Origin of the sequence: Micromonospora sp. NPDC048999 (assembly GCF_040649295.1) — a bacterium.
Taxonomy (GTDB): domain Bacteria; phylum Actinomycetota; class Actinomycetes; order Mycobacteriales; family Micromonosporaceae; genus Micromonospora.
This window is the reverse complement of the sequence record NZ_JBEZFI010000040.1, coordinates 1-56,476: the sequence shown is the minus strand read 5'-3', so window position 1 is coordinate 56,476 and position 56,476 is coordinate 1. Positions and strand designations below refer to the sequence as shown.

Below are 56,476 nucleotides of genomic sequence, written 5' to 3'. Positions count from 1 at the left end.
AGGCGGCCGCAGCCGGTTGCCGGGTCACCTGGACGGTGACCACGCAGTGGAGCGGGGGGTTCGGTGCGGACGTCGCCGTCACCAACCTCGGCGACCCGGTGACCGGCTGGACGCTGCGCTGGACCTTCTCGGCCGGGCAGACCGTGACCCAGTCGTGGAACGCCACCGTCAGCCAGAGCGGCAGCGCGGTGACCGCGACCAACGTCGCCTACAACGGCGCCGTCGGCACCGGCGCCACCGTCTCGTTCGGCTTCAACGGCACCTGGACCGGCAGTAACCCGGCCCCGACGAGCTTCACGCTCAACGGCACGACCTGCACCGGCGGCACCACCCCGACCAGCGCGCCGCCCTCGCCGACCCCGACCAGCACCCCGCCGAGCCCGACGCCGACGCCGACCGCCACCACGCCGCCGAGCAGCGGGTGGAACCCGCCGGCCGCGCTGGTGCAGCCGCTGGACGAGGTGTGGCGGCACCAGGAGAGCACCTACAACAACCTGTACGGCTTTCGGAACTACGGTTGGGACCAGATCATGGCCAACCGGGGCTCGATCAACTACTGCGTACGCTGGGAGTCGACCGCGCACGTCACCGCGGCCCAGCGCGACGCCGTGCACGCCGCGTTGGCCCGCCAGTTCGGCAAGTGGATGGCCGTCATGGCCGGGCACAACGGCTGGCCGTACGCGCAGGTGCCGGTGAAGGTTGTCGGCTGGGCGGTCCGCGACCGCGCCCAGTTGGAGTGGACCGACAACTCCGTCGACATCTACGTCAACAACATCCGGGAGAACGCGCCGCAGTGCACCGAGCCGTGCGGGCGGTTCTTCAACCAGAGCGGCAACTACCCGAACTGCCCGGGTGGGGCCTCGCACCACTACGACATGTCGCTGTGGCTGACCGCCGGGTTCGGCGGTGGTGCCGGCGGTGACTGGGGCCAGCGGATCAGCAGCGAGTACCTCATGAGCAACCTCAACACCGACAACGTCCACATCCTGCTGCACGAGATGGGGCACAGCTTCGGTCTGGACGATTTCTACGACTGGACGCCGACCGGCCAGTGCTGCTTCATCATGAAGGCCGGCAGCGCCACGCAGATCACCGAGTTCGACAAGTGGATGTTCCGCGACTGGTGGCGGCACCTGAAGAACCGGTACGGCTACTGATCGCGTGATCGCCGGGCGGGTCGGCCCCGCCCGGTGATCCGCCGGCCCGGTTCCCGCAGCCGCGGATCTTCCGGTTCCGCCCCCGTGCCGCCGCCGGGTCGACCACAGTGATGGCGGGTGTAGGAGGTGGTGTGACCGGACTGCGTACCGACCTGTACGAGCTGCGGATGGCGGCCAGTTATCTGCGCCGCGGCATGGTGGAGCCGGCCACCTTCAGCCTCTTCGTCCGCCGCCTGCCGCACCGGCGTGGTTTCCTGGTGGCGGCCGGTCTGGCCGAGGCGCTGGCCTTCCTGGAGAGCTTCGCCTTCCACGATGACGAGCTGGGCTACCTGCGCGACGTCGTCGGGCTCGACGAGCCGACCCTGGCGGCGCTGGCCGGGCTGCGGTTCACCGGCGACGTCTGGGCGGTGCCGGAGGGTCGGGCGGTGTTCGCCGACGAGCCGCTGCTGGAGGTGACCGCGCCGATCGCGCAGGCGCAGCTGGTGGAGACCGGGGTGCTGAATCTGATCACCTTCCACACCACGGTGGCCAGCAAGGCCGCCCGCTGCCGCCTCGCCGCCGGTGACGCGCAGCTGATCGACTTCGCGTTCCGTCGTACGCACGGCCTCGAGGCCGGGGCGGGGGTGGCGCGGGCTTCGGCCATGGTCGGCTTCGTCGCGACCAGCGACGTGGAGGCCGCCCGGCGCTACGGGCTCACTCCCTCCGGGACGATGGCCCACTCGTACGTCGAGGCGTTCCCCGACGAGCGGGCGGCGTTCCGTGCCTTCGCCACCGACTTTCCGGTGAACCCGATCTTCCTGGTCGACACCTACGACACGCCCGCCGGGGTACGGGCCGCCGTTGACGTCGTCGCCGAGTTGGGACTGACCGGGCCGTTGGCGGTCCGACTCGACTCGGGTGACCTCGCCGCGCTGGCCCGGGAGGCCCGCGCGATCCTCGACGGCGCCGGACTGACCGGGGCGCAGATCGTGGCCAGCGGCAGCCTCGACGAGGACGTCATCGCCGGCCTCGTCGCCCAGGGCGCCCCGATCGACGCCTACGGCGTCGGCACCAAGATGGGTGTCTCCTACGACGCGCCGTCGCTGGACAGCGCGTACAAGCTGGTTTCCTTCGGCGACCGGCCGGTGCTCAAGCTGTCGCCCGGCAAGGCCACCCTGCCGGGCCCGAAGCAGGTCTTCCGGGACCCCACCGGGCCCAGCGGGGACGTGATCGGGCTGCGCGACGAACCGCCGCCGGCCGGCCGGGAACCGCTGCTGGTGCCGGTCATGCGCGGCGGACGCCGGGTCGAGGCGGCCGATCCGGCCGGCGAGGTGCGCGCGGCACGCGACCGGTTCCACGCCGATCTGGCCTGGCTGCCCGAGACGGCGCGTAGCCTGGCCGACCCGGTTCCGCTCACCGCCACGGTGAGCCCGGCCCTGACGGCGCTGCACGACCGGGTGCGGGCGCGACTGGGTGGCACCTACTGACCACGACCATCGATGTACCATCTGGTACATGGATTACGAGCAGACGATCTCCACCACGGCGAGCATCGACCACTGCTGGGCGGCACTGGAAGACGTGACCACCTATCCGCAGTGGACGGCGTCGATGTCGCTGGTAGAGCCGCTCGACGGCCCGGCGCTGCGGCCGGGCAACCGGTTTCGCATCCGGCAGCCCGGCCTGCCGACGACGGTGTGGCGGGTCAGCGAGGTGGTCCCGGGCACCTCGTTCGCCTGGGAGGCGCACGCACCCGGGGTGCACACCATCGGCCACCACCGGGTGGACCGCCTGCCGGATGGCACCACCCGGATCCGCATCGGCATCCGGCAGACCGGCCCACTCGCCTGGCTGGTCGCGCTCTTCATCGCGGCGAAGACGCGACGGTACGTGCGGCTGGAGGCGGCCGGGCTCAAGGCGGCCGCCGAGGCTGCCGCCGTGGCGGCCGACGACGGTACGGCGTCCACCGGTGGCCGGTGACGCCCGCGAGGCGCTCCTCGACCGGTGCGTCGGCTTCCTGAAGGAGGGCGGGTTCAGCCAGCTGAGCCTGCGCGAGATCGCCTCCGGCGCCGGCACCAGCCACCGTATGCTCATCTACCACTTCGGCAGCCGAGAGGGCCTGCTCGCGGAGGTGGTCCGGCGAATCGAGGCAGAGCAGCGCGCGGCGCTTGTCTCGCTCGCCACCGAGGCCGATGATCCGGTCGAGGTGAGCCGGCGCTTCTGGCGCCGCCTGGCCGATCCGGCGTTGGCCCCGGCGGAGCGGCTGTTCTTCGAGATCTACGCGCAGGCGCTGTTCGACCGGTCCTGGACCGAGTCGTTTCGCGCCTCGGTCATCACCGCCTGGGCAGGCCCCGTCGAGGAGTTGTTCGGCCAACTCGGGTTCGACGCCACGGAAGCCCGCCGGCGGGCCCGGCTGGGCCTTGCTGCGACCCGCGGGCTGCTGCTGGATCTGCTGATCACCGGCGACCGGGACGTCCTCGACGCTGCCGCCGACCTGTTCGCGCGGCTGATCACGGAGCCGGCGCAGCCCTGACTGGCCGACATCGGGTTTGTCGCGCCAGGAACGGGGAAACGGCACCTCGCCGTGGAAGAGGAGTACGGGGTGCCGCCGGACGTGGACCCGGAATGTGAGCTGTGCAGCCGGCCTCCGCCGGCTGGTTGGGTGTTGGCGTACTGCGGTGAGGCGCCGGGTGAGGAAGGCACTCGGGAGACGATGCTGACCCTGGGCAACGGGTACCTGGCCTCCCGTGGGGCGGATCCGGAGGCGTGGGCCGACGGCGTCCACTATCCGGGCACGTACCTCGCCGGTTTCCACAACCGGCTCGCCGGCCCGGGCCAGTCGGACGGCACGGAGAGCATCGTCAACCTGCCCAACTGGCTGCCGTTGACATTCCGGACGGCCGGTGGCGAATGGTTCGCGCCGGGACAGGGGCAGCGGGTGCACGAGCACCGGCTGCTGGACCTGCGGCGCGGGGTGTACCTGCGGGAGGTGCTGGTGGTCGACCGGGACCAGCGGCGTACCCGCGTACGGCAGCGGCGGCTCGTGTCGATGGCGAATCCCCACCTGGCGGCGCTGGAGACGAGCATCGTGGCGCAGAACTGGTCCGGCCGGCTGGACATCAGGTCGGGCCTCGACGGTGGGGTGGTCAACGCCAACGCGCCGACGGAGGCCGGTAGTTGCGGCCGGCATCTCACCCGGGTGTCCACCGGCGAGGACGACGCGGAGACCGTCTGGCTGACGGCGTTGACCACCAGTTCCCGACACCGGGTGGCCGTGGCGGCCCGCACCAGGATCATCGGTGGCGGCCCCCAGCGCCGGCAGGCCGCCGTGCATGGGCCGGACGACGTGAGCCAGGTGATCGCGGTCGAGGTGATACCGGGGGAGCGGGTGTCGGTGGAGAAGACCGTCGCGATCTTCTCCAACCGTGACCGGGCGGTGTCCGAACCGGTGCCCGCCGCCCGCGAGGAACTGCGACAGACGGGGTCGTTCGACGTGGTGCTGGCCGAGCACGTCGCCGCGTGGGCGCGGCTGTGGGCGCGCTTCCGGCTCGACATCGGCGAGCAGCACGCCTGGCAGGCGCCGGTGCGGGTGCAGACCTTCCACCTCCTGCAGACCCTGTCCCCGCACGTGATCGACCTGGACGCGGGTGTGCCGGCCCGGGGCCTGCACGGCGAGGGCTACCACGGGCACATCTTCTGGGACGAGCTGTTCGTCTACCCGTACCTGGATCTGCGGATGCCGGAGCTGACCCGGGCCCTGCTGGAATACCGGTACCGGCGGTTGACGGCAGCGCGGCGGCAGGCGGCCGCGGTGGGGACGGCGGGCGCCCTGTTCCCCTGGCAGAGCGGGGAGAGCGGCTGGGACGAGAGTCCCGTCCGGTCCCGGTCCCCGGTCACCGGCGAGTGGGTGGACGACTACACCGGCCGGCAGCAGCACGTCAACCTGGCGGTCGCCTACTGCGTGTGGCGCTACTGGGAGACGACCGCCGACCTGTCATTCCTCGCGGCCAGCGGGCTGGAGCTGCTGGTCGAGACGGCCCGGTTCTGGGCCGGCCTGGCCACCTACGATCCCGTCGATGACCGCTACGACATCCGGGGGGTGATCGGGCCGGACGAGTACCACGACGGATACCCGGGCCGGCCGGGCCAGGGGCTGGACAACTGCGCCTACATCAATGTGATGGTCGCGTGGGTGTTGGGCCACGCCGAGGAGGCGTGCGGGGTCCTCGCCCGGCATCCGGGGATGCGGCCGTGGCGCGACGTCGCCCCCACCGACGATGAACGGCATCGGTGGGCGCACATCCGGCGCCGGCTGCGGCTGGTCTTCCTCGACGACGGGATACTTGCCCAGTTCCAGGGGTACGGCGACCTGGCGGAGCTGGACTGGCATCGCTACCGGCAGCGCTACGGCGACCTGCGGCTACTGGGGCCGCTGCTGCAGAAGGAAGGCGACGACGCGAACCGCTACCGGGTCTCCAAGCAGGCCGACGTGCTGATGCTGCTGTATCTGTTCAGCGCGGAGGAGCTCACCGATCTGGTACGCGGCCTGGGATACGAGTTCGACCCCGCCCGGATCCCCGCCACCGTCGACTACTACCTGTCCCGTACGAGTCACGGCTCCACGCTGAGCCGCGTCGCGCACGCGTGGGTGCTGGCCCGGACCGACCGCCGCCGCTCGTTGGAGATGCTGGTGACCGCGCTCGGCACCGATCTGGCGGATCCGCAGCACAGCTCGACGCGCAACGGCATCCATGTCGGCGCCAACGCCGGAACCCTGGACATCCTGCAACGCTGCTACACCGGCCTGGAGATCCGCGGCGACGTGCTCCGGCTCAACCCGCAGCTGCCGGACGGGCTCGACGAGCTCGACTGCGTGATCCGATACCGCAACCAGTTGATCACCCTGCATGTGGACCACGAATCGGTGCGGGTCACCGCCGCCCCGGGCGCGGACCAGCCCGTCCCGGTGGCCGTCCGGGACAGGTCCTTCCCGCTCGACCCCGGCTCGACCGTCACCGTCGCCCTACCACCTAAAGAGAAGTCCCTGACCTGAGGAGACACCGATGACCGTCACCGTTCCCGACGTGATCGCCCGCTACTACCAGCTCATCGGGGAGCCCGACGTGGACGCCTTCGTCGCCTGCTTCGCCAACAACGCGATCGTCGCCGACGGGGACCGCACCTACGACGGCCCGGCCGCGATCCGCGCCTGGCGCGAGCGGACCGCGGCCGAGTACGCGTACGACGCCGTGCCGGAGACGGTCGAGGAGCAGGCCGGCGGCAACCTGGTGGTGACGGCGCTCGTGTCGGGCACGTTCCCGGGCAGCCCGGTCCGGCAGCGGCACCGGTTCACGCTGCGCGACGGCCTGATCGGCGCCCTCGACATCCGGCAGTAACGGGCATCCGGCTCAGGCGTGGTCCTGGTCGGTCACCTCGTCGGCCCAGAACACCTTGACGCGAGAGTCGTCGTCGTGGTCGATGACGCACCGAAACTCGGTCCCGTGGGCGACGTGGCCGCCCTCGATGACGTTCAGGGTGTCGCGGATGGTGACCTCGTAGCCGTCCGCTGGGCCCTCGTCGGGCTTCACCCGGAGCCGAAACTCGAACTGCTGCTCGTGGTTCAGGACGACCTTCGTCTCCTTGACGGACAGCACGGTTGCGGTGCACGGCCTGCCGTCCTTCTCGCTGGCGGAGTCCACACCGAACAGCAAGTTCGTCACCCAACCGAGGCCGAACCAACAACATACGGACAGCAACGAGGCCCCGGCGATCAGGAGGAGAAAGCCCCCGCAACCGAGAGACTCGTCTTTGGTGTCCTCCGCCATCCGTAACCCCCGTCGCTGGAACCGGCGGCCAGTGTAGGGGATCTTGACAACGGGCTGGACGTGGGAAAACAGCACCGTCGCCGCTGGTACCGGCTCATCGGCGAACCGGACGTGGAGGCCTTCGTCGCCTTCTCCACCATCGCCTCGGCGAACTCTGAGCATCCGCCACCCCGTTGGTCTAGAGGCGGTGGCGGACCCAGACGTTGGGCTCGACGTAGACGGCGTGGTCGTGGGCCACGTCGCAGTGCACCGGCACCAGCGCGCCCGGCACGTGCACCGGTCCGCTGGTGTCGAACGGCAGGCCCGTCCAGGAACGCCAGTCGGCGAGCGTCCCGCTGATCATCATGGAACGGGTGGCGACCCGCTCGATTCGCCCACCGGCGCGCACGTGCACCCGCAGCCACGGGTCGACCGGCAGGCCGTCGTCGCGGACCTGCGCCGCGTACTCGGTCATCGGCAGGTCAGGCTGGGTGTGCTTGCCGCTGGGGCGGACCGGGGCAACGAGGGTGTCGTAGCCGAGTTTCGCGACGGCCTCCCGCATGGCGGCGAGCATCAGCGCGGACAACCCGCCGCCGCGCCGGTCCGGGCGGATGCAGATCTCGATCGCCGAGACGATGTTCGGGCTGCCCTCGGTGAGCCGGTTGATGAGGGCACGCTGGATCACCCGGTCCCAGCCGCCGTCGGGAAGCTCCGGCTCCGTCCAGCGCAACGGCACGGCGTACGCCCGCGCGACGGCGCGCCCCGGCTCGGCGGAGTCGACGGCGGCGAACACGAACTCCGGGTACAGGTCGTGCGCGACGCTGTAGTAGACGGAAGCCATCGGGTCCCAGAGCATGAACTGCGGCCACGCCCCGTCGAAGTCTTCGTCCAGCCGCGGGCCGAGGTCGGGACGGTCCGCCAAGCTCACGATGTCGATGGCCATGGCGGCACAGTAGAGCGCCGGACGGTGAGAGAGCATCTCAGTTTCGGGACCGTCCTCGGGAGCACCCGCCTGCCAGGAGGAGAGCAACGGATGGAGCAGTTGGTGACGGGGGAGGCCGCGGCGCTGCTGGGTCGCGCCCGGCGGGTCGTGATCTTCACGGGCGCGGGCATGTCGGCCGAGAGTGGCGTGCCGACCTTCCGGGACGCCCTCACCGGGCTGTGGCAGCAGTACGACGCCCAGGCGCTCGCCACGCCGGAGGCGTTCCGCGACGACCCCGCACTGGTCTGGGGCTGGTACGAATGGCGGCGCAGCACGGTCGGGCGGGCCCGGCCGAACCCGGGACACCTGGCCGTGGCCGCGATCGAGGCCCGCGTACCGGACAGCGTCCTCATCACCCAGAACGTCGACGACCTGCACGAACGGGCAGGCTCGGCGGCACCGGTGCACCTGCACGGCAGTCTGTTCGCGCCGCGCTGCTCGGCCTGCGCTCATCCGGCGCCGATGCCGGACAGGGTGGCCGAGGAGCCGGCCGGCGGTCGGCGGATCACCCCGCCCGGGTGTACGCGCTGCTCGGCGCTCATCCGGCCGGGAGTGGTGTGGTTTGGCGAGGCGTTGCCGGAGGCGGCTTTGTCCTCCGCGGTTGAGGCGGCGTCCGCCTGTGATCTGCTGCTGACGGTGGGCACCTCGGGCCTGGTGTATCCCGCTGCCGAGGTCCCGCAGGTGGCGGCCCGTTGTGGTGCCGCGGTGATCCAGGTCAACCCGCAGGAGACGCCGCTGGACCGGGTGGCCGAGGTGAACCTGCGCGGCCCGGCCGCCCGGGTGCTGCCCGCCCTCGTCGAAGCCACGTGGGGCGGCGCCGGTCGCGGGTGAGCCCGCCTGACTATCCTGATCGGATGGATCTGGAGTTCGACGGCGAGCTGTGGTTCTGGAGGGGCCCGGCGCCGTGGCACTTCGTCACCGTCCCGGAGGAGCAGTGCGGTGACCTGGCAGCGGCTTCCGCGTCGGTGACCTACGGCTGGGGGATGATCCCCGTGACGGCGCGGATCGGGAGCACCGGATGGCAGACGTCGCTCTACCCGAAGGAGGGCCGGTACGTCGTGCCGGTGCGGGCGTCGGTGCGAAAGGCCGAAGGGCTCCAGGTGGGTGACGTGGTGACGGTCCGGCTGACCGTCTGAGTGGGCGGCCTACATCCGCGGCTGCGTGGCGCGGGCGTACGTGTCGGCCGGGTCCTCGCCCTCGGTGAGGTCGACGTCCTCGACGATCCGTCCGTCGCCGAGCCGGATCAGCCGGTCGCAGCGGGCGGCGATGGCGCGTTCGTGGGTGGCGAGCAGGATCGTCATGCCGTGCTGGTCACGCAGGTCGAGCAGCAGGTCGAGGATCTGCGCGCCGGTGGTGGAGTCCAGGTTGCCGGTCGGTTCGTCGGCCAGCAGCAGGCGGGGTGCGCCCATCAGGGCGCGGGCGATCGCCACCCGTTGTTGCTGGCCGCCGGAGAGTTGGGCGGGTAGGGCGCGTTCGCGGCCGGCCAGCCCCACGGCCTCCAGCAGGTCACGGGCGCGGGTCGCGTGTCCGGCGTGGCCGCGCCGGGGCAGGACCGGCGCGATCACGTTGTCCAGCACGGTGAGCGCTGGCAGCAGGTGGTAGCGCTGGAAGACGAAGCCGACCCGTTGCCGGTAGCGGGCCAGGGCGGCCCGGCGCAGCGTGGTGACCTCGACGTCGTCCACCGTGATGGTGCCCTGGTCGGCCTGCTCGATCGCGCCGATCAGGTGCAGGAGGGTGGATTTGCCGGAGCCGCTCGGCCCGGTCAGCGCCACCACCGACCCGGCGGTGATCTCCAGCGACATGTCGTCGACTGCGGTGAGTTGCTCGGTGCCGGTGCGGAACTGCCGGACCAGTCCGGCCGTGCGGACCGTGCTGCCCGTGGTCGCGTCCATGGTCAATCCTCTGCCAGTAGTCGTGCGGTTGGGAGGCGGCGCAGCAACGCGGCCGGCACGAGCGCGGCCAGGCAGGTGACCAGCGCGCCGGCGAGCGCGACGGCGGCCGCCACCAGCATCAGTGCCGCCGGTAGCTCACCGACCAGCCAGGCCGCCCCGGCCAGGCCCAGGCCCGCGCCGGTGAGCGCGCCGAGCGCGCCGAGGAGTAGTCCTTCGTATCCGATCAGGCGGCCCAGGGCGGCGTCGGTCCAGCCGGTCGCGCGCAGCGTCGACAGCTCGGCGGCGCGGTCGCGGATGTTCAGGTAGAGCACGTCGGCGACGGCCGCCGCGCCGAGCAGCACCGTCGCCACGGCCGCCATGGTGTCGGCGCCGCGTACGCTCAGCGACACGGTGTCGCCGAGCAGGCTGCCGACGATGGCGCCCCGGAAGGCGTACGAGGCGGCGGCGACCAGCGTCAGCGCGGCCACCCCGATGGCCAGCGCGCCCGCGCCGAGCAGGGTGCGGCCGGGGGTGCGGACCAGGTTCACCAGGGCCAGGCCGGGCACGGTACGCGGTCGGCGTACCCATCGGGCGGTGGCCACCGGCGGGCGCAGTGCGGCGGCCGGGTGGGCGCGTGCGGCCCGCAGCGCTGGCGCCAGGCCTGCGGCCAGCGCCAGCAGCAGGGCCACCGGTACGGCGAGCAGCGCCCGGCGCCAGTCGACGCCGATGCCCAGCGCGGCGCCGAGGGGGAAGGCCAGCCCGACCGCGAGCAGCCCGGCGGCCAGCCCGAGCGCGGTGACCTCGCCGAGGATGAGCGCCGCGATCCGGCGGGCCGGCCAGCCGAGGCAGGCGAGCACCGCCAGTTCGGGGCGGCGGTCCCGCACGGCGGCGGAGACGGCGTTGCCGAGGAACAGCACGCAGACCACCAGCACGAGCACGAACAGCGCGGCGCTCTTGCGGTCGACGGCCTTGGTGATCGTGGAGGCGACTCCGAGCGCGGACCAGTTTTCGGTCAGCCGCAGGTCTGGGCGGCCGAACGTGCCGGCGGGCAGCTCCACGGTCTGCGGTGCTGGCGAGGATCCGAGCGTGATGTCGACGTCCAGGCCGGTCTCGGTGGCGATCCGCTCGGCGATCAGCCGGACCCGCTCGGCGGTGCGCTCGCTGTAGCCGTGCACGTCGGCGACCCGGACCCGGATCGCGCTGATCGGGGCGGTCAGCTGCGGGCTGGTGCCGCCCTTGAGTAGTTGCGGCACGCTGGCCAGGCTGGTCAGCAGCAGCGGTGGGGCCTGCAGGTAGCCGGCGGGGTTGCCGCTCGGCTCCAGTGGCTGCCCGCCCAGCGCGGCGCGGCTGCGCGTGTCGGCGCCCTCGGCCACCGGCGGTTCGTACGTCTCCAGCGGCACCTTGCCCAGGTCGCTGAACCCGGTCAGCTTCTCCGGGTCGAAGACCCCCACCGCGCGCCAGAACCGGAACGCGTTCGGATCGTTCGCGAGGGCCAGTGGTCGTCCGGTACGCGACCCGCGGTCGTCGGCCAGCCATGGGCGGGGCAGCCAGTTGCCCGTGAACTGAGTCCCGTATACGTCAGGCGGGACGGGTGGTTGTGCGGCGGCGCGCAGACCGCCGTCGGGCAGCCGTTCGTACTGCACGTCGCCGGACTGCACCACCGTCTGCAGTTGGCCGACGCAGCATCCGGTGTCCCTGAGTCCCGCGGCGAGTGTGGCCCGGTGCCCGTCCGCCACCTCGGACCGGCTCTCGCCCGTCGGGATGCCGGCGGCTGCACTGAGGGTCTTCTCCAAGTCCAGCGCGGGCACTCCGGCGGGACTGACGTTCGGGAGCCGGGTGAGGCGCGCGGTCAGCGCTTCGTCGATGAACGGTCGGCTGGTGAGCAGGACCGGCACCTGCCGGTTGACCGCGGTGCCGCCTCGGGTCTCGGTGATGGTGTCGTCGGTGCGGATGGCGCGGCCCGCGACCACCGCGTCGGAGAGGCCGACGAGGCGTTGCTCGGTGGCCGGGTCGACGGCGGCCAGCAGGAACGGCACGGTCATGTCGTACGCCATCACGAGCCGGTCCGACGTGGTCGTGGTGCGGTCGCCGCCGGCCGCCAGGACGCCGCGGTCGGCCTCGAAGCGGCCATCAGGCAATAGCCGGACGGCGTCGACCGACCAGTCCTCGCGCTCCGAGTAGGTACCTGGTTCCCCGATCAGTGCCGATCTCGGGTCGCACACGGGCAGTGACCGCCCATCCGGCAGCACCTCTCGCGGGACGACGCCGCACACATCGTCGATGGGGTACGTACGGCCGTCGGTGTATCGGCTGGACTGGATGTCTGTCTGTACGTCCAGGCGAGGGAAGATGAGCTGGTTCTTTGTGACGTACACGTAGCGGGGTTTGCCCGGTGCGGCGGAGAGGCCGCGTTCGGCGACGAAGGTCGGGTCGACCCGGATCACCTGGCGGGTCAGCGTTCGGTCCACCGCGTCGGTGAGGTCCAGCGGGGTCGGCACGGTCGTGGTGGAGTATCCGAGCATCGCTATGGGCGCGGCCACGTCGACCCCGGCGACCGCCTTCACCTGGTCGTACTGGGCAGTGGTGATGCCGCCGTAGAGGCCGGAGAGGTAGTTGGGGCGGACCAGCCCGCGTTCGGCCTCCAGGGGTGTGCGCGTCCCTTTCGGACGGACGAGGATGTCGTACGCGGCCCGGGTGTTCCGTTCGACGGTGCCGGTGACCGTCAGGCGGGAGGTGGTGGTGGCGCCGGTCAGGACGACGAAGCCGGTGGTGGCCACCAGCACGCCGGCCAGCAGCGCCACCGACCGTCCCGCACGGCCGCGTAGCTGTCGCCAGACGAAGTTGAGCATGTCGCGCCTCCCCGTGTGCTGACCACACTGTGCGCGATACATTGTGACAATGCAAGACCCGTGCGGGCCGGATGTGTCCGGTCCGGATTGGAGGACATGGTGGCGATCCAGCACGCGGTCCTGGCCCTGCTCGCCCGCGGCCCCAGCTACGGCTACGAGCTGAAGAGCGCCTTCGAGGCGGCGGTCGGCCCACAGTGGGGGCCGCTCAACATCGGGCACCTCTACCAGATCCTCGACCGGCTCTCCCGGGACGAGCTGGTGGTCGCTGAGCGGCAGGCCCAGCCGGTCAAACCCGACCGGGTCGTCTACGAGATCACCCCGGCCGGCCGCGTCGAGCTGGACCGCTGGCTCGCCGAGCCCAGCCCCCGCAGCGGCGGGTTCCGGGACGACTTCTTCCTCAAGGTCACCGCCGCGGCCCGCTCGGGCGCGGCGGTCACGGTCCGGGCGGTGCTCGGCAACCAGCGCGGCCATCTCATGCGGGAGCTGCGCAACCTCGACGCGCTGCGCCGCAAGACCGACGACCCGGTGGTCCGGCTGTTGCTGTCGGCCGCCAGCCGGCACGTCGAGGCCGATCTCGCCTTCGTCGACGACGCCGAGTCGGCGCTGCTCGCCGACGGCGGAGCGACCCTCGCCGCGCTGGCCGACCGTCCCACCGGGCCGACGGCGCACGACGCCGGGCCGGCGCGACCCGGTGTGACGACGGCGGACGAGGCCCGCGCCGTCGGCTGACCGCCGGGCCGGCCCCGCCTCAGGAGCCGTGGCGGCGCAGGTAGGTGAGCACCGCCAGCACCCGGCGGTTGGTGTCGTCGCTGGGCGGCAGGTCCAACTTGGTCAGGATGTTGCCGACGTGCTTGCCGATCGCCGCCTCGGTGACATGCAACCGTGCCGCGATCGCCCCGTTGGAATGGCCCTCGGCGAGCAGCGCGAGCACCTCGCGTTCGCGGGCGGACAGCGCGGCGAGCGGGTCGCGCGGTCGGTGCAGCAGCTGCCGTACGACGTCGGGGTCGATGGCCGTCCCGCCGTCCACGACCCGTCGTAGGGTGTCGGCGAACTCGGCGACGTCGGCGACGCGGTCCTTGAGCAGGTAGCCGATCCGCCGGCCGTCGCCGCTGTCGAGCAGCGCGGAGGCGTACCCGCTCTGCACGTACTGGCTCAGCACCACCACCGCGAGCCGCGGTCGTTCGGCCCGGAGCGCGACGGCCGCGCGCAGGCCGTCGTCGCGGTGGCCGGGCGGCATGCGGATGTCGGTCACCAGCAGGTCCGGCTCGTGCGCGCGCACCGCCTCCAGCAGCGCCGGCGCCGAGCCGACGGCGGCGACCACCTCGAAGTGGAACCGGGTCAGCAGGCCGACGAGGCCCTCGCGCAACAGGACCTCGTCCTCGGCGAGCACGACCCGGATCACGGGCGGCATGGCAGCTCCACCCGCACCAGCGTAGGGCCGTCGGCTGGGCTGGCGAGCAGCAGCCGCCCGTCGACGGCGGCCACCCGGTCGGCGAGGCCGGTCAGACCCGTACCCCGGGCCGGATCGGCCCCGCCGCAGCCGTCGTCGGACACCTCGACGACGAGGTGGCGGCCCGACCGGGTCAGCCGTACCTCGGCCCGGGTCGCCCGGGCATGCCGGGCCACGTTGCCCAGGGCCTCCGACACCACGAAGTACGCGGTCGTCTCGACCAGCTCCGGCAGGGGCTGGGGCAGGTCGGCGTGGACGTCGACCGGGATGGTCGCCGCACAGGCCAACTCCCGCACGGCGCCGGCCAAGCCGAGCTCGGTGAGGTTCTGCGGGCGGATGCCCTGCACGATCTGCCGAAGCGTGACCATCAGGTCCTTGGCCTGTTCGTGGGCGACGGCCAGCGGCCCGGCGGCGGGCGAGTCGTCGGGCACGTCGAGCCGGGCCAGTCCCAGTTGGAGGGTGAGGCTGGTCAGGCGCGGCTGCGCGCCGTCGTGCACGTCGCGCTCGATGCGCCGCCGTTCGGTCTCGTACGCGTCGACCAGCCGGGCCCGGGAGCGGGTCACCTCCCGCAGCGCGGCCCCGTCGGACGCGCCGCCGAGCAGCCATCGGGCCACGACGGCCTGCCCGGCGACGAGCAGGCCGGCCAGGTACCACAGCGCCGGGACGAGGAGGACTCCGACGATCGCGTAGGGGATCGCCTGGCCGGGTGTGTCGACCGTGACCCACACCAGGACCACCTGGTCTTCGTCCTTGGCCAGCCAGGGGCCGGCGATCAGTGTGAGGTCCAGCAGCACGAGCAACGTGAACATCCAGTACGCGATCGGCACGACCCCGCCCAGCCAGCAGGCGTACGCGACCTCCCGCCACGCCGCCGCGCTGGTGTACCGCGCCGACAGGCCGCCGCGCAGGCGCTGCCCGGGCAGCGGGCGTGGGTCGACGAGGCCGAGCCGCCACCGCTCGAACCTGGCGACGGGCATGCTCACGATCGGGGCAAGGGCCAGCATGACCAGGCCGGTGACGGCGAGGCACAGCATGGCCGGCAGCGAGACCGGACGGTCGTGCCGCACCGCGCCGACCACCACCAGCAGGGGCGCGCCGACGATGAGCAGCCCGATCGCCAGCGCCCCGGCTATCGGCACGCTGCTGACGGCGTATGCCAGGGCCCGCCAGGGCCAGGCGGAGATCAGGTAGTCGCGCCGGCGCAGCGCCGTGGCCAGATGCGGGGATACGTCTGGGGTCATGTCGCCAAGCTATTCGTGCCTCGTCCGCCCGGCCCAGCCGCTTGAACCCCCAATCGGGGTATGCCTGGCCCTACCTGAGATTGACCGGCTGTGCCCAGTGCGCCGTCCACCCGCCGGCCGCTGCACTGGGTGAATGCGTATCCCTCACCTCGGCGCCTGCAGTTGGCTGCTCGCCGCACCCCTGTTCCTGGCCGCGAACCTGGTCACCGGGCTGGCGTGGCGGCACCCTTCGTTCAGTTGGGCAACGAACAACATCAGCGACCTGGGCAATGTGACCTGTGGTCGGTGGGACACCACCCGGCCGCGCGAGGTCTGCTCGCCCTGGCATGTGGGCATGAACAGCGCCATGATCACCACGGGCCTGCTGCTCGCGCTCGGGGTGCTGCTCACCTGGTCGGCGCTGGGTCGCGGTGCCGCCACGACGGCCGCGCGGCTGCTGACGCTCGCCGGTGGGGGCGGGTATGTCCTGGCCGGCGCGTACCCGGCGGACGTGGACGAGAACCACCACTTCCTCGCGGCGCTGCTGATTTTCGTACTGGGCAATGTCGGGATGGTCGTGGCGGCGCTGGCCCGGCGGTCGCCGGTTCTCGGCTCGATGCGCGGGAGCAGCCTCGCGCTGGCGCTGACCGGCCTGGCCGGAACGGCGCTGTTCTGGGCACAGGTCGACCTCGGGCTGGGCGTCGGCGGCATGGAGCGGGTGGCCGTTTTTCCGCTGCTCGCCTGGGTGGTCCTGGTCGCGGTGCGGGTCCTGGGGGAGCCGGGCCGGGGGCGTCCCGCATGATTTGTTAAGGAGCTTGCCTTATGAAAAAATGCCGGCTACCTTGACTGCTAGCGACGAAGGTCGATGCGCGGTGAGCGTTCGAAGTCCGCTTCCTGCGGCATCGTTGGGCTCCGGAGGCAGTCATGACCATCCCCGGCGTACGTCTGCTCACCACCGTCATCCTTGCTCTCACCTGGGGCGGTCCCGCCCCCACCGCCGCCAACCCCGCCGTCGGCACCAGCACGGTCTCGTTCGCGTCCGTCGTGCCGGCGCCAGCCACCGTGGCCCCGGCGGGCGGCGTCACCTATCGGATCACCGCGACGACGACGATCTGGACCGAGCCTGGTTCGGCCGCGGCGACGGACATCGCCGGTCAGCTTGCCGCCATCCTGCGTCGCTCGACCGGCTACGCGTTGCCCGTCACCGCCGCGTCGGGCAGCACCCCGGCGGACGGCATCGCGCTGCTGCTGTCCGGAGCGCCGACCGGTCTCGGCGCCGAGGGCTACCAGCTGGACGTCACCACCGCGTCGATCGTCGTGCGAGCCAACGCCGCGGCCGGCCTGTTCGCCGGCGTGCAGACCCTGCGGCAGCTCCTGCCGCCCGCCGCCGAGAGCGCGACGGCGCAACCCGGGCCGTGGGATGTGGCCGGCGGACGCATCGTCGACTATCCGCGGTTCGCCCACCGTGGCGCGATGCTCGACGTCGCACGGCACTTCCTGCCGGTGTCGGTGGTCCAGCGGTACATCGACGAGATCGCGCTCTACAAGGTGAACCGCCTGCACCTGCACCTCTCCGACGACCAGGGCTGGCGCATCGCCGTCGACAGCTGGCCCAACCTCGCCATCTATGGCGGAAGCACCCAGGTCGGTGGCGGCACCGGCGGGTACTACACCCAGGCCGAGTACCGCCAGATCGTCGCGTACGCCGCCGCCCGGTACGTCATGATCGTGCCGGAGATCGACATGCCGGGCCACACCAACGCCGCGCTCGCCTCGTACGCGCAGCTCAACTGCAACGGCGTGGCGCCGAAGCTCTACACCGGCACCAAGGTCGGGTTCAGCTCGCTGTGCGTCAGCAAGGAGATCACCTACACGTTCCTCGACCAGGTCCTGGGCGAGATCGCGGCCCTCACGCCCGGGCCCTACCTGCACATCGGCGGCGACGAGGCCAGCTCCACCACGGCCGCCGACTACGCCACCTTCCTCAACCGGGCGCAGCAGATCGTCGCGGCGCGCGGCAAGACCGTGGTCGGCTGGCACGACATCGTCAACGCCCCGGTCCTGCCGTCGACCGTCGCCCAGTTCTGGGGGACCACGACCTCCAACGCCGCGGTGGCGTCGGCCGCCCGGAACGGCACCAAGATCATAATGTCTCCGGCCAACCGCACCTACCTGGACATGAAGTACAACTCCCGTACCCGACTCGGCCAGCGCTGGGCCGGCTACATCGAGGTCCAGGACGCGTACGGCTGGGACCCGGGTGCATACCTGACGGGCGTCGGCGAGGCGTCGGTGCTCGGAGTCGAGGCCCCGCTGTGGACGGAAACGATCGAGACGCTCGCCGACGTCGAGAACATGGCCTTCCCGCGCCTGCCGGCGATCGCCGAGCTGGGCTGGTCGCCGGCCAGCACCCACGACTGGACCTCGTTCAACCAGCGGCTCGGCGCCCAGGGCCCGCGCTGGCGCGTCATGGGGATCAACTACTACCACTCCACGCAGGTGTCCTGGCCCGCCGGCTCCTAGGCGCCGCGCAGAGGGACTGCGCGGCCTGCACCCTTGACCACCTTGAGGAGGCCATCCATGCCAACGCCCCTCATCATCGACCGACCTCGCCTGCTGACCCGCCGACTGATCGCGGCGCTGTTCGCAGCCCTGACGCTCGGGGCGAGCGTCGGGCTGGTCCACGTCCCGGCCGCAAGCGCCGCCAGCGTCGGCTCGACCGAACTGTCGTCGGGTTGGGCGCTGCGATCAGCCAACAACGTCACCGACGCGGGCTCGACCATCTCCCAGGTCGGTTACAGCACCACCGGCTGGAACCCGGTCTCGCTGCCGTCGACCGTGCTGGCCGGCCTCGTGGCCAACAACGTCTACCAGAACATCTACGTCGGGACGAACCTGCAGTCGGTGCCGGACCTGACCGGCCAGAAGTGGTGGTTCCGGGGCCAGTTCACCGCGTCGGCCACCACCGCCGACCAGGTGTACTGGCTGCGCTTCAAGGGAATCAGCTACCGGGCGCAGATCTGGCTCAACGGCACCCAGCTCGACGCCAACGCGGTCGGCACGATGGTGACGCACGAGTACAACGTGACCGACCTGATCAGGCCCGGTGCGCTCAACGCGCTGGCGATCCTGGTCACGCCACCGCTGCACGACTGCAAGGACCTGTCCTTCTGCACCGTCGACTGGAACCCCGAGGCCCCCGACATGAACGCCGGGCTCTGGGGCAAGACGCTGCTGGACACAACGGGGCCGGTCGCGCTGCGGGATCCGTACGTCCGGACCGTCCTGCCGCTGCCTGCGACCAACGCGGCCGACCTGACTGTCTACGTCGACGCCGTCAACGCGACCAACGCCCCGGTCACCACGACGGTCAGCGGCACGATCACCAAGGCCGGCTACCCGAGCATCTCGGTCAGCCAGACCGTCACCCTGGCCGCCAACGAGCGCCGCGAGGTCACCTTCGACCCGGCCGGCTACCCGCAGCTGCACGTCACCGCCCCCGCGCTGTGGTGGCCCTACCAGTACGGCAGCCCGGAGCTCTACCAGCTGTCGACCTCGGCGGCGGTGGCCAGCGCAACCTCGGACACCAAGTCGATCAACTTCGGCGTCCGTCAGTTCACCGACTACCGGACCACCGTGAACGGCACGTCCTTCGCCGGCTACAAGGTCAACGGACAGAACATCTTCGTCCGCGGCGGCGGCTACGTCTGGGACATGCTGCAGCGCTGGGACTCCAGGACCAATGCCACCCACGTCCAGTACGTCAAGGACATGGGCCTCAACACCATCCGCCTGGAAGGCACCATCGGCAACGAGGAGCTCTACGACCTCGCCGACCGGGCCGGCGTCATGATCATGCCTGGGTTTGTCTGCTGCAGCGCCTGGGAGAACGACAACACCTGGACCGCCGAGCAGACGCAGGTGGCCAACGCGTCACTGGAGAGCCAGCTGCGGGCACTGCGCGCCCACGCCAGCCCGTTCCTCTGGACCTACGGCAGCGACCAGCCGCCGACCGCCGCCCACCTGAGCACGTACAAGAGCACGGCCACCAGGCTGCACTGGCAGAACCCGACGGTCGACAACGTGGCGACCTATTCGAACGCCAACGCGGGCATGAAGATGGACGGCCCGTACAAGTGGGAACCACCGCTGCTGTGGTGGGACAGCCCCGCCCGGGCGGGCAGCGCGTTCGGCACCACCGGCGAGGAGGGCACCGAGGCGCCGCCGCCGCTGGAGAGCCTGAAGAAGTTCATCCCAGCCGCCAACCTGTGGCCGATCGGCGCGGCCTGGAGCTACCACGCCGGCAAGCCGAAGAGCGTCTTCGACAACATCCAGGTCTTCACCGACGGCGTGAACAAGCGGTACGGCACCACGACGAGCGCCGACGACTACTCCCGCAAATCCGAGCTGCAGAACTACGAGAACACCAGGTCATTCTTCGAGGCCTGGAACACGCACGAGTACACCCAGTCGTTCGGGGTCATCTTCTGGATGCTGAACAACGCCTGGCCGGCCGTGCACTGGAACCTGTACGACTACTACCTCAAGCCCGGCGGCGGCTACTTCGGCAGCAAGAAGGCCAACGAGCCGGTGCACCTCGCCTACGACTACAAAACCAGAAACGTGTACGCAGTCAACTCGACCCTGACCGCACGTAGCGGTCTGACCGCCACCGCCACGGTGTACAACATTCCGAACCTGACCCAGGCCTACACCACCACCGTCCCGGTCAACGCGGCGGCGAACGCCTCCACCCAGATGTTCACGCTGCCCACGCTGACCGGCCTGTCCACGACCTACTTCATCCGACTGCAACTCAAGGACGCCGCCGGCGCGGTGCTCAGCAACAACCTCTACTGGTACTCCAGCCAGCCGGACGCGCTGGGAAACAAGTCGAACTGGTACATGACATCGGTCAAGACCTACGCCAACCTCACCGGGCTCAACAGTCTGCCGTCCAACCCCAACCTGGCGGCCAGTGTTACCCGGGCCGTCTCCGGCGGGCAGGAGACCGCCACCATCCGGCTGACCAACAACAGCCCGACGAACATCGCCTTCTTCCTGCGGCCGGAGGTCACGGCCGGCAACGGTGGCGACGAGGTGCTGCCGGTGAACTACACCGACAACTACGTCTCGCTGTGGCCGGGGGAGTCGACCACCATCACGGCTACCTACCAGACCAGCGATCTCGGCGGCCTACCCCCGTACCTGCGGGTGCGGGGCTACAACATCCCGACCGCATCGATTCCCGTGCCGTAGCCGCAACGAGCCGGCAGCGGGGGCGGCGCGCTTCGCCGCCCCCGCAGCTGCACTTGTCAACCCTTCACTGCGCCGGCCGCGAGACCGCTGATCCGGCTGGCCAGCCTCCTGAGCGTCACCGTGACCACATGGTCGATCCCATCAACAAGATGGATTCTCCGAAGGATCGATGGAATCCAGCGCGAGCGCGAGAGCGCCGAGCAGCGGCGCGTCATCGATGAACCGGGCCGTCGTGATCGTCGGTGGGAACGGGACCGTTCGGCCGACCTCGGCCCTTATACGGGGAAGGATGTGGTGGGCGGCCCGCATCATGCCACCGCCGACCACGACCCGTTCCGGGTTGAGCGTGATACACACGTTGGCCACGACCATCGCCAGTGTGGCTGTCGCGTCGTCGAGCAGCGGTCGTACGGTGGGGTCGTCGTGCATGGTGAACAGGTCGTGGGCGGTGACGGGACGTCCAAGCGCCGCCGATCCTCGGGCTGCGAGCGCGGCGCCGGAGACCAACTCCTCACATGGCGCGCGGCCATCGGCGAAGCCGCTCTCTCCCGCCGAGCTGATGAGATAGGCGATTTCACCGGCGGCCCCGTGTGCGCCACGTACGACCGTGCCGCCCACCACCAACGCGGTCGCCAGCCCGGTGCCCAGGTTGAGGTATACGCCTACATCGACGCCACGTAGTGCGCCCCAGCGCAGCTCGGCTCGGGCCGCTGCTTTGACGTCATTGTCGATGGCGACGGGTATGGTCCCAAACTCCTCCCGCAGTAGCCGGGGCAGCTCCATGCCATCCCAGCCGGGGACGTTTGGAGCCAACTGAACCCGGCCTCCTCGCACGACGCCAAACGTTGACACCCCGACCGAGGCCGGCGCGGCGATGAGCGTCCGCGCCGCTTCGAGTGAGCGCCGTACGACCTGGTCCGCGCCAGCCGAGGGTTGGGTCTGTAGCCGTAGCACGGTGCCGAGACGACCCAGCGATGTGGCGGTGGCGGTGGCCATCGCGACCTTGGTGCCGCCGAAGTCGATGGCTAGCACGCGCCCATCGGTCATCGTGGGTTGCCGCGTCGGGCGAGCGAGTCGATGGCGACGGCGATGGCCAGGACGCCGCCGGTGACCATGTACCGCATTGAGGAGTCGATGTTGAGTAGCAGCATCCCGTTGGTGATCGACTGAATGACCAGGATGCCGAGCAGGGCCGCGTAGGCGCGGCCGCGCCCGCCGAAGAGCGAGGTGCCGCCGATGACCGCCGCGGCGATCGCCATCAGCAGGGTGTCGCTGCCGCCCGAACTCTGATTGACCGCGGCAAGCCGGCTCGCCGCCAGCATTCCGCCGAGAGCGGCGAAGAAGGACGCGGCCATGAAGGCGATCACCCGGATCCGCCGCACGTTGATGCCAGCGCGCCGCGCGGCCTCGGCGTTACCGCCGACCGCATACATCCACCGACCAAAGGCGGTGTGCTGCAAGACGAGGTCGGTGGCGACGACCAGGGCGCCGAAGATGACCAGCAGCAACGGCACGCCACGATCGGCGGACAGGATCATGACGGCGGCGCCCAGCGCGAGGGCGAGGGTAGCGAGGTTGATGGCCAGCCGGAGCGCTGAGTGGTGCGGCAGTCCGGCGCGCCGCCGTACTTGCCGGCTGATCAGGCCACCTGCCGTCCACGCCCCGACGATCAGCGCCGCCAGCAGCCACCCGATCCAGTTCGGCAGCCACGTGTCACTCAACCTGGCCAAGAGGCCGTCGAACGGCAGATTGATCGTGCCGCCCTGTCCCAGCAGGTAGAGCAACAGTCCCTGCCAACCGATCAAACCGGCCAGGGTCACCACGAATGACGGCATCCCGATTCGGGTGACCATCAGCCCGTGCAGCAGTCCGATGGCGAGTCCGAGCGCCAGGGCGACCCCGATGGCTGGGACCGGATCCCAGCCATGGCGCACATGCAGAACCGCCATGGTCACCGCGCACAGGCCACTGACCGAGCCCGCGGACAGATCGATCTCACCCAGCAGCAGGACCATGACGATGCCCAGCGAGATGGTCCCGGTCGCGGCCATCTGTAGGGCGAGGTTGGCGAGGTTCTCCGGGGAGAGAAAATGGTTGTTGATCGAGCCGAAGACGACAGCAATGACGGCCAGCCCGGCGACGACGGGCCACATGCCGGCACCCGAACGCCGTGGCGCCAGTGCCGAGCGGACCTCTTTGGCGGGAGCCGGGGCGACGACGCTCATACGGCGGCTCCGGTGATCGCAGCCACGATGGCCTCCTGAGTCGCATCGGCAGTACGGAACTCTCCGGCATTGCGCCCGAGCCGGAGCACGGCGATGCGGTCGCTGACCGCCCGTACGTCAACGAGGTTGTGGGAAATGATCAGGACGGCAAGCCCGCGGTCGCGCAGCCGCCGGATGAGGTCGAGAACCTGAGCAGTCTGCTCCACTCCCAAGGCGGCGGTGGGTTCGTCGAGGATGATCAGGCGCGGCTCGCCGACCAGGGCCCGCGCGATCGCCACTGACTGTCGCTGGCCGCCTGAGAGGACAGCCACGGGCGCCTGGATGTCCGCGATCCGCACGTCCAACGAGGCGAGGAGGTCCCGTGCCGACCGCTCCATGCCGGCATGGCGCAGCAGCGACCACCGCCTGCGTTCGGCGCCGAGGAAGAGGTTCGCCACGACGCCGAGGTTCTCGCAGAGGGCCAGGTCCTGGTAGACGGTCGCAATGCCGAGGGCCTGGGCATCGTGAGGGTTGGCGATCCGGACGGTGCGCTCCTCGCACTCGATGCGCCCCTCGTCCGCGACGTCGACGCCGGAGATCACCTTCACCAGCGTGGACTTGCCGGCTCCGTTGTCACCGACGAGTGCGACGACCTCGCCGAGGTGCAGGTCCAGGCTCACACCGGTGAGAGCCTGGACCGCCCCGTACCGTTTGTGCACATCCCTTACGGAGATCACTGGATGCCGTGCTGCTCGCACGCCGCCTTGACAGCGTCCACGCAGATGTCGGAGGCCGTGTAGAAGCGGTCCTTGACGATGCTGTCGTTGATCTTGTCGGCGGTTACGGCGATCGGGTCGAGCAAGAACGACGGAATGTCATTGGTTCCGTTGTTGACGGTCGTCGGTGCGGCCGGCTTCTGTCCCTTGGCCAGCGCGACGGCCAGTTCGGCGGACTTCTCGGCCTCGCTACGGATGTCGAGGTAGATGGTCATGTACTGCTCTCCGGTGAGGATCCGCTGCACCGCGGCCAGCTCGGCGTCCTGACCGGTGATCGGCGGAAGCGCGGCGTATCCGGCCCGCTGCATCGCGGCGATCGCTCCGCCCGCCATGCCATCATTCGCGGACAGCACGCCGACGATATTGTCTCGCCCGAGCGCGGTGATCGCCTGTTCCATCTCCTGCTGGGCCTTGTCGGGGCTCCAGTCGGGCGTGTCGAACTCCCGGCCGATCTCGACCTTGCCGTCAAGGACGCTGTGCGCGCCGTTCTTGTAGTCGGCAGAGCTCGGGTCGGTCGGGGCACCGTTGAGCATCACGATCTTGCCCTTGGCGGTCGTGCCCCGGGCGTTGAGCGCGTCGAGCAGCGCCTGCCCCTGCATCTCCCCGACCCGCACATTGTTGAACGAGACGTAGTACTCGTAGCTGATACCGGAGATGAGCCGGTCGTAGGCGATCACCGGGACCTTCTTCTGCGCGGCCTGGTGTACAAGCGAGGCGACCGCGTCGGCGTCGACCGCGTCGAGGACGAGGACATCGGCCCCCTGCGCGAGCGCGGCCTCTACCTGTTGTTGCTGCTTTACCGCGTCTTGGTCGGCGTTGGAGTAGAGCAGCTTGCAATCGCCGCAGAGCGCCTTGACCTTCGCCTCGAACAACGGACGGTCGAACGCCTCGTACCGGGTCGTCTTGGACTCCGGGAGGAACAGCGCTATCGTCGGCGGCTTCGACGAGTTCGGCGAGTTGGTGGCGGCATCCGTCCCGCAGGCGCTCGCCAGCAAGGCTACCGCCACGGGGAAAACGAACCAGCGGGCTCTCATCGCAGATACCTCTCCTTCTGGGGTCCGTTGTCAGCATGCTGAAGGATCCCGATGCCGAAAGGCAAGGTATCTAACGAAGTTGGTAATAGACCTTTACGAAACTGGTGTGGCAGCCTAGGCCTGTGTCGACGACCGGGACGGCCAGCACGACCAGCGTGCTACGGGTGATGAACGAGCGCGCGGTCTTAGCCGAGATCTTTCGCCTTGGCAGGGTCTCCCGGCCCGAACTCGCCCGGGCCACGGGCCTGTCCAAACCGACGATCTCGGTGGCCCTCGCCAACCTCGAGCGCGCCGGCCTGCTGCAGTCCGTCGGCCGACGCGCCGGTGCCGCCGGCCGCTCGGCTCTGTTGTACGAGGTCAGACCGGAGGCCGGCCGGGTCCTGGCGGTTGACATCGGCCGGGCCTACGTCCGGCTCGCGCTCGCGGACCTGATCGGACAGATCGTCGCCCGCCGGCAGGCCCCCTCACGTTCCGCGCGCGCTGGCGACCTGGTGGCCCAGCTCACGGCGCTCGCCGACGAGATGGCGGCCGAAGCGGGCGTTGGCCGGGACGAGATCACCCTCGCCGTCTTCGGCACACCCGGCATTCACGATCGGGCGAACGGACGGCTGCACCTCGCACCGAACCTGCCGGGCTGGGACCGGGCCGGCGCGGTGCAGCGACTCGCCGAGGTCGCAGGCGCGCAGTTCCTGGTGGAGAATGACATCGATCTCGCTGTGATGGGTGAGGCGGCCTACGGCTTGGGCGCGGGAGTGTCCCATTTCGCGTATGTCTCCATCGGCACCGGGACCGGCATGGGCATCATGATCGACGGAAAGCTGTACCGGGGCTCTCAAGGCGCAGCCGGTGAGATCGCCTACCTGACCATCGGCGAGGGTGACCCTGTGCAGAGCGGGCGCGACTCGCGCCGCCGCGGGATGTTCGAATCTGTGGCCGCGGCTGACGGCATCGTCGCCGTCGCCCGACGGATGGGTATGACCACGGCGATTACCGCCAAAGAGGTCTTCGACGCTGCGCGCGAGGGCAACCGCATCGCGCGGCAGGTGGTGGCGATCGAGGTCGACCACATCGCCCACGCCATCGCGAATGTGTCTGCTGTTCTCGATCCCGAGTTGGTGGTGCTGGGCGGCGGCATCGGCGCACAAGCCGGCGACCTTCTCGCCGGTCCCATCGTCGAGCGCCTGCGCAACCTGGTCGCGCTGCGGCCGCCGCGGATCCAGGTCTCCACATTGGGTACGGACGCCGTCCTGCTGGGTGCCCTGGCAGTCGGCCTTGCGGCCGCCCGCGACCTGGTGTTCGACCGGGCGGTCGCGGGTTGAAGGTTGTCGGTGAGCTCGACCTGTCCGGCGAGGACGCCAACGGGTTCCGGTTCGGTGCCCGGGCGCTGTCGGGCTGGTCGGGCCCGGCGCAGGCCGAGCCGGGCGCGAGAGGTTACATACTTCGAGTGATCGAGATTGTGCGCTGGGTCAATGCCGCTGCTCGCCTGGACGGTCGTGGTCGCACTGGGGCTCACGCGGGAAGCGTTTCGTGATCTGTTATTTAGCCGGTGACTATTGACCGGTTGACGACTGAGATATCGGTCACCATGCCGGCCAGAGAGCCCGTAGTTGCCACTTGAGCAGGTCTTTTGTTAGCGGTATGTCATTCGGGTGACAGATCGAAAAGGGCAGAGCTACTGACGGGCAGTGAACTGTCGGCAAGCCGTCCGCAAATTCGCTTTCCTAGCGGCGTCGTCGTGCCGCTCACTGTAGACATCCATTCGATGAAACGGAGTCAACCGTGTCCACCACCAATGAGATGCGGCAGGCGCTCGTCCTCGGCGGCAGCATCGGCGGCCTGCTCGCGGCGCGGGTGCTGAGCGAGTCGTACGCGAAGGTGACCGTCTTCGACCGGGACGAGTTGCCGGCGGTGACCGCCGATCGCAAGGGTGTGCCGCAGGGCGAGCACACCCACGGTCTGCTCGCCCGGGGGCGGCAGATCCTGGAGGAGCTCTTCCCCGGCCTGGTCGCCGACCTGACCGCCCAGGGCGCCGCCGCCATCGACGTCCAGCGTGACTGTCTCTGGGTCAACGACGGCCACCGGATTCCCCAGGTCGCCTCCGGGCTGGACGGGCTCTGCGTCAGCCGGCGTGCGCTGGAGACGTACATCCGGGGCCGGGTCCGGGCCCTGCCCAACGTGGAGGTTCGCGACAGGTGCGAGGCGTTGGGCCTGCTCACCGACGCCGGCGGCGGCAGGGTCACCGGCGCGCGGATCCTGCCCCGGGGCGGCCGGGAGGAGCGCCACGACGCCGACCTGGTCGTGGACGCGACCGGTCGCGGCAACCGTGGCCCCACCTGGCTCGCCGAGCTCGGCTACCAGCCGCCCGTCGAGGACCGGGTGGACCCCCACACGGTGTACGTCTCCCGTGACTACCGCCGCACGCCCGGCGAGGCCGACTTCGCTGCCATCGTCTGCAGCCCGTCGCCGGCCGTCCCGTACGGCGGGGTGGCCGTGTCGGTGGAGGGCGACCGGTGGATGGTCACGCTGCTCGGCGTCGGTCCGGGCCAGGCCCCGCCGACCGACCCCGAGGGTTTCCTCGCCTTCGCCGGGCGGCTGCCCGTTTCGGAGTTGCACGCGCTGCTGAGCCGGGCGGAGCCGCTCGGCCCGCCGAGGCGGATGCGGCTGCCCGTCAGCATGCGCCGCCGCTACGAGCACCTCGCCCGTCTCCCGGAAGGCTTCATCGCGGTGGCCGACGCGGTGTGCAGCTTCAACCCGGCGTACGGGCAGGGCATGACGGTGGCCGCGGCGGAGGCGATGGTGCTGCGCGACTGCCTTCGGCAGGGCGGGCGGGGACTGCCCCGCCGATTCTTCGCCGCGGCGGCGAAGGTGGTGGACGTGCCCTGGGACATGGCCGTTGGCGCCGACCTGCGTTACCCGCTGGTCGTCGGGCCGCGCAGCCGCCGGACCCGCTTCCTCAACGGGTACGTCAGCCGGCTGCACATCGCCGCCGCGCGGCACCCCGTTGTCGGGCGGCGGTTCCTGAGCGTGGCCAACCTGATGACGCCGCCGCCGGGGCTCTTCGCGCCGGGGATCGTCGCCCGGGTGCTCTGGTCCGGCCGGCGGGCCATGCCCCAGGTGGCCCACCTCGAGCCGACGGGGCGGGTCGAGAAGGTGGCGGCCAGGTGAGCGGGGCTCTGCTCGTGGGCGGCAAGCGGGGCTGATGCCTAACCACGCACCCGCAGGCGCAGCACCTCGCCCTGGCCGACCAGGGTGCTCTTGTTGGAGATGTAGATCGTGCCGTCGTGGGCGACCGCGACGGCCGTGGGCGTGACGAGGCCGGCCCGGGCGAGTTCGGTGCGCGAGCCGTCGCGTTCGACCCTGATCAAGGCACCGGTCGGGTCGCCGCTGAGCAGACTGTTGGCGAAGATCTCGAGGACGAGCAGCCGGCCCTTCTTGTCGAAGGCGATGTCGGCGATGTTGGTGAAGCCGCCGGCGGCGACGGTGGGCGACTGCCCGGGTACGATGCGCCACACCTTCGCTCCGCCGACGGGGAACGGGAATCCGGTCAGCTGGCCGACGTAGAGCGCGCCGTCGGGCCCGGCCGCCACGGTGGTGGGCACGAACTGCATCGGGAGGTCCGGTCCGCCGAACGGGTTCGGCGTCGGCGTCGTCGGGAAGACGGCGAGTGTGGAGATGCGACCGCGGCGGTCGAGCCGCAGCAGGTCGTTGCCACCGGCGTCGGTCACCACGGCGCCATCGCGGTACGGCAGGAGGCCGTACGGGTTGCTGTCCGGCCCGCTGCCGGGCTGGTCGCGGTCCGGGTCGTTCGCCGCCTCGTACCCGGCCAGATCAGCGAAGGCACGGGCGCCCGAGGGTCCGATCCGCACGGTCTGGCCGATGAGCGCCCCGGCGGGACCCAGTTGGGCGCGGCGCGCCGGGTCCGTGCCCAGGCCGATGGTGACGAGCGGGCCGGCCTTGGTCAGCGCGATGTCGTGCGGCCCGAGCACCTCGGACTGGTTCGTGGTGCCCAGTGACGGAAGCCCGGTCACGATCCGCCGCTGATGCTGCCCCTGGATTGCGGTGATCGCGCCCGTGGCGCCGAGACAGAACGTCTCGTCCTGCCCGCCGACGATGCACGGCCCGGGGCCGCCTCTGCCGGCCTCGGCCACGAGCACCACACCGCCGGGCGCGACCGCCAGCCCACGGGGATTGTCGAGGCCGGTGGCCAGCACCGTCAGGCCTTCGACGCCGGGCTTGCTCGCGGCCGCCGTCGCCGCGGCGGGCGCCGATGCGATGACGAACCCGGCGACCGCGACGACCGCGCTGGTAGACCGGAGCGTGAGCACCATTCGTTTCCTCCTGGCTTCCCTGCCGACCCTGACATGTGCTCTAACTGGGCAGGACGCCAACGGGTTCCGGGTCTGCGCCCGGACGCTGTCGGGCTCGGCCCGGGACCGCGCAGGCCGAGCCGGGCGGGTGCGCGTCGACGTCCCCGAAAACAAGCGTCAAGATTGAGCACCATCGGCGGACGTTCAGGGCAGCGCATCGCCAGGGATCTCGATCAGCTCTCCGCCGACCTCGAACACGAAGGTGAGGCACCGCCGGGCGTGCGTCAGCACCTGCCCCATGTGCTCATGGCCAGCCGCCTCACCGGCGAGGGCGTCCATCGGGCGGGTCATCACGTCGGCGTCCATTGTCGCGTTCGGCGGGACGACCCGCCGATAACCGGTGATGCCTGGTACCCGCCGCGCCTCGGCGACCCCACGGACCTCCCGCAGCCGGTACCCGAACGGCGGCGACGGGTGGTTGTGCAGGAAGTGCACCCGGTCCGGGCGGACCGGGTCGACGCCCGCCGGCTCTCCCAGCGCCGCCCGGCCCGCCAGCTCCACCAGGTCCACCCCCGCCGCCCGGATGCTCAACTCGTTGACGAATCCGCCGAGCCGGCCGTTCACCTCGATCAGGCGCGGGCCGTCCGGCGTCAGCTTGATCTCGGTGTGCGCTAGCCCGGTTCGTACTCCGAGGGCACGCAGCGCCCGACCGGTCAGGTCGAGGATCCGCTCGTGCTCGCCGTCGTGCAGCACCGCCGGCCAGAAGTGGCCGCGTTCCCGAAACGGCGGCAGCAGCGGGAACTTGCCGGTGACGGCCAGGTGGCTGACCTGCCCGTGTGCCACGACGCTCTCCACCGACACGTAGTCCCCGAACGGCGTGGCGTCCCGCCCGACGAGGAACTCCTCCAGCACGAACGGCCCGTCGCCCGCCAGCGGCACGTCCGCCGCGGAGTCGATCAGGTACGTGCGGCTGCTGCCCTCCCCGCGTACCGGCTTGAGCACGGCGGGCAGGCCGACGGCGGCCACCGCCTCCGCCCAGTCCTGCGGGCCGTGGACCACGGCACTGCGTACCCGGTCGACGTCCGCCGCCGTGAGCCGGGCGCGCTGGGCGCGCTTGTCGGTGAGCAGCACGGCGGTCGCCGGGGTGTGGCCGGGCAGGCCGAGCCGATCGGTGAGCGCGGCGGTGCGCCGTAGCTGGCGTTCGCTGAACGTCAGCACCGCGTCGGGGCGTAGCCGGTCGACGTCGGGGAGCGCCACCACCTCGCCGAACTGGCCGACGAGTGCCGCGAGCCGGGAGTCGACCGGCTCGGGGAGGGCGTACGCGACGGTGCCGAGCCGGGACAGCCCGGTCTGGATCTCCCGCAGGTCGGCGGCGCCCACGTCGTAGACCACGACGATCCGGGTCATGGGTGTCCCTCCGGTTTCTGGGGTCGGGTACGCAGTGCCCAGCCGATGACCGGTCGGTTGGTCGCGATGCCCAGCCCGAACAGCACCGCCAGGGCCAGCCAGCCGCCCGGCCCCCAGTGGCTGGTCAGCGCGGTGATCAGGATCGGCGCCACGGCGCGGGGGAGGATCAGGCCCAGCCGGAACGCGGCTCCGTACTCGCCTTGGGCGTCGGCGGGAGCGAGGTCGAAGCGCAGCTCCCAGCGGGCCGCCTGACCCCACATCTCGCCGGCGCTGAGCGCCACCACGCAGGCCACCAGGAGCGCCACCGCCGGCCAGCGGGGCGCGACGGCGGAGAGCGCGGCCAGTACGCAGGTGAGCACCATCGCCGCCAACGCCCATTCCTGGGCGCGGCGGGCGGCGGTCAGGGTCTCGGCGGCCCGGGCGGCGCGGACCTGGAGCGCGGCCACCAGCAGGGTGCTGACCGCGAGCAGCCAGCCGGCGAGCTGCGGCGGGGCGGTGGTCGCGGAGACCACCCACAGCGGCAGGCCGACGGCGAGGATGGTGTCGCCGATGGTGGTCAGGTTGCTGTGTTGGGCCACGGCCAGGTAGGGCAGGTCGCGGAACACCCGCACGCCCGGTCGGGCCGCCCGGTCGGGCTGCCCGGGGGGCGCGGGCAGTCCCAGGTAGAGCAGCGCGCCCAGCACCGAGGTGCCGACGTACGCCCAGATCAGCGAGGCGTACGCGGTGCGCGTGCCGACGCCGAGCGCGATTCCGGCGGCGAGTGAGCCGACGGTGAGCCCGATGTTGAACACCGCCCGCAGGTACGCCGACACGCGAACCCGCTGCGCCCCGGTCATGATCCGGGCGATCAACGCCTCGTTGGCCACCGTCCAGCCGGAGTCGGCGACGCCGAGCACGCAGATGACCAGCAGGAACTGCCAGAAGTCGTGCACCCATACGGCGAAGGCGAGCGGCACCGCCTTGGCGATCGCCGTGCCGACGGCCACCGGCAGCGGGCCGACCCGGTCGGCGAGCCGGCCGATCGGCAGCCCGGCGACCAGGCCCAGGAACCCGGCGACGGACAGGCCCAAACCCACCTGGGTGGCGGAGAGGCCGACCGAGCGTACGAAGAAGACCACGCTGCCGGCCTGGTAGAGGCCGAGGCCGACGCTGCCCAGCAGCGACACCGCGACCAGGACCCGCCCGGGACCCGGCTCGGGCAGCAGCCGCCGGGTGGGTGGGGGAGCGGTGACGGCGCCGGTCACCGTCGCCTCAGGTGGATGGCGGCGGCGACGTCCGCGTCGAGGCGGCCGTCGCGGGCCAGGGTGGCGGGCGTCATCAGAATTGCGGCGTGGATACCCGGCCGTTTAGGGCCGGGAGGAAACGCCGCTCCCTCCCCTCCGCGATCGTCTTACATGGACGGTTGGTAGATTGTCGGTTATGGGTGAGGTGGTGAAGCGGGCGTACAAGTACCGCTTCTACCCGTCCCCGGAACAGGCTGAGCTGCTGGGCCGCACGTTCGGGTGTGTGCGTGTGGTGTACAACCGGGCGTTGGAGGCCCGTACCCGGGCGTGGGTGGTTGATCGTCAGCGCAGCACGTATGTGCAGTCTTCGGCGTGGCTGACGGAGTGGAAACGCACGGATGAGTTGGCGTTTCTGAACGAGGTGTCGTCGGTGCCGTTGCAGCAGACGTTGCGGCATTTGCAGGCCGGTTTCGTGGCGTTCTGGGACAAGCGGTCCCGGTATCCGAGGTTCAAGTCCAAGCGCAAGTCGCGGGCGTCGGCGGAGTTCACCCGCTCGGCGTTCCGCTGGCGGGACGGCCGGCTCACTCTGGCCAAGATGACCAGCCCGTTGGACATCGTGTGGTCGAGGCCCCTGCCCGAGGGGGTGGAGCCGTCCACGGTGACGGTGTCCCGGGATCCTGCCGGTCGTTGGTTCGTGTCTCTGCTGGTGGAGGACCCGGCTGTGGGGCCGCTGCCGCCGGTTACGGGGGAGGTGGGTGTGGATGCGGGCATCACCAGCCTGCTCACCTTGTCCCGTCCGATCCCTGGTGTGAGTGATGAGCGGGGCAAGGTGGCGAACCCGCGTTTCGGGCAGGCTGACCGGCGGAAGCTGGCCAGGGCACAGCGGGACCTGGCCCGCAAACAGAAGGGCTCCGCGAACCGGGCGAAGGCCCGGCTCAGGGTGGCTCGGATTCATGCCCGGATCGCCGACCGGCGGCGGGATCACCTGCACAAGCTGACCACTCGACTCGTCCGTGAGACTCAAACGGTCGTGATCGGAGATCTCAGCGTGCGTAACATGCTGCGTAACCGTCGTCTGGCCCGCGTCATCTCCGACGCGGCCTGGTCCGAGTTTCGCAGGATGTTGGAGTACAAGGCGGCCTGGTACGGGCGTGAGGTGATTCCCGTTGACCGGTGGTATCCGTCGTCCAAGACCTGCTCGGCGTGCGGGCTGGTCAACACCACCCTCGCCCTCAACGACCGCGTCTGGACCTGCCCCGGCTGCCAGACCGGGCACGACCGGGACATCAACGCTGCTAGAAACATCCTCGCCGCCGGGCTGGCGGAGAGGTAAAACGCCTGCGGAGCTGACGTGAGACCTCAAGGGAAGAAGTCCTCCCGGAAAGGCAGTCGGCGATGAAACAGGAAACCCTACGGGCGACCGTGGGAATCCCGGTCCCTTCAGGGCCGGGAGGATGTCAAGAACCACGGTTGGTCGTCGCCGAGCAGCGGCGAGTACACCGGCACGTACCCACGGTCGTAGAGGGCGACGGCGAAGTCGGTGGAGAGCTGACCGAGCGGGTCCAGGGCGGCGGTGCCGTGCCACGGCAGGACGCCGGCCCCGCCGAGGTAGGTGAAGCCGAGGCTGCCGGGCCGGGGGTTCGGGGTGAGCCGGACGCGCCCGGGGAAGAAGGTGGTGTCGTCGTAGCGGAGGTCCCGGTCGACGCTGAGCACCGCGAGGTAGCGCAGGGTTCGCTGCCAGGCCTCGGCGAGCAGGCGCTGCCGGTCCGGGCCGAGCCGAGGGTCGGTCACGTGCAGGATGTCGGCGTAGAGCAGCCGCGCCCAGGCATGCCGGGCGACCGTCGGGGGTGGGACGACCGGCACCACGTACAGCAGGGAGCGCCAGAGGTCGACGAAGCGTGGCATGACCGTGCCGTCGCCGCGGTTGCCGAGCAGCGCGGCGCACCGGTCGCTGGCCTCCTCCAGCGCCGTCAGGGGCGCGGTGGTGACGTCGAGGTCGGCCAGCGTCGCGTCGAGTTCGCCGAGAGCGGCGTCGAGCAGGACCTGCCGGCGGAGCCGGACGTCCGCGCCGAGGACGGCCGCGGCCACGTCCTCCACGTCGGTGATCTCCAGGATGTCCGCGCCGCCGACCAGCGTGTGGTAGTCGGCCAGCTTGTCGTGGTACGCGCGGAGCAGGGCGGCCGGCCGGGGGTGGAAGTGGTTGCCGTCGGACAGCACCGTGATCCGCAACCCGGGCGGGTACACCTCCCGGACCGCGTGCTGGAGTTCCCGCATCCGCACCAGTGCGCCCAGCTCCGCGAGGTCGGGCCGAGGCCCGGTGGTCTTCAGATCGTTGTAGTGCAGCTTCACCGGGAAGCCGAAGGTGACCACCGGCACCGGTTCACCCCGGTCGACGAACGGACGCAGGTCGCGCTGTGCCTGGGTGAGCGGGTAGTTGCCGCGCGGACCCTTGCGGAACCGTTCCCGGGTCAGCACGTGGTGCAGCAGCCGCAGCGGGTCGCCGTCGGGGTGGCCCCGGCGGGCCGCCTCGGCGACCCGGCCGGCCGCGGCGTCGGCATTGCCGAGCAGCACGTCGACCAGCCGGCGTGACTCCCCGGTGGACAGCCGCACGGCCCGCGCCGCGGCCGCCGTACGGTGGTCGGCCAGCTCACCCACCGGCAGCTCCGCCAGCGACAGGGTGTGCGACAGGTCCGCCCGCTCAGCGACCGCGACGGTACGTCCGGTGCGCGGCACCCTCTCGAAGGACACGATCACTTCCGCGCCGTCGTCCGGGCAGCCAGCCGGATGCTCCAGGGCGAAACCGGGCAGCTCGACGGCCACGCACAGCACGTCCGGCAGTTGCTTGGCGATGGCGCGCCGGTTGTCGCACAGGTCGTCGAAGACAGCCACCACGTCCAGGTCGGCGAAGGCGGCCATGTTCTCGGCCTTCAGCTCGTGCACCGGCCGGGTCCGGTCGTCGGGCAGCATCACCAGCCGAGGACGCAGGACACCGGCCCGGGCCAGGGAAGCTTCGCTGTACCGGCGGACCCGCTCGCGTCGGCCCGTGCTGAACACGACGCAGCCACCGGCGTGGAAGACGTCCCAGACGAAGCGGGGCAGCCCGGGGGTGGGCTCGTCGTCGGCCAGCCGATCCCACGGTTCGAAGAACGCCTGACAGTAGTCCCGGTACGCGTCCGCCCAGTCGACGTCCGGGTATCGGTCCCGTAGTCCGCCGCGGTCGAGGCACCCCTGCCAGGAGGCCGGATGGTAGGTGGGCCACTGCGACATCAGGTCCGGGTCGGCGAACTCGACGATCCCGTGCCGGGCGCCGGTCTCGCGCAGCGCCCGGACGGTGCGATCCCGGGGGTTCAGCGCACAGAGATCCAGATCGAGCAGCACGGCCGGCCGCCGCAGCGCCGGATCGGACCGGCGTCGCCGGGCCCGTTCGACGACCCGGTTCAGCACGTCGGTGAGGACCTGCTGCTGCCGCCTGCCGACGCCGCGTCCCGGCAGCCCTGCCGCCCGCAACGCCTCCGTGGACGCGGGGCTCAGGTGCCGCAGCTCGGCCACGAGCACCTCGTCAACCTGGTCCAGCCCGTTGGTGCCGGCCGCCGCGAGCCGGCGCAGCGCGACGAGCACCTCGGGCTCGACCGGGCGGCCGAAGGGCTGCGTGGTGACCCACCGCAACGTCACCGCGCTCCTCACCGCCGCGCTGCCGCTGTTCGCGGTGGACGAGCGGGACCGCTGGTCGCTGTTCCACTCCATCAGCTTCGACTTCTCCGTCTGGGAGCTGTGGGGCGCGCTGGCCAGCGGGGCGACCTGCGTGCTGGTGCCCGACGACGCGGCAGCCAGCCCCGCGGCGCTCGTCGACTTCCTGGCCCGGGAACGGATCACCGTGCTCAGCCAGGTGCCGTCGGTGTTCCGCTCCCTGGTCCTCGCCCACGAGCAGGCCGGTGCACCGCCGCTGCCGCTCCGGCACGTGGTCTTCGGCGGGGAGAGCGTCGACCTCGGCGTCATCGGCCACTTCGCCGCCCGGATGCCCACGGTCCGGCTGGTCAACATGTACGGCATCACCGAAACCACCGTGCACGCCACCTTCCGCGAGCTGAGCCCCGCCGACCTCACCGGCCCGGTCCGCTCGCCGATCGGCATGCCGCTGCCACACCTGAGCATCGACCTGCGCGACGAGGCGGGCGCGCGCGTACCCGACGGCCAGCCGGGGGAGATGTGGGTCGGCGGCGACGGGGTCGCCGCCGGCTACCTGCACCGCCCCGACCTGACCGCCGAGCGGTTCGTCACCGTGGACGGCCGACGCTGCTACCGCTCCGGCGACCTGGCCCGCCGGCTGCCCGACGGCGCGCTGGAGTATCTGGGCCGCACCGACCAGCAGGTCAAGCTGCGTGGCTTCCGCATCGAACCCGGCGAGATCGAAGCCGTGCTGCGCGACCACCCGCAGGTGCGTGACGCGGCCGTCACCGTCATCACCACCCCGGCCGGCGGCCAGTTCCTGACCGCCTGCGTCGTGGCCACCACCGACGAGCTGCCCGACCTGCGCGCCCACGCCGCGCGGACGCTGCCCCGGCACATGGTCCCGCAGCGCTACGTGTCAGTGCCCGAGCTGCCGCTGACCCCGTCGGGAAAGCTCGACCGGGCCGCGCTCACCGACCTGGCCACCGCACCGAGGAAGGACACCCCGTGACCGTCAGCCACGCCGAAGCCACCACCGCCATTGCCAGCGTCTTCAAGGAACTGCTCGGGCTGCCGGTCGGCCCCGACGACGACTTTTTCGACCTCGGCGGATACTCCCTGCTGGTGGTGGACGTTGTCGAGCGGTCCCGGGCCGCCGGGCTCACCGTCACGGCGCTCGACGTCTACGCGCACCCCACCCCGGCGGGGCTGGCGCACCAGGCGACCGGGCCCGCGGACGAACCGGACCCCATCGCGCGGACGCCCGGCTTCGCCGCCGACCTGGTGTCGCAGGTGTGGCGTACCGGCCTGAGCCCCTGGCACGAGACGGTGCCGCCGAGCCTCGTGCCGCTGATCCCCGACGGCGACGGCGAGCCGATGGTCTGCGTCCACCTGGGCACCGGACACGTCCGCCTGTTCACCCACCTCGCCGAGGTGGCCCGGGGCGACCGCCCGGTGTGGGGCTTCGAGGCGATCGGGTACCGCGCCCCGGTACGCCCCCTCCTGTCGATCGGCGAGACGGCCGAGCGCTACCTCACCGAGCTGCGCGTCGCCCAGCCGCGTGGCCCGTACCACCTGTCCGGGCTTTGTGCCGGCGGCGTGATCGCGCTGGAGATGGCCCAGCGGCTGCGCGCCGAGGGCGAGCAGGTCGCCAGCCTGGTCCTGGTCGACCTGCCGTACGGGATGCCAGAACTCGACCCGGGCTGGGGTCTCACCGACCATGTCGATTACCTGCTCGGCTCGCTGCGCCACCAGTTCGGCCTGGTGGACCCCGTCGCCGACCTGCCGGCCGCCCTGGCCGAACTGAAGCGACGGGTCTGGTTCGAGCAGGAGACCCCAGAGGAGGACTTCTACCGGCTGACCGTCCTCTGGGCGGCGGCCCAGTTCGCCCAGGAACACTACGCGCCCCGGCAGTGGGACGGGCCGGTCACCGCCATCGCTCCCGCCGAGCGGGCCGAGGCGGCCCGGGCGTACTGGCTGCCCCTGCTGCCGCAGGCCGAAGTTTGTGAGACGGTGGAAAATGCGATGATCCGGATCGTCAAGGATCCGATCGTGGCCGAGGCGTTCGTCAAGACCATGGCGGGCTGATATTGATCGGCATTATGCTCTGGGTCAGTCCCGTGTGGATCACTACGGAGGTGCGCCATGAGGAAGATGACCATCCGCGGCAAGAGCTCCCTGCGCCTGCTGTCCGGCGCGCGCCGGCTCTGGATCGAATGGTGCTGGTGACAGCCAGCAGGGGCGGGCGCCCTGGGCGCCCGCCCCTGCGGCCATCGGCCCGGCTGTGACCGGCGAGCTCGGCGGTTACGACTGCCACCGCGACCACGGGCCGTACGCCGGGGTCGCCGCCTTCCTCAGCCGGATCGCCGCCGACCGGCCCCGCCTGGCGTCCCGTCACCAGGTCGAACTGCACGCGATCGCCCCACGGATCGACCCCGCGGCACGACCGGCCGCTGAGGAGGAGCCGATCCGGTTCCACCCGGCCCGGCGCACCGCCTACCTGGCCTACGGCGCGACCGAGTTCGTGGCGGCCTGGGCGGGCACGCTCCGGCGCCCGGTCACCGTGCGGTTCGACCACGTCGACAACGCCGACGAGACCACCCGTGAACTGCTGGACGCGCTGGGCCGCCGCTGCCCCGACCCACTGCGCCTGGACCTGCGCGATGGCGGCAGCGAGCCGGTAACGGCCGACCCCGCACCGGAGGCGATCCGTACGGCCCTGGGCGACAGCCTGGCCCGCGGCTTCTACCACCACGCGGCCCGAACCGCCCGGCGTGGCCGCGCCACCGTGACCCCCGACGGCGACCTGCGGCACTGGTGGGGGTGCACCACCGGCCTGGCTACCGCCCTGGCCGCGCTCGACCGCGCCAGTGAAGCGCTCGACCTCTACCACGAGGCACGCGCCGCCACCGACGACCCGAAGATCACCATGTCGGCCGCGTACGCCACCGCCATGCTGTACGCCCGGCACCTGCCGGCGGCCGACCAGGACCCGGCGCAGGCGCGGCGCTGGCTGGAACAGGCCCTCCACCTCGCCGCCGAGCTCCAGGACCCACAGCAGCGGGTGCTGTCCACCGTCTTCTACGAGCAGGGCCTGGCGCTGCTGGACAGCAGGGCCGGCGAACCCGCCCGCGCGCTGCGGCTCATCGACGACGGGCTGGCCCGGCTGGCGGCGGTGCTCGCCCCCGGCGAACGCCCGCAGGACCTGGCCCGGCTACGCCACAACCGGGCGCAGGTGCACCTGGCCCTGGGCGACCCGGCCCAGGCCCTGGCCGACCTCGACACCGTGATCGCCCACGACCCCGACAACTGCGAGTACTACGTGGACCGGGCCGCCCTGCACCGGGCGGCGGGCCGGACCCCGGCCGCGATCCGGGACTACGACACCGCGATCCGCCTGGGGCCGCACCTGCCCGAGGCCTACTACAACCGGGCCGTGCTGCAGCAGGAGCGGGGCCGCCCCGGGCGGGCGCGGGAGGACCTGGATCGAGTTCTCGCCATCGACCCCGGGCACCTCGACGCCCGGATCGCCCTGGTCAACCTGCACCTGGAGCGCGGCGCCCTCGACACGGCCGAGACGGCTGCCCGGGCCGGGCTCGCGCTGGCCCCGCAGGAGCCCGCGCTGCTGTGCACCCTCGGGCTGGTCCGCTCCGAGCGCGGCAGCCTCGCCGAAGCCGAGGAACTGCTGACCCGGGCCCTGGCGGTGGAGCCGAAGCTCGTCGAGGCCTGGACGAACCGGGCCGCCGTCCGGTTCGACCGCGGTGACGTGGCCGCCGCCGTGGCCGACCTGGACCACGCGGTGGCGCTGTCAGCGGCGCCCGTGCCCCACTACAACCGGGGCACGGCGCTGATGCGGCTGGGCCGGTGGGACGAGGCCGCCCGCGACTTCGACCACGCGCTCGCCCAGCCCGGCCTGGACCGGGCGCTGCGCCGTGACCTGCGCACCGAACTGGCCCGCTGCCGTCGCGCCATGGCCGGCTGATGTTCGCTGCCAAAACCCGCCGTCATCGGTGAACCTTCTGCCGCCGGAACGCAACAGTGAAGGCGATGGACAACGATGAGCTGATCGCCGCCGTGGCCGGTGGTGACGACACGGCGTTGCGGGAACTGTTCTCCCGGCATGCGCCGTGGCTGGCCGCACGGCTGGGGGCGGTGCTGCCCGCCGCCGACGTGGAGGACGTGCTCCAGGAGACGTTCCTCGCGGCCTGGCGAGGCGCCGGCGGCTACCGGCTGGAGGGTGCTGGCGGCTGGCTGTGGGGGATAGCCCGCCGGCAGGCCGCGTTGTGGTTGCGCCGGCGCGGGCAGCCCGACGTGCTGCTGTCCGCCCTGGGTGACGCCCGCGAGCCACGTTCCGCAGATCCGACGGAGGCGGCACTGTCCCGGGTGGAACTCGCGGACGCGGTCGAGGCGTTGGGGCCGGAGGGCAGCCCGCAGCGCGAGACGTGGCGACTGATGTATGTCGAGGACAGGACGGTGGCTGAGGTGGCTGACCTGATGGACGTTCCCACGGGCACGGTGAAGAGCCGCGCGTACCAGGTCCGCCAGCTGCTGCGCGTGGCGCTGCGGCCGATGCGTGCCGGGGGCGGGCGATGATCGGTGGTCATGAGGTGACCGACGACCGCGGGGGCCCGACGGTTCCTGGTCCGGTGCCGGGCGACGTCGACCTGGGTCGGGTCTGGCTCGGGGTGGCCGCGCAGGTGTGGCGGCGCAGCCCAGGGCCGCTGGAGCGACTCGCCACGCGGGTGCTGCGCTCGCCCGGCCTGGCGCGGGCGCTGGTCACCACGCCGTCATTGCTGCTCGGGTGGGTCGTCGCCACCATGGTGGTGCTGGTCGCCGGGGCGCTGGCCACTCGGGGGACCGGGACACCGTTTGTGGCTCTTCTCGCACCGGGCGTCGCCGCGGCGGGCATCGCATACGGCTATGGGCCGGGGATCGACCCCGCCTGGGAACTGTCCTGCAGCATGGCGGTCAGCGATCGGATGGTGCTGCTGGTCCGGGCGTTGGCGGTGTTCGGCCTGAACGCCGTGCTCGGGCTGGCCGCGTCGGCCGCGTCGGGGGCTGCCACGGCGGTCACATTCGGTTGGCTGGTCCCGATGGCCGCGGTGTGCGCGCTGGCCCTGGCGACCGCAACGGTTGCCCAGTCGGCGAACGTGGGTGTGGCGGCGGGCGTCGCCGGCTGGGTGATCATGGTCTTGTCCGGGCAGGCAGCCGCCGGTCGGTTGGCCGCCGCGGTCACCGATACCGCCCTGGTGCTTCCCTACCTGGCCTTCGCGGCCTGCTGCGCCGTGATCGTGCTGGTTGCGACTCGAATTCCGAGAGGGATGTCATGAACGTCGAGGTATCGGATCTGACCCGGAAGCTCGGCCGGACGCAGGCCGTTGCCGGAGTGACGATGGCGACCGGACCCGGAGTGTTCGGCCTGCTGGGCCCGAACGGGGCCGGCAAGACGTCGCTGTTGCGGATGATGGCCACGGTGTTGCCGCCGTCGTCCGGGCGCATCCGGCTGCTGGGCCGCGATCCCGGCGACTACGGCCAGCGGAAACAGATCCGGCGCCGGCTTGGCTACCTGCCGCAGAACCTGGGCTACTACCCGCGGTTCACCGTCGTGGAGTTTGTCGAGTACTTCGCGCTGCTGAAGGAGATGCCACCGGCGAGAGTCCATCACGCGGTCGCGGCCACAGTCGAGCGGGTGGGCCTGGGCGACAAGGCGAAGGCGAAGCTACGCACCCTCTCCGGCGGCATGCTGCGCCGAGTGGGGATCGCGCAGGCGATCGTCAACGAACCCGAACTGCTGCTGCTGGACGAGCCCACAGCCGGGCTGGATCCCGAGCAGCGGGTGACGTTCCGTGCCCTGCTGCGCGACCTCGGGCAGCACGCCACCGTGATCGTCAGCACCCACCTGGTGGAGGACGTCGGTGCAGCCTGCAGCCAGGTCGGCCTGATGAACCGTGGGAAGCTCGTCTTCCAAGGCACGCCGGGCGAGCTGACCGCCCGCGCCGAGGGGACCAGCGCGGCGGGGGATTCCCCGCTGGAGCGCGGATACAGCGCGATGCTGGCGCAGGCACGGTCATGACGGCCGCGCCGCCCGTGCGACCACCTGCCAGGCCGGTGCCGGCCGCACACCGGCCGCTCGGCGGGGCTGGCCGGCTGCTTCGGCTTGAGGTGCGCCGCAACGCGATGCTGTGGACGCTGCCGCTGGCCGCCGTGCTGTTCTGGGTCCTCACCTTCCGCCAGAGCATGGCGTACCCGCCGCTGTGGAACGTCCGCGCGATGACCATGCAGGCCACGGGGGTGGCGGTCTTCGCGCCGACGGTGGTCGGCGCCGCCGCCTGGGTGGGGTCGCGGGAGGGCCGCCACGGCATGGCCGACCTGGTGGTGGGCACCGCGCGGCCGCGCTGGATCCGCCAGCTCGCCGCCTGGGCCGCCACAACCGGCTGGGCGATCGTGGCCTACCTGGGCTGCGTCGGCGCCCTGTACGGCGCCACCGTCTGGCAGGGCGCCTGGGGCGGGCCATTGTGGTGGCCGGCCGCAGTCGTCGCGGCGAGCCTGCCGGCCTTCGCCGCGCTCGGGTTCGCCGCCGGGGCGCTACGGCCCAGCCGGTTCACCCCACCGCTGATCGCGGTCGCCGCGTTTCTCGCGCTTGAGCTCAGCGCGCAGTTCATCCACGGCGACCGGTCGTACTGGCAGATCTCCCCGCTGGTTGCCGGTCCTTGGGAGATCGGCCCCGACGCGGGTGTCGCGATCTTCCACCCCTACCTGCCTGATCTTCCCATCGCCCAGGTGGCCTTCCTCGCCGGTCTCACCGCGGTCCTGCTGGGCCTCCTGGGTCTGCCCGCCGGCTCCGGCGGTCGCTGGCTGCGCCGCGGCGCGGCGGCCATCACGGCGGCCGGACTGCTTGCGGCCGGAACGGCCGTCGCGCTGGCCGGCACCGGCCGACTCGACGCGCACGGCATGATCACCATCTCCGCCCTGCACGACAAGGCCGACGACCGTCCGATCCGCTACACCCCGGTCTGCAGCCAACCCCCGATCCCGGTCTGCCTGCACCCCGCCTACGCCTCCTCCCTCCCCGTCGTGACGGCCGCCCTCGAACCGGTGCTCGACGAGGTGGCGGGCCTGCCCGGCGCGCCGATCCGCATCGACCAGGCCGCCGCAACATACGAACAGGAATCGGGCAACGGCGTCGGCATCCGGGCGGAGGGCCCGCCAATGAGCGGCCCGAGCCCGGTGTACCGGCTGCTCTTGCCCAACCAACTGCCCGGCCCCACCCTGACCTCCAGCGAACTGGTTGTCGCCGTCCGAACGAACATCGGCCGCGACATTCTGGCCGACGTCGTCGGCGTGGGCCGCAGTGCCGACCCGGCGCAGCAGGCGGTCATGGCGGCCATCCTGAACACCGTCGACGCGGAGACCGACCCTCAGGTCGCTGCCGCGGCCGCGCGTTTCGCCGCGCTGCCGGCCGCCGCCCGGCGCGCCTGGCTCGTGGAACACCTGGCCGCGCTGCGGGCCGGCAACATTACCCTGGCGCGGCTGCCATGACCGGGGGCGGAGCGCGCAAGATGCTGGCCGCGCTGGTGCCGGCCGGTTCGGTGGGTCCACGGCTGCGGCCCGGCCTGCGGATGGCGCGTCTGCACCTGGCCAGCCGCCGGGTCTCGGCGGCGCTGGCCGCGGTCGCGGCCTGCGCGGTTGCGCTGCGGGTCGCGCTGCACTGGCACTGGGACGCCTACGGTGCGCTGCAGCTACCGCTGATATTCGAGACCGCGTGCGCGGCGGCCATCGCGGTCACCACCGCAAGCCCGTTCGGTGAACCGGAACGCGCAACGGGCCGGTGGCTGCCGATCCTTCGACTCGGCGCCGTCCTGGCGCTGGCCGCAGCCGCCGCCGGTGCCCTGGCCGCCGCCGGAACCGGTGCGCACCTGGCGGGCGGCACCCTGGAAGTGCTGCGCAACACGGCCGGGCTGACCGGCATCGGCCTGCTGTGCGCCGCCATGCTCGGCGGTGCGCTGGCCTGGACCGGACCAACGGTCTACCTGATGATCGCCGTGTACGCCCTGTACACGCAATGGCACGGCCCGGCCCTGACCACGCCGTGGATCTGGCCGGCCCGCCCGAGCGACGACACCGGCGCCGCGCTGTGCGCCGGCCTCGTGTTCGGCGCCGGGACGGTGCTCATCACGATGCGCGGAGCCCGCGACTCCGTCGCGCGCACGTAGCCGGGCGTTCGGTCGCGGCGAGGTCGCTCCGGCAAGGTCGTTGCCCCAGATAACCTCGTGCCGACGGGACGCTGGGACGGGTAGCTTGCGCGGATGAGCGCAATCTCGATGGCCGGCCCGAGCCTGCAGTTCTGCGTGGATCCGGGGGAGTTCCTTGCCGCAGCGGGCGACCACCTGGCCGCCGACCCGATGGTCAGCACGGTCGTGACCACCGTGGCGCACCGGCTGTCGGCGCAGCAGGCCGATGGGATCGCCCAGCCCGACCGCAACTGGTGGTTGGTGGTCCGGGACGCATCCGGCGCGGTCGTCGGCGCCGGGATGCGGACGGCGCCGTTCGTGCCCTACCCGCCGTTCCTGCTGCGGATGCCCGACGAGGCGGCCGTGGCCCTGGCCCACGCGTTGCACGAGCGTGGGGAGGAGGTCCTCGCCGTCAACGGGGCCCTTCCCGCGGTTGAACTGTGCGCTGCCGAGCTGGCCCGGATCCATGGGGGCCGCGTCGAGGTCAGCCAGCACACGCGGCTGCACGAACTCGGCGAGCTGGCTCGCCCCGCGCCCGTACCCGGTGGTTTGCGACTGGCGACCGAGGACGACGTGGAGCTGGTCACTGAGTGGTTCGCCGCGTTCATGGGTGATGCCGACGAACAGGCGGGGCGCCCGCGCGGTGCCAGCGCGCACGACGTACCCGACCGTGCCGAGATGCTGCGCCGACTCCGAGCCGGTCGGATGTGGTTCTGGGCCGACGACACCGGGCAACCGGTACACCTCACCGCGGCGAACCCACCGTCGTTCGGCGTGGCGCGGGTGGGCCCCGTCTACACGCCGCCGTCCCAGCGCGGGCGAGGCTGGGCCAGCAACGCGGTCGCCGAGGTCTCCCGGCGGATCCAGGCCGACGGCGCGCGGGCGTGTCTGTTCACCGACCAGGCGAACCCGACCTCGAACAAGATCTACGCCGCCCTCGGCTACCGGCCCGTGGTCGACATGGCCAACCTTGTCATCGTCCGCTGACGTCGGTATCACGGCTGTAGGTCGAGGCGTGCGGCACCGGTGTGCGGATCGAACGGGAACGACAGGTGCTGGTGCACCATCGACCAGCCGTCACCGGTGCGGCGGAACACGCGAGTCCCCCGCGACCAGAACTCGTCCACCTGGCCGTCCGGCGCTTCGACCCGTACCTGGTTGAGCCCCCATGCCACGGCGAGGTCTTCCCGCGCCGCGACGGTCAGGTCGGGCACCCGCCAGGTCACCTCGCCGGAGCCGGCATCGAGGCCGCGCTGACACACCTGCCGCACCTGCGCCAGGCCGACGTACTGCAGCGGCGTCTCGTGCTCGTACGACACCACGTCATCGGCGATGTGCGCCATGAGCCCGTCGAGGTCCTTGGCCGCCGTACGGTCGAACCACCGCTCGTGTAGTTCCCGGATTTCTTCTTCGACCGCCGCGGTGTCGGCGGCCTCGGCGAGGGGGAAGGAGTGGTGCTCGTGCGCGACAACCCACCGGCCGTCCTCCTTTCGGAGCCCGAGCGTGACCCGTAGCCGCTGGTCGGGGTGACGGGAGAGGTGCTGCGGCATCCCGCAGCGCAGCAGCGCGTGGGCGAACGCCACGTCGGTGCCGGCGGTCACCTCGAGCCGGACGATCTCGAAGAGCGCACTGCTGTCGAGCCACCGGAAGAACGGCGGCCACGTGTCGCGGTAGGCGTCGATGCCCCGTACACCGTCCTGCGGCGGCGGCACGTCGAACATCACGATGTCATCGGCGTGGTCGGCGAGCAGGCCCGCCAGGTCGCCCGCACGGATCGCGGCCGCCCATCGCTCGACGAGGTCACTGATGAGCGTCTCGTCGTCCTTGTGCACATCCATGTGTGCCTCCTCTCGCCGGTACAACCCGGCGAGAAGGCCGAACTCATCGCGGTGCCGTCACCGCGGCTGACTCGCGGGCAGGCCGAACGCTCCGAAGTCCGCGTCGAGGAAGGACACGACCTCCGCGATGCCGGGCCGGCGTAGCGTGAGCACGTCCAGCCCGCCGGGGACGAACACGGCGAGGTGGTCGTCCCAGCGGTACGTGCCGAACGCGAGTTGACCGTTCGCGACGGCGGGCACGAAGCGCCACCGGCACGCCAGCGGACCGTCGAGCAGGAACCGACGGATCGCCTCCGGACCGGTGAACCAGGACCGCTCCGGCGGCATCGAATATTTCGCATCGTCGGTGAGCATGGCGACGATCCGGTCAACGTCGCCGTCCTCCCACGCCGCCGCGTACCGCCGGGCCAGATCGCGGACCGCGACCTCGCCCAACTCGCGCAGGGTCACGTGCTGGGTTACGGCGGGCAGCCCCGCGTCAAGCGTCTTGCGGGCGCGCTGCATCGCACTGTTGACGGCGGCCACGCTCGTGTCGAGCTGTTCGGCCACCTCGCGCGCGGTGAAGCCGAGCACCTCGCGCAGCAGCAGCACCGCACGCTGCCGGCCGGGCAGTCTCTGCAACGCGGCGACGAATGAAAGCTCGAGACTCTCCCTGGCCAGGGCCTGCCCCTCGGGCCCTGCCCGGTCGTCGGGGTACGGCTCAAGCCAGGCGGCTTCGGCGCCCGTATGGAGGTCGGCGGGCAGCTCACGACGGGCGCGTCGATCGAGCATCGACAGACAGCGGTTGGTGGCGATCCGGTACAGCCACGGCCGGACCGAACCGCGGTCCTCGAAACGGCCCAGCGCGCGCCAAGCCCGCACGAGCGTTTCCTGGACCGCGTCGTCGGCATCGTGGACAGAGCCGAGCATGCGGTAGCAGTGAGCGTGCAGCTGCCCGCGCAACGGACCGACCACTGCCGTGAACGCGTCCGCGTCGCCAGCCCGTGCCGCCAGCAACAGGTCGGAGTTCGATGCGTGGACCATCGACTCACCCTTGCACACGCGACCCGCCTCAACCCAGTCACGGCCAACGCCAGGCATCGGCTGGGCGATCAGTTGCTCGTGTGCCTGCCGCGCACTCCCGACAACGCGAACGCGTGGGTGCCTACTGTCGCTTCCCGGCCGGTTGTTCAAACAGTTCGCGGTACTCGCCAAGGCCCTCACGTTCGAGATCGTCGCGCGGAATGAACCGAAGTGCGGCCGAGTTCATGCAGTAGCGCAATCCGCCCGCTTCTGGAGGCCCATCGTCAAACACGTGGCCAAGGTGACTGTCCCCATGCGCCGACCGAACCTCGGTACGTGTCATACCGAAGCTCGACTCTTGACGTTCCACCACATTGTTCGGTTCGATCGGCTTGGTGAAACTCGGCCAGCCGGTACCGCTGTCGAACTTGTTGCTGGAAGCGAACAAGGGTTCACCGGACACGACATCGACGTAGATGCCGGGCTCCTCGTTGTCCCAGTAGGCGTTGGCGAAGGGTGGCTCTGTCCCAGCTTCCTGGGTGACTCGGTACTGATCCGGCGACAGCCGAGAAATTGTCTCGGGGTCTTTGCGATAATCGTGGGACACCGTCGTTCCTCTCTCGGATAGGCCATGAGTGCACGTTTCGCCTCCACCCGTGTGTCGAATGCGTACCCCGCCTGAGGTGGACTAACCATCTGCGAGTTCAATGGCGTCGTGTCGTCGCCCGGCGCAGCGACGATCAGCCGGACAGCCAGATCGAGGACCGCTTGATGTACGCGAGCTGGGCGGCGAAGGCGACCAGTGCCACTGCAACGCCGAGTGCGATCGCCACCGTGACGGATCCGCTGGCCACTCCGGTCACCCGGGGGCGCGCCCAGGCCGATCAACAGTGCGTTGACCGCGGCAACTATCGCCGCCGTAGTCAGCAGCAGCCAGCGAGCGGGCTTGCTGGCCACCGCCGCCGAGATCGCCTGCAAGTCGCCCCCGTCGGCCACCGCGTCGGCGAAGAATGTGTGCTCGCCGGCGAACTGGCGGTGGTAGTAGGCGCGGATGTGCTGGATGCGCTTGAGGTCCAGCGAGTTCTCCACCATGTTCTGCACTGCCGAAGGTGAGCAGCCCGGTGATCACCAGGGTCGGGAGCACCGCGCCGAGGTACGGCTTGATCAGGTGCCCGCTGCTGGAGACGAAGCCCAACCCGATCAGCGCGGCGGACAGCAGCGAAGCGACAGGAACACGGTCGCCCGGCCGACGGACTCGGTGATCGTGGCGCTGCGGGAGGTTTGAAGCACGAAATGCTCGGTGGTCAGGGCGCTGAGCAGCGCCTGCTCGCGCGCGTCCTCGTCCATGCCGCCGCCAGGATACGAAGGTCCGGTCCGGCTTCGAGGGCGTGCGCGTCAGTTCCCCTGTCGCCACACTGCCGGGAAGGAGTTGAGTGGAATCACGCCTCCCGTATGCGTACCCGCTGGTCCAGTTCCCGCAGGTAGGCAAGATTGTCCCGGGTTCGCTCGGCGAGTGGCACGACGGTCGAGAAGTCCTCGACCGTCACCCACCCGCCATACCCGAACCGGCGCAGCGCGGCGAAATATGCCTCGATGTCGGCCTGCCCCTCGCGTAGCGGCGCCCACTCGGCCGACCAGCGCGGGCCGCCGTCGGCCCGGGTTCCGGTCACCAACCACGCGACGTTCTTCACGTGCACGTGGGCGAGGTACGGGCCGAGCATCTCGAAGGCCGCCAGCGGATCCTCGAATCCCTCGATCGTCAGGTTTCCGATGTCGTGGATCACCCCCACATGCTCCGGGGCGAGGCCGTCGAGCAGCCGCATGGCCGCCGACGCGGAGGCGACGATGGTGCGGTGATGCAACTCGACCAGCGCCGTCACCCCGTGGTAGGCCGCACGGTCGGCGATCCACGCCATGTCTCGGCGGGTGGCGTCCATCAGCTCCCGATAGTCGCCGTTGCCCAGCTGCGGCATGGTCACCCGTACCCGCCCCGCGCCGAGCGTGGCGGCCGCGGCCAGCACCCGCTCAACGTTGGCGTGGTCGGCCGCCGGCACGTACGCGCCGAGCCCGGACAGCGCCAGGCCCGCCTCTCGGGTGATCCCGGCGACGCGGGGCAACTCGTCTTCCAGCCCGGTCAGCGGGATGGTCGCCCGGTTGCCGGTCCAAAAGCCGGGAGGCTGGGCCTGTTCCTGGTCGGTGATGCGCCATTCGATGCCGTTCCAGCCCTGCGCAGCCAGTTGGGCGACCGCCTCCTCGGGCGTCCAGTCGGGCGTGGACGCCGTGAACACCGCGTATTTCATCGCGCCCCCTGAGCCGGCGCGGCGGACGACACCGCGGCTGCGGAGCCCTCGACGGCGGCGAGGACGTCGTCGAAGTCGCCGGCGAGCACGGCCGGCACCGGCACCGGACGGTGCAGGTGCGCGGAGAGGTAAATCGCCTTGACCACGGCGACGTCGAGCATTCCGTCGGCTGCGGTGATTCCCGGCTGCCGGCCGGTGAGGATCGCCTCGACGGTGTCGTGGTACTGCCGCAGGTGCCCGGTGACCATGGCGTCGTCGGGCTTGCCCGCACCCCGCAACTCCGATGGCGGCACGGCCTCGCCGGACTGGTCCGGCCCGTCGGCGTACGCGGACGGGTCCGGGCCGCCGGCGGTGTGGAGGTACTCCAGGTGGTCGTCGTGGATCACCGCGGAACCCTGCGATCCGTGTACCTGCAACCGCACGCCCAGGCCCGGATACGCCGCGGTGGTGGCGTGCAGCACGGCGAGCGCCCCGTCGGCGAACCGGATGGTCGCTGCGGCGACGTCTTCCACCTCGATCCGCTCGTGGGCGAGGGCACCGGTGTAGGCGAACACCTCCTCGGGGTGGCCCAGCAGCCACAGCAGCAGGTCGACGGTGTGCACGCCCTGGTTCATGGTGGCACCGCCGCCGTCATGTTCCCAGGTGCCGCGCCATCCCGCGGAGTCGTAGTACTGCTGGCCTCGCCACCACGGCACGCTGGCCACAGCCGAGGTGATCCGTCCGAGATTTCCGGCGTGTACGCGGGAGGCGACCGCGACGCTCGCCGGGTCGAACCGGTGCTGGCAGGTCACCGCGCAGACCTGACCGGCGGCCCCGGCATCGGCGGCGGCCCGGGCGATGCGCCGCGCCGCCGGCAGGGAGGCGTCGAGGGGCTTTTCGATGAGCACGTGCGCGCCGGCCGCGAGGACCTGCTCGGCGAGGTCGGCGTGGGTGCCGCTGGGCGTGCAGACCACCACCAGGTCGGCCGCCTCGGCCGCGAGGGCGTCGCCCAGCGAGGCGAACCGAGCCGGCGGCGTGGCGCCCTGCTCGCTGATCCAGCTGGCGAGCTGGTCGTTGGCCTGCGGGTCCGGGTCGGCGAGCGCGGCGAGGCGCAGCCCGGGGTGGCGCAGGATCGCCCCGGCGTGGGTGCGGGCGATCACCCCGCTGCCCGCGATGGCGACGTTGAGTCGGGTCATTGCAGATGCACTCCTATCGAGGCGGTGAGGTTCGTGAACGCGCGCGCCGCCCGGCCGAACTCCGCAGGGCCGGAGAACCCGCCGAGGTGATGCTGGTTGGCGAGGTGGGGTTCGAGGGAGGCGAATCCGGCGTAGCCGTCGTCGCGCAGCGCGGTGAGCGTCCGCAGCAGCTGGCCGTCGCCGTGGCCGGCGGGCACGACCTCGGCGGTGGCCATGAGAGCGTCCTTGACCTGTAGGTACTCCAGGTGAGGGCGCAGCAGTTCGTACCCGTCGTCGTAGGGCCGGACCCCGACCTGCACGAAGTTTGCGTTGTCCCATGCGACGCGTAGGGCGGGGGAGTCGACGGACTCGATGATGTCGGCGACCCGTTGCGGCACGTCGCCGTAGATGTCCTTCTCGTTCTCGTGCAGCAGCACGACACCGGAGTCCTCGGCGAGGCCGGCGAAGGCCCGCATCCGCGCCAGCACGGCGTCGCGGATGTCGGCCGGGGCGACCCCCGCCGGGCGGTAGAACGAGAAGATCCTGATGTACCGGCTGCTCAGTCGGTGGGCGGCTGCCACGGCGGCACGCAGCCGGTCGAGCTCGCCGCCGTCGTCGGTGGTCACGTCGACCTTCCCGACGGGCGACGCGATCGCCGAGACCGCCATGCCGCGTGCGCTGACGGCTTCCGCCAGGCCGTCCAGCTGGGTGTCGCTGAGCTCCACCACGTTCGTGCCCCACGCGCTGCGCACCTCGATGTGCCGGGCGCCGAGAGCGCTGAGCACCGCGAGCTGCACCGCCGGTTCGGGATCGATCTCGTCGCCGAAGCCCGACAAAGTCCACGTCGTCATTTCACACCTCCAGCGGTCAGTCCACTGACGATGTACCGCTGGCAAGCGAGGTAGAGGATGACCACCGGTGCCGCGCAGACGAGCGCGGCAGCCATCATCTGCCCGTACGGCGGGATCGCTCCGCCCTCCTGCGCCGCGCCGAAGACCTGGAGCACGACCGCCGCGGTGCGGGTGTCCACGTCGGTCATGACCGAGGCGAACAGGACGTCGTTCCAGCCGAGCAGGAACGCGAAGATCGCCGCGACGACCAGGCCCGGCCAGCTCAGCGGGACCACGACGCGCAGCAGGATCTGCCAGGTCCCCGCACCGTCGATGCGCGCCGCCTCGATCAGCTCGTCGGGCAACTCCCGCAGGTAGGTCACCATGATCCAGGTCGAGAACGGCAGCCCGAACGTGAGGTAGGTGACGAAGAGCGACCATCGGGTGCCGATCGCCGGCACGCCGAGGGTGTTGCCGATCGTCGCGAAGAGCACGAAGACCGGCAGGAGCAGCAGCGTGCCGGGGATCGACTGCATGCCCAGCAGGGCGCGCAGCACGGTCCGTCGGCCCCGGAACGCGTGCCGCACCAGGACGTGCGCCGAGAACACCGCGACCACCGCGCAGGCCAGCGCGACCGTGCCAGCGACGAGCAGGCTGTTGGCCAGCCCTCGGCCGAGCGGCACCGTCGACCAGATCCGGGCGTAGTTGCCGAAGCTGACCTGCTCCGGCCAGAAATCTCCGGCGGCGACGGCCAGGTCGGTGTTGATCGAGGCGAGGAACACGTAGCCGACGGGTGCGCCGACGATGATCAGCAGGAGCACCGTCAGGATGATCTGCAGTGGTCGCGGTAGCAGGCGCAGCACCGGTTTCATGCCGTCGCCTCCGGCCGGTCGAGTCTTACGGTGCGCAGGTAGACCAGCAGCGGGATGAGGATCAGGACCAGGGAGATCACGGCCATCGCCGCGCTCAGTCCGAATCGCAGGTTCTGGAAGCTCTCCACATACGTCAGCACCGGCAGCACCTCCACGTCGTGCGGGCTAGGGACGCCGAACAGCACGAACGGCAGGGTGAAGCTGTTGACCATGTGCAGCAGCGAGATGATCGCGGCCAGCGAGACCGAGGGGCGCAGCAGCGGGAAGACGACGTGGCGCAGCTTCGCCCGCCATTGCGCCCCGTCGAGCGCGGCCGCCTCGTGCAGGCTGTCGTCGATGCTCTGCAGGCCGGACAGAGCCAGCAGGTACACCAGCGGCCAGCCCGACCAGGCCTGCACGAGGATCAGGGCGAGGTAGCTCTTCGGCCCGTTCAGCCACAGTCCGCCGTCGACGCCCAGCGTCGCCAGGCTGTGGTTGGCGATCCCGTCGGGCTGCAGGATGATCCGCCACACGGTGCCCACGACGAAGGCGGGCAGCACGTACGGGATGAGGTACAGCGACCGGATCAGCGACCGTCCGCGGAAGGGCAGGTGCGTGGTCAGCGCGGCGGCCACCCCCAGCGGCAGCGCGAGCAGTGTCGCGATCACCGCCGCGGACCCGCTGACCCAGATGGCGTGCGGCAGGCTCGTGCTGTTCAGCGCCTCTGCGTAGTTGCCAGCGCCGATGAACGGCGCGGACAGCCACTGCCGGAACGTGTACTGGTCGAGGTCGAGCAGTGACACGATCAGCGCGACCGTGAACGGCACGACGATGACTGCCAGGGTGAGCAGGCCGCCCGGCGCGAGCAGCCACAGGGCGGCGCCACCGGCGGTGGCGCCTCGCCGGCGGCGCCGCGACCGGGCCGGGCGGGCCGCCCCGGGCCGGCGTGGGTTGCCGGTGCCCGGAGCGTCCGCCGTCACGGAACCGGTGGCGGCCACCTACTTCGCCTTGTCCAGCGCGGCCTGCGCCTCGGACTGGGCCTTGGCGATCAGGTCGTTGAGGGCCTTGTCGTCGACCTTGCCGGCGGCGAGGTTCGGCACCGACTGGACGACCACGTTGACCAGCGCGAGTTGCACTTTGCTCCACCCGCCGTGGAACGGGGTGCCGTGCGCCTTCGACGCGGAGTCCACGAACGCCGCGAGCGCCGGGTCGGCGACCAGCCTCTGCGCCATTTCCGCGTTGGTCGGCAGCTCACCGAAGGTGCGGTAGTAGTTTCCCTGCGCCTCGGCGCTGGTCAGCATGTTCACCAGGCGCAGCGCCAGGTCCTTGTTCTTGCTGTACTTGGCGATCACCAGGTTGTCGCCAGAGAGAATGCTGGTGGCGCCAACGCCGCCGGTGGGTAGGTTGCTGGCACCCGGCGGTACGGTCGGCATGATCGCGTAGGCGTACTTGCCGGCGACCGCGGACTGGTCCAGGGTCACCTTCGAGGTCGCCGAGACCATCGGCAGGAAGGCGGCCTTGCCCTCGCCGAACGCCGCGATCGCCTGGGCGTTCTTCCAGCCGGTCGCCGCCGGGTCGACGATCTTGTCAGTGGCGAGCCAGCCGAGGTACGTCTGGTACGCCTTGACCGTCGTCGGATCGGTCAGCCGCGCCGTGCCGCCCTCGACCAGCGGGTTGCCGGCCTGGATGCTCATCGCCCAGATGAACTTCCACGGATCGAAGCCATCGGCGTAGGCCACGGCCATGCCATACTTGCCGTCCTTGGTGAGCTGTTTGGCCTGCTGTCGTAGGCCGTCCCAGGTGGTGGCCGGCTGGTCGATGCCGGCCGCGGCGAGCAGTTCCTTGTTGTACGCCATGACGAACGGGCGGCTGGTGAAGGGGATACCCACCTCCTGGGTGCCGTCCGGCCCGGAGATTCCCAGCGTGGCCGGCACGAACCGGTCCCGGCCACCGATCTTCGTCCAGTCGTCGGCGCTGAGGTTGACGAAGGCGCCGGTGGAGAACGCAGTCGGGGTGAACGTGGTGCCGAGGGAGTAGACGTCGGGCCCCTGCCCGGAGAGCATCGACGTCTGGATCTTGGTGAGCTCGTCGTTGGGGCTGGCGAAGGTCTCGAAGCTGATTTTTGCCCCGGTCTGTTGCTGGAACTTCGCCGAGACATCGGCGAACCACTGCTTCTGCTCTTTCGGGTAGATCGAGTTCGCCGAGACGAGAACACTGAGCGTCTTCGGAGCGTTAGCGGCGGTGTTGGAGTCGCAGGCGGTCAGGGGTAATGCGATCGTGGCGGCCAGGGCCGCCGCGAGAGATGCACGGGTGGCGTTCATCTGTGCTCCTTGGTGGTGGCTGTCCGAGAGGGAGGGTGTGGATACACATCGCCAGGTGCTCGGGGAGATCAACCCATCGGTGAACGTGCATGGGACGGTAACAACCGTGGAAACCGGGCGGCAATCGCTTGCCAGTTTTTGCCATGGGATGCTCTGCTTCTGTGCATGAATCCCGAAGGGGCACCCCCCTCCCGCGCCGCCGCACGCCAGGAGGGCCGCGCGACCATCAACGACATCGCTGCCGTGACCGGCGTCGCTGCCTCCACCGTGTCCCGGGCACTGAGCCGGCCTGACCGGGTCAATCGGGTGACCCGCGAACGCATCCAGGCTGCCGCCCGCGAGCTGAACTACGTCCCCAACACGCAGGCGCGGGCGCTGTCGTCGGGGCGTACCGACACCGTCGCCCTGCTCGTCTCGGACGCGACGAACCCGTTCTACTTCGGGCTCATCCGCGGCGCGCAGCAACAGCTGCACGCCGCCGGCCAGGCTCTGCTGCTCATGGACACCGAAGACTCGGCCGAACTGGAAAACCATCTGCTGGGCAAGATGCGTCGGTCGGTGGACGGGGTCATCCTCGCCGCCTCCCGCCTACCCGAGCAGACCCTCGCCGTCATCGCCGCCGAGCTGCCGGTCGTCACCATCAACCGCAACGTCCCCGGGGTGCACAGCGTCGTCATCGACAGCCCGGACGGAGTCATGCAGGCCGTCGAGCACCTGGTCTCGCTGGGCCACCGGCACGTCGCCTACGTCACCGGTCCGCCGTCCTCTTGGGCCAACGAGGCCCGCTGGCGGGCGCTGCGAACCGGCATGGCCCGGCACGGCCTCTCCGCGGACCGCATCGGACCGTTCGGCGTGTCCCGCCACTGCGGGTCGGCCGCCGCGGACGCGCTGCTGAACACCGGCGCCACCGCGTGCGTCACCTTCAACGACCTGCTCGCGATCGGCATTCTGCGGCGGCTGGCCGAACGCGGTGTCGACGTCCCCGGCGAGATCAGCGTCGTGGGCTGCGACGACATCTTCGGCGCCGACTTCTGCAGCCCTCCGCTGACCACGCTCACCGCGCCGATCGAGCAGGCTGGCCGAGTCGCGGTCTCGATGCTGTTGGAGAATCTGGAAAATCCGGCGGTGCGGGCGAGCTGCCGGCGCATCATCCTGCCGACGCATCTCACCGTCCGGCAGTCCAGCGGGCAGGCCCCACGACTGTAGATCGGGCTGCCGCCCGGTGACCTCGTGCCCGTCCCCGGCTACGGTGCGGCCTACTCGGTCAACCTTCCGGCGCTGGCCGGCTGGCTGCCCGCCCTCGCCCAAAACCCTGCCGTTGGGCGGTGGCGAGCCGGAAGGCCGTCCAGACTGTGGTCGTCCAGGCTGCGGCCAGCAGATACCCGCCCAGGACATCGGTGAGCCAGTGCACCCCCAGATACAGCCGGGAGAAGCCGACCAGCAGCACGACCAGTCCGGCACCCAGCCAGGCTGAGACCCGCACCGCCGGCACCGGCCAGCGCCGGCAGGCCAGGTACGCCAGCGACGCGTACGCCGCGGCCGCCTGCGCGCTGTGCCCGGACGGGAAGGAGAAGCCACTCGCTCCGGCGATCATGTCCGGCAGCGTCGGGCGGGGCCGGGCGATCAACAGTTTCACGCCGTTGACCAGCGTGCTGGTGCCGCCGGTGACCAGCACCATCAGCCCCGCCGTACGCCACCGAGGGCCGGGCAACGGCATGCCGAAGGTCGCGACGGCGATCAACAGCAAAGCCATCCAGATCCCGCCAAGGTCCGTGACCACCCGCAGCGCGGTGGTGAGCCACCCGGTCCGGTGCGCGACCACCCAGGCGGTCGCCGCAGCATCGCCAGCGGCCAGGTCGTCGTTCTCCCGCACACTGTCGGCGAGTTCGCCCAGCCCCCACCCGGCGGCGGCGATCATCAGGAAACTGACGGTGATCCACAGACCGAATGCGCCACCGGGTGCGAGGCGGGCAGCCAGCCAGGACCGTGCCGTCATGCCACCAACAGCCCGCTGTCGCCCGGTACCAGGATCCGTTCGTCGATCAACACGGGTCGACGGTAGCGCGTGACGATCGCGTCGCTGACGCACCTCACCCCTGAGCTGAGCCGTGTCATCAGAATTGCGGCGTGGAAATCCGGCCGTTTACGGTCGGGAGGAAACGCCGCCGCCTCCCCTCAAGGTATGTCTTACATGGGCGATTGTTAGAATGTGGGGCGTGGGTGAGGTGGTGAAGCGGGCGTACAAGTACCGCTTTTACCCGTCGCCTGAACAGGCTGAGCTGCTGGGCCGCACCTTCGGGTGTGTGCGTCTGGTGTACAACCGGGCGTTGGAGGCCCGTACCCGGGCGTGGGTGGTTGATCGGCAGCGCACCTCGTATGTGCAGTCCTCCGGGTGGCTGACCGAGTGGAAACGCACCGATGAGTTGGCGTTTCTAAACGAGGTGTCGTCGGTGCCGTTGCAGCAGACGTTGCGGCACTTGCAGGCCGGGTTCGTGGCGTTCTGGGACAAGCGGTCCCGGTATCCGAGGTTCAAGTCCAAGCGCAAGTCGCGGGTGTCGGCGGAGTTCACCCGCTCGGCGTTCCGCTGGCGTGACGGCCGGCTCACTCTGGCCAAGATGAGCAGCCCGTTGGACATCGTGTGGTCGAGGCCCCTGCCCGAAGGAGCGGAGCCGTCCACGGTGACGGTGTCCCGGGACGCCGCCGGCCGCTGGTTCGTGTCCATCCTGGTCGAGGACCCGGCCGTGGCACCGCTGCCACCCGT

General features: G+C 71.0%; 51 protein-coding genes (1 of these 51 cut by a window edge). 26 read left to right on the top strand and 25 right to left on the bottom strand.

Annotated elements, in window-relative coordinates; genetic code table 11:
- From AB0C02_RS27595 to AB0C02_RS27570, 6 genes are all read left to right on the top strand, one after another.
- Window positions 1–1,157, top strand: partial view of a cellulose-binding domain-containing protein gene (locus AB0C02_RS27595; protein WP_357551862.1) — the 3' portion only. It extends 88 nt beyond the left edge of the window; 1,157 of the gene's 1,245 nt are visible here — the last part of the coding sequence; its start codon lies beyond the left edge, outside the window; it ends in the stop codon at window positions 1,155–1,157.
- 131 nt (window positions 1,158–1,288) lie between these two features.
- Window positions 1,289–2,623 (top strand): nicotinate phosphoribosyltransferase, encoded by a 1,335-nt coding sequence (locus tag AB0C02_RS27590; RefSeq protein ID WP_357551861.1) that lies wholly within the window; start codon window positions 1,289–1,291, stop codon window positions 2,621–2,623.
- Window positions 2,624–2,651: 28 nt separating this feature from the next.
- The gene (locus AB0C02_RS27585) at window positions 2,652–3,116 is read left to right on the top strand and encodes an SRPBCC family protein (protein WP_357551860.1); all 465 of its coding nucleotides are present in this window, start codon (window positions 2,652–2,654) and stop codon (window positions 3,114–3,116) included.
- On the top strand, window positions 3,106–3,669 hold the full coding sequence (locus tag AB0C02_RS27580; RefSeq protein ID WP_357551859.1) for a TetR/AcrR family transcriptional regulator: 564 nt from the start codon (window positions 3,106–3,108) through the stop codon (window positions 3,667–3,669). Before AB0C02_RS27585 ends, AB0C02_RS27580 begins: the two co-directional genes overlap by 11 nt.
- A gap of 69 nt (window positions 3,670–3,738) precedes the next feature.
- The gene (locus tag AB0C02_RS27575; RefSeq protein ID WP_357551858.1) at window positions 3,739–6,189 is read left to right on the top strand and encodes a glycosyl hydrolase family 65 protein; all 2,451 of its coding nucleotides are present in this window, start codon (window positions 3,739–3,741) and stop codon (window positions 6,187–6,189) included.
- A gap of 10 nt (window positions 6,190–6,199) precedes the next feature.
- On the top strand, window positions 6,200–6,532 hold the full coding sequence (locus AB0C02_RS27570; RefSeq protein WP_357551857.1) for a nuclear transport factor 2 family protein: 333 nt from the start codon (window positions 6,200–6,202) through the stop codon (window positions 6,530–6,532).
- Window positions 6,533–6,544: 12 nt separating this feature from the next.
- Here AB0C02_RS27570 and AB0C02_RS27565 read toward each other — a convergent pair whose 3' ends face one another.
- Window positions 6,545–7,123 carry a hypothetical protein gene (locus AB0C02_RS27565; RefSeq protein WP_357551856.1) on the bottom strand — a complete coding sequence of 193 codons (579 nt, stop codon included), beginning with the start codon at window positions 7,121–7,123 and terminating at the stop codon, window positions 6,545–6,547.
- A gap of 16 nt (window positions 7,124–7,139) precedes the next feature.
- The gene (locus tag AB0C02_RS27560; protein ID WP_357551855.1) at window positions 7,140–7,883 is read right to left on the bottom strand and encodes an N-acetyltransferase; all 744 of its coding nucleotides are present in this window, start codon (window positions 7,881–7,883) and stop codon (window positions 7,140–7,142) included.
- Between the two features lie 90 nt (window positions 7,884–7,973).
- On the opposite strand from AB0C02_RS27560, the gene AB0C02_RS27555 reads away from it, so the two are divergent.
- Together AB0C02_RS27555 and AB0C02_RS27550 are read left to right on the top strand one after the other, a co-directional pair.
- Entirely contained in the window at window positions 7,974–8,753 is a 780-nt protein-coding gene (locus AB0C02_RS27555) for an NAD-dependent deacylase (RefSeq protein ID WP_357551854.1), read from the top strand.
- A gap of 23 nt (window positions 8,754–8,776) precedes the next feature.
- Window positions 8,777–9,058, top strand: coding sequence for a DUF1905 domain-containing protein (locus tag AB0C02_RS27550; protein ID WP_357551853.1), 282 nt, complete (start codon window positions 8,777–8,779; stop codon window positions 9,056–9,058).
- Window positions 9,059–9,067: 9 nt separating this feature from the next.
- Here AB0C02_RS27550 and AB0C02_RS27545 read toward each other — a convergent pair whose 3' ends face one another.
- Both AB0C02_RS27545 and AB0C02_RS27540 read right to left on the bottom strand, forming a co-directional pair.
- The gene (locus tag AB0C02_RS27545) at window positions 9,068–9,814 is read right to left on the bottom strand and encodes an ABC transporter ATP-binding protein (protein WP_357551852.1); all 747 of its coding nucleotides are present in this window, start codon (window positions 9,812–9,814) and stop codon (window positions 9,068–9,070) included.
- Window positions 9,815–9,816: 2 nt separating this feature from the next.
- Entirely contained in the window at window positions 9,817–12,642 is a 2,826-nt protein-coding gene (locus tag AB0C02_RS27540) for an FtsX-like permease family protein (RefSeq protein ID WP_357551851.1), read from the bottom strand.
- Window positions 12,643–12,741: 99 nt separating this feature from the next.
- On the opposite strand from AB0C02_RS27540, the gene AB0C02_RS27535 reads away from it, so the two are divergent.
- Entirely contained in the window at window positions 12,742–13,371 is a 630-nt protein-coding gene (locus AB0C02_RS27535; RefSeq protein WP_357551850.1) for a PadR family transcriptional regulator, read from the top strand.
- A gap of 19 nt (window positions 13,372–13,390) precedes the next feature.
- Here the strand turns inward: AB0C02_RS27535 and AB0C02_RS27530 are convergent, their stop codons facing one another.
- Window positions 13,391–14,053 (bottom strand): response regulator transcription factor, encoded by a 663-nt coding sequence (locus tag AB0C02_RS27530; RefSeq protein WP_357551849.1) that lies wholly within the window; start codon window positions 14,051–14,053, stop codon window positions 13,391–13,393.
- Window positions 14,041–15,333, bottom strand: coding sequence for a sensor domain-containing protein (locus AB0C02_RS27525; RefSeq protein WP_357551848.1), 1,293 nt, complete (start codon window positions 15,331–15,333; stop codon window positions 14,041–14,043). Before AB0C02_RS27525 ends, AB0C02_RS27530 begins: the two co-directional genes overlap by 13 nt.
- Window positions 15,334–15,466: 133 nt before the next feature.
- Here AB0C02_RS27525 and AB0C02_RS27520 point away from each other — a divergent pair, with 133 nt between their 5' ends.
- The 3 genes from AB0C02_RS27520 to AB0C02_RS27510 all read left to right on the top strand — a co-directional run bounded on the left by AB0C02_RS27520 (window position 15,467) and on the right by AB0C02_RS27510 (window position 20,571).
- Window positions 15,467–16,114, top strand: a complete 648-nt coding sequence (locus tag AB0C02_RS27520; RefSeq protein WP_357551847.1) for a DUF998 domain-containing protein — start codon at window positions 15,467–15,469, stop codon at window positions 16,112–16,114.
- A 122-nt stretch (window positions 16,115–16,236) separates the two neighbouring features.
- Entirely contained in the window at window positions 16,237–17,835 is a 1,599-nt protein-coding gene (locus tag AB0C02_RS27515) for a beta-N-acetylhexosaminidase (RefSeq protein WP_357551846.1), read from the top strand.
- 57 nt (window positions 17,836–17,892) lie between these two features.
- Window positions 17,893–20,571: a hypothetical protein gene (locus AB0C02_RS27510; protein ID WP_357551845.1), complete on the top strand. Its 2,679-nt coding sequence runs from the start codon at window positions 17,893–17,895 to the stop codon at window positions 20,569–20,571.
- A 141-nt stretch (window positions 20,572–20,712) separates the two neighbouring features.
- Here the strand turns inward: AB0C02_RS27510 and AB0C02_RS27505 are convergent, their stop codons facing one another.
- The 4 genes from AB0C02_RS27505 to AB0C02_RS27490 all read right to left on the bottom strand — a co-directional run bounded on the left by AB0C02_RS27505 (window position 20,713) and on the right by AB0C02_RS27490 (window position 24,585).
- Window positions 20,713–21,618 (bottom strand): ROK family protein, encoded by a 906-nt coding sequence (locus AB0C02_RS27505; protein WP_357551844.1) that lies wholly within the window; start codon window positions 21,616–21,618, stop codon window positions 20,713–20,715.
- Window positions 21,615–22,724 (bottom strand): sugar ABC transporter permease, encoded by a 1,110-nt coding sequence (locus AB0C02_RS27500; RefSeq protein ID WP_357551843.1) that lies wholly within the window; start codon window positions 22,722–22,724, stop codon window positions 21,615–21,617. The genes AB0C02_RS27505 and AB0C02_RS27500 overlap by 4 nt, the downstream gene beginning before the upstream one ends.
- 68 nt (window positions 22,725–22,792) lie before the next feature.
- Window positions 22,793–23,455, bottom strand: coding sequence for an ATP-binding cassette domain-containing protein (locus tag AB0C02_RS27495; RefSeq protein WP_357551842.1), 663 nt, complete (start codon window positions 23,453–23,455; stop codon window positions 22,793–22,795).
- 53 nt (window positions 23,456–23,508) lie between these two features.
- The gene (locus AB0C02_RS27490) at window positions 23,509–24,585 is read right to left on the bottom strand and encodes a sugar ABC transporter substrate-binding protein (RefSeq protein WP_357551841.1); all 1,077 of its coding nucleotides are present in this window, start codon (window positions 24,583–24,585) and stop codon (window positions 23,509–23,511) included.
- Between the two features lie 122 nt (window positions 24,586–24,707).
- On the opposite strand from AB0C02_RS27490, the gene AB0C02_RS27485 reads away from it, so the two are divergent.
- Window positions 24,708–25,904: an ROK family protein gene (locus AB0C02_RS27485; RefSeq protein WP_357551840.1), complete on the top strand. Its 1,197-nt coding sequence runs from the start codon at window positions 24,708–24,710 to the stop codon at window positions 25,902–25,904.
- Window positions 25,905–26,364: 460 nt separating this feature from the next.
- Complete coding sequence (locus tag AB0C02_RS27480) at window positions 26,365–27,750, top strand: FAD-binding protein (protein WP_357551839.1); 1,386 nt, start codon at window positions 26,365–26,367, stop codon at window positions 27,748–27,750.
- 38 nt (window positions 27,751–27,788) lie between these two features.
- On the opposite strand, the gene AB0C02_RS27475 is transcribed toward AB0C02_RS27480, so the two are convergent.
- The 3 genes from AB0C02_RS27475 to AB0C02_RS27465 all read right to left on the bottom strand — a co-directional run bounded on the left by AB0C02_RS27475 (window position 27,789) and on the right by AB0C02_RS27465 (window position 31,543).
- On the bottom strand, window positions 27,789–28,913 hold the full coding sequence (locus tag AB0C02_RS27475; RefSeq protein WP_357551838.1) for a ScyD/ScyE family protein: 1,125 nt from the start codon (window positions 28,911–28,913) through the stop codon (window positions 27,789–27,791).
- Window positions 28,914–29,096: 183 nt separating this feature from the next.
- Window positions 29,097–30,299: a hypothetical protein gene (locus tag AB0C02_RS27470; protein ID WP_357551837.1), complete on the bottom strand. Its 1,203-nt coding sequence runs from the start codon at window positions 30,297–30,299 to the stop codon at window positions 29,097–29,099.
- Window positions 30,296–31,543, bottom strand: coding sequence for an MFS transporter (locus tag AB0C02_RS27465; protein ID WP_357551836.1), 1,248 nt, complete (start codon window positions 31,541–31,543; stop codon window positions 30,296–30,298). The genes AB0C02_RS27470 and AB0C02_RS27465 overlap by 4 nt, the downstream gene beginning before the upstream one ends.
- Window positions 31,544–31,718: 175 nt before the next feature.
- Here AB0C02_RS27465 and AB0C02_RS27460 point away from each other — a divergent pair, with 175 nt between their 5' ends.
- On the top strand, window positions 31,719–32,855 hold the full coding sequence (locus AB0C02_RS27460) for an RNA-guided endonuclease TnpB family protein (protein WP_357551835.1): 1,137 nt from the start codon (window positions 31,719–31,721) through the stop codon (window positions 32,853–32,855).
- A 107-nt stretch (window positions 32,856–32,962) separates the two neighbouring features.
- On the opposite strand, the gene AB0C02_RS27455 is transcribed toward AB0C02_RS27460, so the two are convergent.
- Window positions 32,963–35,194, bottom strand: a complete 2,232-nt coding sequence (locus tag AB0C02_RS27455; RefSeq protein WP_357551834.1) for an L-tyrosine/L-tryptophan isonitrile synthase family protein — start codon at window positions 35,192–35,194, stop codon at window positions 32,963–32,965.
- Here AB0C02_RS27455 and AB0C02_RS27450 point away from each other — a divergent pair.
- The 9 genes from AB0C02_RS27450 (at window position 35,175) to AB0C02_RS27410 (ending at window position 44,406) form a co-directional block, all read left to right on the top strand.
- A complete protein-coding gene (locus tag AB0C02_RS27450; RefSeq protein WP_357551833.1) occupies window positions 35,175–36,200 on the top strand; it encodes an AMP-binding protein in 1,026 nt (341 codons plus the stop codon). The genes AB0C02_RS27455 and AB0C02_RS27450 overlap by 20 nt on opposite strands.
- Complete coding sequence (locus AB0C02_RS27445; RefSeq protein ID WP_357551832.1) at window positions 36,197–37,276, top strand: alpha/beta fold hydrolase; 1,080 nt, start codon at window positions 36,197–36,199, stop codon at window positions 37,274–37,276. The genes AB0C02_RS27450 and AB0C02_RS27445 overlap by 4 nt, the downstream gene beginning before the upstream one ends.
- Before the next feature lie 196 nt (window positions 37,277–37,472).
- Complete coding sequence (locus AB0C02_RS27440; protein WP_357551831.1) at window positions 37,473–39,170, top strand: tetratricopeptide repeat protein; 1,698 nt, start codon at window positions 37,473–37,475, stop codon at window positions 39,168–39,170.
- 65 nt (window positions 39,171–39,235) lie between these two features.
- Entirely contained in the window at window positions 39,236–39,781 is a 546-nt protein-coding gene (locus tag AB0C02_RS27435; protein WP_357551830.1) for a sigma-70 family RNA polymerase sigma factor, read from the top strand.
- Window positions 39,782–39,795: 14 nt separating this feature from the next.
- Complete coding sequence (locus AB0C02_RS27430) at window positions 39,796–40,518, top strand: hypothetical protein (RefSeq protein ID WP_357551829.1); 723 nt, start codon at window positions 39,796–39,798, stop codon at window positions 40,516–40,518.
- A gap of 62 nt (window positions 40,519–40,580) precedes the next feature.
- Complete coding sequence (locus AB0C02_RS27425; protein WP_357551866.1) at window positions 40,581–41,261, top strand: ATP-binding cassette domain-containing protein; 681 nt, start codon at window positions 40,581–40,583, stop codon at window positions 41,259–41,261.
- A 35-nt stretch (window positions 41,262–41,296) separates the two neighbouring features.
- Entirely contained in the window at window positions 41,297–42,727 is a 1,431-nt protein-coding gene (locus AB0C02_RS27420) for a hypothetical protein (protein ID WP_357551828.1), read from the top strand.
- Window positions 42,724–43,401: a hypothetical protein gene (locus tag AB0C02_RS27415; protein ID WP_357551827.1), complete on the top strand. Its 678-nt coding sequence runs from the start codon at window positions 42,724–42,726 to the stop codon at window positions 43,399–43,401. The genes AB0C02_RS27420 and AB0C02_RS27415 overlap by 4 nt, the downstream gene beginning before the upstream one ends.
- 93 nt (window positions 43,402–43,494) lie before the next feature.
- Entirely contained in the window at window positions 43,495–44,406 is a 912-nt protein-coding gene (locus AB0C02_RS27410) for a GNAT family N-acetyltransferase (RefSeq protein WP_357551826.1), read from the top strand.
- 8 nt (window positions 44,407–44,414) lie between these two features.
- Here the strand turns inward: AB0C02_RS27410 and AB0C02_RS27405 are convergent, their stop codons facing one another.
- From AB0C02_RS27405 to AB0C02_RS27360, 10 genes are all read right to left on the bottom strand, one after another.
- Window positions 44,415–45,257 (bottom strand): nuclear transport factor 2 family protein, encoded by an 843-nt coding sequence (locus AB0C02_RS27405; protein ID WP_357551825.1) that lies wholly within the window; start codon window positions 45,255–45,257, stop codon window positions 44,415–44,417.
- Between the two features lie 57 nt (window positions 45,258–45,314).
- Window positions 45,315–46,298: a sigma-70 family RNA polymerase sigma factor gene (locus tag AB0C02_RS27400; RefSeq protein WP_357551865.1), complete on the bottom strand. Its 984-nt coding sequence runs from the start codon at window positions 46,296–46,298 to the stop codon at window positions 45,315–45,317.
- 103 nt (window positions 46,299–46,401) lie between these two features.
- Entirely contained in the window at window positions 46,402–46,866 is a 465-nt protein-coding gene (gene msrB / locus AB0C02_RS27395; RefSeq protein ID WP_357551824.1) for a peptide-methionine (R)-S-oxide reductase MsrB, read from the bottom strand.
- 593 nt (window positions 46,867–47,459) lie between these two features.
- The gene (locus tag AB0C02_RS27390) at window positions 47,460–47,606 is read right to left on the bottom strand and encodes a hypothetical protein (protein ID WP_357551823.1); all 147 of its coding nucleotides are present in this window, start codon (window positions 47,604–47,606) and stop codon (window positions 47,460–47,462) included.
- A 92-nt stretch (window positions 47,607–47,698) separates the two neighbouring features.
- On the bottom strand, window positions 47,699–48,559 hold the full coding sequence (locus AB0C02_RS27385) for a sugar phosphate isomerase/epimerase family protein (protein WP_357551822.1): 861 nt from the start codon (window positions 48,557–48,559) through the stop codon (window positions 47,699–47,701).
- On the bottom strand, window positions 48,556–49,734 hold the full coding sequence (locus tag AB0C02_RS27380) for a Gfo/Idh/MocA family oxidoreductase (RefSeq protein ID WP_357551821.1): 1,179 nt from the start codon (window positions 49,732–49,734) through the stop codon (window positions 48,556–48,558). The genes AB0C02_RS27385 and AB0C02_RS27380 overlap by 4 nt, the downstream gene beginning before the upstream one ends.
- Entirely contained in the window at window positions 49,731–50,564 is an 834-nt protein-coding gene (locus AB0C02_RS27375) for a TIM barrel protein (protein WP_357551820.1), read from the bottom strand. Before AB0C02_RS27375 ends, AB0C02_RS27380 begins: the two co-directional genes overlap by 4 nt.
- Window positions 50,561–51,415, bottom strand: coding sequence for a carbohydrate ABC transporter permease (locus AB0C02_RS27370; RefSeq protein ID WP_357551819.1), 855 nt, complete (start codon window positions 51,413–51,415; stop codon window positions 50,561–50,563). Before AB0C02_RS27370 ends, AB0C02_RS27375 begins: the two co-directional genes overlap by 4 nt.
- Window positions 51,412–52,392 (bottom strand): sugar ABC transporter permease, encoded by a 981-nt coding sequence (locus AB0C02_RS27365; RefSeq protein WP_357551818.1) that lies wholly within the window; start codon window positions 52,390–52,392, stop codon window positions 51,412–51,414. Before AB0C02_RS27365 ends, AB0C02_RS27370 begins: the two co-directional genes overlap by 4 nt.
- The gene (locus AB0C02_RS27360) at window positions 52,393–53,715 is read right to left on the bottom strand and encodes an extracellular solute-binding protein (RefSeq protein ID WP_357551817.1); all 1,323 of its coding nucleotides are present in this window, start codon (window positions 53,713–53,715) and stop codon (window positions 52,393–52,395) included. It abuts the gene before it with no gap.
- Between the two features lie 165 nt (window positions 53,716–53,880).
- Between AB0C02_RS27360 and AB0C02_RS27355 the strand changes: the two genes are divergently transcribed.
- Window positions 53,881–54,921 (top strand): LacI family DNA-binding transcriptional regulator, encoded by a 1,041-nt coding sequence (locus AB0C02_RS27355; protein WP_357551816.1) that lies wholly within the window; start codon window positions 53,881–53,883, stop codon window positions 54,919–54,921.
- Between the two features lie 58 nt (window positions 54,922–54,979).
- On the opposite strand, the gene AB0C02_RS27350 is transcribed toward AB0C02_RS27355, so the two are convergent.
- A complete protein-coding gene (locus tag AB0C02_RS27350; protein ID WP_357551815.1) occupies window positions 54,980–55,711 on the bottom strand; it encodes a phosphatase PAP2 family protein in 732 nt (243 codons plus the stop codon).
- Window positions 55,712–55,931: 220 nt separating this feature from the next.
- Between AB0C02_RS27350 and AB0C02_RS27345 the strand changes: the two genes are divergently transcribed.
- The coding region (locus tag AB0C02_RS27345) for a transposase (protein ID WP_357551814.1) at window positions 55,932–56,476 on the top strand (545 nt) is incomplete at its 3' end.

What these genes read in the sequence shown, in the direction of transcription:
- AB0C02_RS27515 (WP_357551846.1), top strand. Translation starts at nt 16,237, where the DNA reads ATGACCATCCCCGGCGTACGTCTGCTCACCACCGTCATCCTTGCTCTC.
- AB0C02_RS27435 (WP_357551830.1), top strand. Translation starts at nt 39,236, where the DNA reads ATGGACAACGATGAGCTGATCGCCGCCGTGGCCGGTGGTGACGACACG.
- AB0C02_RS27370 (WP_357551819.1), bottom strand. Translation starts at nt 51,415, where the DNA reads ATGAAACCGGTGCTGCGCCTGCTACCGCGACCACTGCAGATCATCCTG.
- AB0C02_RS27550 (WP_357551853.1), top strand. Translation starts at nt 8,777, where the DNA reads ATGGATCTGGAGTTCGACGGCGAGCTGTGGTTCTGGAGGGGCCCGGCG.
- AB0C02_RS27375 (WP_357551820.1), bottom strand. Translation starts at nt 50,564, where the DNA reads ATGACGACGTGGACTTTGTCGGGCTTCGGCGACGAGATCGATCCCGAA.
- AB0C02_RS27540 (WP_357551851.1), bottom strand. Translation starts at nt 12,642, where the DNA reads ATGCTCAACTTCGTCTGGCGACAGCTACGCGGCCGTGCGGGACGGTCG.
- AB0C02_RS27500 (WP_357551843.1), bottom strand. Translation starts at nt 22,724, where the DNA reads ATGTGGCCCGTCGTCGCCGGGCTGGCCGTCATTGCTGTCGTCTTCGGC.
- AB0C02_RS27475 (WP_357551838.1), bottom strand. Translation starts at nt 28,913, where the DNA reads ATGGTGCTCACGCTCCGGTCTACCAGCGCGGTCGTCGCGGTCGCCGGG.
- AB0C02_RS27410 (WP_357551826.1), top strand. Translation starts at nt 43,495, where the DNA reads ATGAGCGCAATCTCGATGGCCGGCCCGAGCCTGCAGTTCTGCGTGGAT.
- AB0C02_RS27530 (WP_357551849.1), bottom strand. Translation starts at nt 14,053, where the DNA reads ATGCCGCCCGTGATCCGGGTCGTGCTCGCCGAGGACGAGGTCCTGTTG.
- AB0C02_RS27385 (WP_357551822.1), bottom strand. Translation starts at nt 48,559, where the DNA reads ATGAAATACGCGGTGTTCACGGCGTCCACGCCCGACTGGACGCCCGAG.
- AB0C02_RS27510 (WP_357551845.1), top strand. Translation starts at nt 17,893, where the DNA reads ATGCCAACGCCCCTCATCATCGACCGACCTCGCCTGCTGACCCGCCGA.
- AB0C02_RS27555 (WP_357551854.1), top strand. Translation starts at nt 7,974, where the DNA reads ATGGAGCAGTTGGTGACGGGGGAGGCCGCGGCGCTGCTGGGTCGCGCC.
- AB0C02_RS27355 (WP_357551816.1), top strand. Translation starts at nt 53,881, where the DNA reads ATGAATCCCGAAGGGGCACCCCCCTCCCGCGCCGCCGCACGCCAGGAG.
- AB0C02_RS27520 (WP_357551847.1), top strand. Translation starts at nt 15,467, where the DNA reads ATGCGTATCCCTCACCTCGGCGCCTGCAGTTGGCTGCTCGCCGCACCC.
- AB0C02_RS27525 (WP_357551848.1), bottom strand. Translation starts at nt 15,333, where the DNA reads ATGACCCCAGACGTATCCCCGCATCTGGCCACGGCGCTGCGCCGGCGC.
- AB0C02_RS27585 (WP_357551860.1), top strand. Translation starts at nt 2,652, where the DNA reads ATGGATTACGAGCAGACGATCTCCACCACGGCGAGCATCGACCACTGC.
- AB0C02_RS27405 (WP_357551825.1), bottom strand. Translation starts at nt 45,257, where the DNA reads ATGGATGTGCACAAGGACGACGAGACGCTCATCAGTGACCTCGTCGAG.
- AB0C02_RS27380 (WP_357551821.1), bottom strand. Translation starts at nt 49,734, where the DNA reads ATGACCCGACTCAACGTCGCCATCGCGGGCAGCGGGGTGATCGCCCGC.
- AB0C02_RS27560 (WP_357551855.1), bottom strand. Translation starts at nt 7,883, where the DNA reads ATGGCCATCGACATCGTGAGCTTGGCGGACCGTCCCGACCTCGGCCCG.
- AB0C02_RS27470 (WP_357551837.1), bottom strand. Translation starts at nt 30,299, where the DNA reads ATGACCCGGATCGTCGTGGTCTACGACGTGGGCGCCGCCGACCTGCGG.
- AB0C02_RS27390 (WP_357551823.1), bottom strand. Translation starts at nt 47,606, where the DNA reads ATGGACGAGGACGCGCGCGAGCAGGCGCTGCTCAGCGCCCTGACCACC.
- AB0C02_RS27565 (WP_357551856.1), bottom strand. Translation starts at nt 7,123, where the DNA reads ATGCTCAGAGTTCGCCGAGGCGATGGTGGAGAAGGCGACGAAGGCCTC.
- AB0C02_RS27360 (WP_357551817.1), bottom strand. Translation starts at nt 53,715, where the DNA reads ATGAACGCCACCCGTGCATCTCTCGCGGCGGCCCTGGCCGCCACGATC.
- AB0C02_RS27460 (WP_357551835.1), top strand. Translation starts at nt 31,719, where the DNA reads ATGGGTGAGGTGGTGAAGCGGGCGTACAAGTACCGCTTCTACCCGTCC.
- AB0C02_RS27415 (WP_357551827.1), top strand. Translation starts at nt 42,724, where the DNA reads ATGACCGGGGGCGGAGCGCGCAAGATGCTGGCCGCGCTGGTGCCGGCC.
- AB0C02_RS27425 (WP_357551866.1), top strand. Translation starts at nt 40,581, where the DNA reads ATGGCGACCGGACCCGGAGTGTTCGGCCTGCTGGGCCCGAACGGGGCC.
- AB0C02_RS27545 (WP_357551852.1), bottom strand. Translation starts at nt 9,814, where the DNA reads ATGGACGCGACCACGGGCAGCACGGTCCGCACGGCCGGACTGGTCCGG.
- AB0C02_RS27570 (WP_357551857.1), top strand. Translation starts at nt 6,200, where the DNA reads ATGACCGTCACCGTTCCCGACGTGATCGCCCGCTACTACCAGCTCATC.
- AB0C02_RS27505 (WP_357551844.1), bottom strand. Translation starts at nt 21,618, where the DNA reads ATGACCGATGGGCGCGTGCTAGCCATCGACTTCGGCGGCACCAAGGTC.
- AB0C02_RS27350 (WP_357551815.1), bottom strand. Translation starts at nt 55,711, where the DNA reads ATGACGGCACGGTCCTGGCTGGCTGCCCGCCTCGCACCCGGTGGCGCA.
- AB0C02_RS27490 (WP_357551841.1), bottom strand. Translation starts at nt 24,585, where the DNA reads ATGAGAGCCCGCTGGTTCGTTTTCCCCGTGGCGGTAGCCTTGCTGGCG.